General features: G+C 34.5%; 54 protein-coding genes and 3 tRNA genes (2 of these 57 running past the window's edge). 29 read left to right on the forward strand and 28 right to left on the reverse strand.

Annotated elements, in window-relative coordinates:
- The 4 genes from IWX80_RS02590 to alaS all read right to left on the reverse strand — a co-directional run.
- Positions 1 to 751 carry the 5' portion of a GSCFA domain-containing protein gene (locus IWX80_RS02590; RefSeq protein ID WP_196852045.1) on the reverse strand. 200 nt of this gene lie to the left of the window's left edge, so only the first 751 of its 951 coding nucleotides appear in the window; its start codon is at positions 749 to 751; its stop codon lies beyond the left edge, outside the window.
- 134 nt (positions 752 to 885) lie between these two features.
- The gene (locus IWX80_RS02595; protein ID WP_196852046.1) at positions 886 to 1,743 is read right to left on the reverse strand and encodes a hypothetical protein; all 858 of its coding nucleotides are present in this window, start codon (positions 1,741 to 1,743) and stop codon (positions 886 to 888) included.
- Between the two features lie 135 nt (positions 1,744 to 1,878).
- Positions 1,879 to 2,658: a hypothetical protein gene (locus tag IWX80_RS02600; RefSeq protein ID WP_196852047.1), complete on the reverse strand. Its 780-nt coding sequence runs from the start codon at positions 2,656 to 2,658 to the stop codon at positions 1,879 to 1,881.
- Positions 2,659 to 2,888: 230 nt separating this feature from the next.
- On the reverse strand, positions 2,889 to 5,525 hold the full coding sequence (alaS, locus tag IWX80_RS02605; RefSeq protein ID WP_196852048.1) for an alanine--tRNA ligase: 2,637 nt from the start codon (positions 5,523 to 5,525) through the stop codon (positions 2,889 to 2,891).
- A 319-nt stretch (positions 5,526 to 5,844) separates the two neighbouring features.
- On the opposite strand from alaS, the gene IWX80_RS02610 reads away from it, so the two are divergent.
- The 9 genes from IWX80_RS02610 (at position 5,845) to IWX80_RS02650 (ending at position 13,931) form a co-directional block, all read left to right on the forward strand.
- Positions 5,845 to 6,822, forward strand: coding sequence for a M23 family metallopeptidase (locus tag IWX80_RS02610; RefSeq protein ID WP_196852049.1), 978 nt, complete (start codon positions 5,845 to 5,847; stop codon positions 6,820 to 6,822).
- A gap of 89 nt (positions 6,823 to 6,911) precedes the next feature.
- Positions 6,912 to 7,244, forward strand: a complete 333-nt coding sequence (locus IWX80_RS02615) for a MerR family transcriptional regulator (RefSeq protein ID WP_091165014.1) — start codon at positions 6,912 to 6,914, stop codon at positions 7,242 to 7,244.
- A gap of 66 nt (positions 7,245 to 7,310) precedes the next feature.
- Positions 7,311 to 7,898 (forward strand): LemA family protein, encoded by a 588-nt coding sequence (locus IWX80_RS02620; protein WP_091165018.1) that lies wholly within the window; start codon positions 7,311 to 7,313, stop codon positions 7,896 to 7,898.
- A gap of 149 nt (positions 7,899 to 8,047) precedes the next feature.
- Positions 8,048 to 8,485: a TPM domain-containing protein gene (locus IWX80_RS02625; RefSeq protein ID WP_196852050.1), complete on the forward strand. Its 438-nt coding sequence runs from the start codon at positions 8,048 to 8,050 to the stop codon at positions 8,483 to 8,485.
- Complete coding sequence (locus IWX80_RS02630; protein WP_196852051.1) at positions 8,485 to 9,294, forward strand: TPM domain-containing protein; 810 nt, start codon at positions 8,485 to 8,487, stop codon at positions 9,292 to 9,294. The genes IWX80_RS02625 and IWX80_RS02630 overlap by 1 nt, the downstream gene beginning before the upstream one ends.
- A gap of 109 nt (positions 9,295 to 9,403) precedes the next feature.
- Positions 9,404 to 9,817 carry an RrF2 family transcriptional regulator gene (locus IWX80_RS02635; RefSeq protein WP_196852052.1) on the forward strand — a complete coding sequence of 138 codons (414 nt, stop codon included), beginning with the start codon at positions 9,404 to 9,406 and terminating at the stop codon, positions 9,815 to 9,817.
- Positions 9,818 to 10,062: 245 nt separating this feature from the next.
- Positions 10,063 to 12,660, forward strand: coding sequence for a TonB-dependent receptor (locus IWX80_RS02640; protein ID WP_196852053.1), 2,598 nt, complete (start codon positions 10,063 to 10,065; stop codon positions 12,658 to 12,660).
- 180 nt (positions 12,661 to 12,840) lie between these two features.
- On the forward strand, positions 12,841 to 13,584 hold the full coding sequence (locus tag IWX80_RS02645) for a DUF2490 domain-containing protein (protein ID WP_334682205.1): 744 nt from the start codon (positions 12,841 to 12,843) through the stop codon (positions 13,582 to 13,584).
- Positions 13,585 to 13,688: 104 nt separating this feature from the next.
- Complete coding sequence (locus IWX80_RS02650) at positions 13,689 to 13,931, forward strand: hypothetical protein (protein ID WP_196852054.1); 243 nt, start codon at positions 13,689 to 13,691, stop codon at positions 13,929 to 13,931.
- A 79-nt stretch (positions 13,932 to 14,010) separates the two neighbouring features.
- Here IWX80_RS02650 and IWX80_RS02655 read toward each other — a convergent pair whose 3' ends face one another.
- Both IWX80_RS02655 and der read right to left on the reverse strand, forming a co-directional pair.
- Positions 14,011 to 14,802: an SDR family oxidoreductase gene (locus IWX80_RS02655; protein ID WP_196852055.1), complete on the reverse strand. Its 792-nt coding sequence runs from the start codon at positions 14,800 to 14,802 to the stop codon at positions 14,011 to 14,013.
- Between the two features lie 81 nt (positions 14,803 to 14,883).
- A complete protein-coding gene (gene der / locus IWX80_RS02660; RefSeq protein WP_113635069.1) occupies positions 14,884 to 16,194 on the reverse strand; it encodes a ribosome biogenesis GTPase Der in 1,311 nt (436 codons plus the stop codon).
- Between the two features lie 41 nt (positions 16,195 to 16,235).
- Here der and IWX80_RS02665 point away from each other — a divergent pair, with 41 nt between their 5' ends.
- The gene (locus IWX80_RS02665) at positions 16,236 to 16,799 is read left to right on the forward strand and encodes a hypothetical protein (protein ID WP_196852056.1); all 564 of its coding nucleotides are present in this window, start codon (positions 16,236 to 16,238) and stop codon (positions 16,797 to 16,799) included.
- Between the two features lie 159 nt (positions 16,800 to 16,958).
- On the opposite strand, the gene era is transcribed toward IWX80_RS02665, so the two are convergent.
- Positions 16,959 to 17,840 (reverse strand): GTPase Era, encoded by an 882-nt coding sequence (era, locus tag IWX80_RS02670; RefSeq protein WP_113634912.1) that lies wholly within the window; start codon positions 17,838 to 17,840, stop codon positions 16,959 to 16,961.
- Between the two features lie 117 nt (positions 17,841 to 17,957).
- On the opposite strand from era, the gene IWX80_RS02675 reads away from it, so the two are divergent.
- The 3 genes from IWX80_RS02675 (at position 17,958) to IWX80_RS02685 (ending at position 18,713) form a co-directional block, all read left to right on the forward strand.
- Positions 17,958 to 18,030 (forward strand) — tRNA-Met (locus IWX80_RS02675).
- A 35-nt stretch (positions 18,031 to 18,065) separates the two neighbouring features.
- Positions 18,066 to 18,138 (forward strand) — tRNA-Met (locus IWX80_RS02680).
- Positions 18,139 to 18,236: 98 nt separating this feature from the next.
- Positions 18,237 to 18,713 (forward strand): hypothetical protein, encoded by a 477-nt coding sequence (locus IWX80_RS02685; RefSeq protein WP_196852057.1) that lies wholly within the window; start codon positions 18,237 to 18,239, stop codon positions 18,711 to 18,713.
- A gap of 141 nt (positions 18,714 to 18,854) precedes the next feature.
- On the opposite strand, the gene IWX80_RS02690 is transcribed toward IWX80_RS02685, so the two are convergent.
- Positions 18,855 to 19,709, reverse strand: coding sequence for a leucine-rich repeat domain-containing protein (locus IWX80_RS02690; RefSeq protein WP_196852058.1), 855 nt, complete (start codon positions 19,707 to 19,709; stop codon positions 18,855 to 18,857).
- A 177-nt stretch (positions 19,710 to 19,886) separates the two neighbouring features.
- On the opposite strand from IWX80_RS02690, the gene IWX80_RS02695 reads away from it, so the two are divergent.
- A complete protein-coding gene (locus IWX80_RS02695; RefSeq protein ID WP_196852059.1) occupies positions 19,887 to 20,375 on the forward strand; it encodes a DUF1761 domain-containing protein in 489 nt (162 codons plus the stop codon).
- A gap of 51 nt (positions 20,376 to 20,426) precedes the next feature.
- Here IWX80_RS02695 and IWX80_RS02700 read toward each other — a convergent pair whose 3' ends face one another.
- Entirely contained in the window at positions 20,427 to 20,702 is a 276-nt protein-coding gene (locus IWX80_RS02700; protein WP_113634884.1) for a 4a-hydroxytetrahydrobiopterin dehydratase, read from the reverse strand.
- Positions 20,703 to 20,800: 98 nt separating this feature from the next.
- Here IWX80_RS02700 and IWX80_RS02705 point away from each other — a divergent pair, with 98 nt between their 5' ends.
- Complete coding sequence (locus IWX80_RS02705) at positions 20,801 to 21,949, forward strand: GNAT family N-acetyltransferase (protein ID WP_196852930.1); 1,149 nt, start codon at positions 20,801 to 20,803, stop codon at positions 21,947 to 21,949.
- Here the strand turns inward: IWX80_RS02705 and IWX80_RS02710 are convergent.
- Complete coding sequence (locus tag IWX80_RS02710) at positions 21,942 to 22,832, reverse strand: diacylglycerol/lipid kinase family protein (RefSeq protein ID WP_196852060.1); 891 nt, start codon at positions 22,830 to 22,832, stop codon at positions 21,942 to 21,944. The two genes, IWX80_RS02705 and IWX80_RS02710, sit on opposite strands and share 8 nt — an antisense overlap.
- A gap of 64 nt (positions 22,833 to 22,896) precedes the next feature.
- Between IWX80_RS02710 and IWX80_RS02715 the strand changes: the two genes are divergently transcribed.
- On the forward strand, positions 22,897 to 23,865 hold the full coding sequence (locus tag IWX80_RS02715; RefSeq protein WP_196852061.1) for an App1 family protein: 969 nt from the start codon (positions 22,897 to 22,899) through the stop codon (positions 23,863 to 23,865).
- A gap of 32 nt (positions 23,866 to 23,897) precedes the next feature.
- Here IWX80_RS02715 and IWX80_RS02720 read toward each other — a convergent pair whose 3' ends face one another.
- Positions 23,898 to 25,805, reverse strand: a complete 1,908-nt coding sequence (locus IWX80_RS02720) for an ABC transporter ATP-binding protein (RefSeq protein WP_196852062.1) — start codon at positions 25,803 to 25,805, stop codon at positions 23,898 to 23,900.
- A gap of 73 nt (positions 25,806 to 25,878) precedes the next feature.
- Here IWX80_RS02720 and IWX80_RS02725 point away from each other — a divergent pair, with 73 nt between their 5' ends.
- Positions 25,879 to 26,262: a DUF983 domain-containing protein gene (locus IWX80_RS02725; RefSeq protein WP_196852063.1), complete on the forward strand. Its 384-nt coding sequence runs from the start codon at positions 25,879 to 25,881 to the stop codon at positions 26,260 to 26,262.
- A 2-nt stretch (positions 26,263 to 26,264) separates the two neighbouring features.
- Here the strand turns inward: IWX80_RS02725 and IWX80_RS02730 are convergent, their stop codons facing one another.
- From IWX80_RS02730 to topA, 7 genes are all read right to left on the reverse strand, one after another.
- Positions 26,265 to 27,317, reverse strand: a complete 1,053-nt coding sequence (locus IWX80_RS02730; protein WP_196852064.1) for an NAD(P)/FAD-dependent oxidoreductase — start codon at positions 27,315 to 27,317, stop codon at positions 26,265 to 26,267.
- A gap of 98 nt (positions 27,318 to 27,415) precedes the next feature.
- Positions 27,416 to 28,306: a type IX secretion system ring protein PorN/GldN gene (gene gldN, locus IWX80_RS02735; protein WP_196852931.1), complete on the reverse strand. Its 891-nt coding sequence runs from the start codon at positions 28,304 to 28,306 to the stop codon at positions 27,416 to 27,418.
- A 46-nt stretch (positions 28,307 to 28,352) separates the two neighbouring features.
- Positions 28,353 to 29,897, reverse strand: coding sequence for a type IX secretion system motor protein PorM/GldM (gldM, locus tag IWX80_RS02740; protein ID WP_196852065.1), 1,545 nt, complete (start codon positions 29,895 to 29,897; stop codon positions 28,353 to 28,355).
- Between the two features lie 45 nt (positions 29,898 to 29,942).
- Positions 29,943 to 30,590 (reverse strand): type IX secretion system motor protein PorL/GldL, encoded by a 648-nt coding sequence (gldL, locus tag IWX80_RS02745; RefSeq protein WP_113634871.1) that lies wholly within the window; start codon positions 30,588 to 30,590, stop codon positions 29,943 to 29,945.
- A 37-nt stretch (positions 30,591 to 30,627) separates the two neighbouring features.
- A complete protein-coding gene (gldK, locus tag IWX80_RS02750; RefSeq protein WP_196852066.1) occupies positions 30,628 to 32,031 on the reverse strand; it encodes a type IX secretion system lipoprotein PorK/GldK in 1,404 nt (467 codons plus the stop codon).
- A gap of 127 nt (positions 32,032 to 32,158) precedes the next feature.
- Positions 32,159 to 33,310 (reverse strand): formimidoylglutamase, encoded by a 1,152-nt coding sequence (locus IWX80_RS02755; protein WP_196852067.1) that lies wholly within the window; start codon positions 33,308 to 33,310, stop codon positions 32,159 to 32,161.
- Positions 33,311 to 33,313: 3 nt separating this feature from the next.
- Positions 33,314 to 35,842: a type I DNA topoisomerase gene (gene topA / locus IWX80_RS02760; protein WP_196852068.1), complete on the reverse strand. Its 2,529-nt coding sequence runs from the start codon at positions 35,840 to 35,842 to the stop codon at positions 33,314 to 33,316.
- A gap of 230 nt (positions 35,843 to 36,072) precedes the next feature.
- Here topA and miaB point away from each other — a divergent pair, with 230 nt between their 5' ends.
- The 7 genes from miaB to groL all read left to right on the forward strand — a co-directional run bounded on the left by miaB (position 36,073) and on the right by groL (position 42,857).
- Positions 36,073 to 37,518, forward strand: a complete 1,446-nt coding sequence (miaB, locus tag IWX80_RS02765; protein WP_196852069.1) for a tRNA (N6-isopentenyl adenosine(37)-C2)-methylthiotransferase MiaB — start codon at positions 36,073 to 36,075, stop codon at positions 37,516 to 37,518.
- A gap of 84 nt (positions 37,519 to 37,602) precedes the next feature.
- Entirely contained in the window at positions 37,603 to 38,859 is a 1,257-nt protein-coding gene (locus tag IWX80_RS02770) for a sigma-54 interaction domain-containing protein (RefSeq protein ID WP_196852070.1), read from the forward strand.
- 92 nt (positions 38,860 to 38,951) lie between these two features.
- Positions 38,952 to 39,455, forward strand: coding sequence for an LptE family protein (locus IWX80_RS02775; RefSeq protein ID WP_121364480.1), 504 nt, complete (start codon positions 38,952 to 38,954; stop codon positions 39,453 to 39,455).
- Between the two features lie 81 nt (positions 39,456 to 39,536).
- Positions 39,537 to 40,388, forward strand: a complete 852-nt coding sequence (locus IWX80_RS02780) for a tetratricopeptide repeat protein (protein ID WP_196852071.1) — start codon at positions 39,537 to 39,539, stop codon at positions 40,386 to 40,388.
- A 3-nt stretch (positions 40,389 to 40,391) separates the two neighbouring features.
- Entirely contained in the window at positions 40,392 to 40,736 is a 345-nt protein-coding gene (gene secG / locus IWX80_RS02785) for a preprotein translocase subunit SecG (RefSeq protein WP_113634855.1), read from the forward strand.
- Positions 40,737 to 40,872: 136 nt separating this feature from the next.
- Positions 40,873 to 41,148, forward strand: a complete 276-nt coding sequence (locus IWX80_RS02790; protein WP_007137725.1) for a co-chaperone GroES — start codon at positions 40,873 to 40,875, stop codon at positions 41,146 to 41,148.
- Positions 41,149 to 41,228: 80 nt separating this feature from the next.
- Positions 41,229 to 42,857, forward strand: a complete 1,629-nt coding sequence (gene groL, locus IWX80_RS02795; protein ID WP_196852072.1) for a chaperonin GroEL — start codon at positions 41,229 to 41,231, stop codon at positions 42,855 to 42,857.
- Positions 42,858 to 42,929: 72 nt separating this feature from the next.
- Here the strand turns inward: groL and IWX80_RS02800 are convergent, their stop codons facing one another.
- The 5 genes from IWX80_RS02800 to xrtF all read right to left on the reverse strand — a co-directional run bounded on the left by IWX80_RS02800 (position 42,930) and on the right by xrtF (position 47,092).
- On the reverse strand, positions 42,930 to 43,610 hold the full coding sequence (locus IWX80_RS02800) for a DedA family protein (RefSeq protein WP_113634852.1): 681 nt from the start codon (positions 43,608 to 43,610) through the stop codon (positions 42,930 to 42,932).
- A 223-nt stretch (positions 43,611 to 43,833) separates the two neighbouring features.
- The gene (locus IWX80_RS02805) at positions 43,834 to 45,189 is read right to left on the reverse strand and encodes an MBL fold metallo-hydrolase RNA specificity domain-containing protein (RefSeq protein WP_196852073.1); all 1,356 of its coding nucleotides are present in this window, start codon (positions 45,187 to 45,189) and stop codon (positions 43,834 to 43,836) included.
- A gap of 44 nt (positions 45,190 to 45,233) precedes the next feature.
- Positions 45,234 to 46,064, reverse strand: a complete 831-nt coding sequence (locus IWX80_RS02810; RefSeq protein WP_196852074.1) for an ATP cone domain-containing protein — start codon at positions 46,062 to 46,064, stop codon at positions 45,234 to 45,236.
- Positions 46,065 to 46,122: 58 nt separating this feature from the next.
- Positions 46,123 to 46,566, reverse strand: coding sequence for an exosortase F system-associated membrane protein (locus IWX80_RS02815; RefSeq protein WP_196852075.1), 444 nt, complete (start codon positions 46,564 to 46,566; stop codon positions 46,123 to 46,125).
- Positions 46,544 to 47,092, reverse strand: coding sequence for an exosortase family protein XrtF (gene xrtF / locus IWX80_RS02820; protein WP_196852076.1), 549 nt, complete (start codon positions 47,090 to 47,092; stop codon positions 46,544 to 46,546). Before xrtF ends, IWX80_RS02815 begins: the two co-directional genes overlap by 23 nt.
- A gap of 75 nt (positions 47,093 to 47,167) precedes the next feature.
- On the opposite strand from xrtF, the gene IWX80_RS02825 reads away from it, so the two are divergent.
- From IWX80_RS02825 to rpe, 5 genes are all read left to right on the forward strand, one after another.
- The gene (locus IWX80_RS02825; RefSeq protein WP_196852077.1) at positions 47,168 to 47,623 is read left to right on the forward strand and encodes a GAF domain-containing protein; all 456 of its coding nucleotides are present in this window, start codon (positions 47,168 to 47,170) and stop codon (positions 47,621 to 47,623) included.
- 155 nt (positions 47,624 to 47,778) lie between these two features.
- Positions 47,779 to 48,045 carry a 30S ribosomal protein S15 gene (gene rpsO, locus IWX80_RS02830; protein WP_113634840.1) on the forward strand — a complete coding sequence of 89 codons (267 nt, stop codon included), beginning with the start codon at positions 47,779 to 47,781 and terminating at the stop codon, positions 48,043 to 48,045.
- Between the two features lie 237 nt (positions 48,046 to 48,282).
- Entirely contained in the window at positions 48,283 to 50,424 is a 2,142-nt protein-coding gene (locus tag IWX80_RS02835) for a polyribonucleotide nucleotidyltransferase (protein WP_196852078.1), read from the forward strand.
- Positions 50,425 to 50,587: 163 nt separating this feature from the next.
- Positions 50,588 to 51,451 carry a sigma-70 family RNA polymerase sigma factor gene (locus tag IWX80_RS02840; protein ID WP_007137700.1) on the forward strand — a complete coding sequence of 288 codons (864 nt, stop codon included), beginning with the start codon at positions 50,588 to 50,590 and terminating at the stop codon, positions 51,449 to 51,451.
- Between the two features lie 519 nt (positions 51,452 to 51,970).
- Positions 51,971 to 52,633 carry a ribulose-phosphate 3-epimerase gene (gene rpe / locus IWX80_RS02845; RefSeq protein ID WP_196852079.1) on the forward strand — a complete coding sequence of 221 codons (663 nt, stop codon included), beginning with the start codon at positions 51,971 to 51,973 and terminating at the stop codon, positions 52,631 to 52,633.
- 36 nt (positions 52,634 to 52,669) lie between these two features.
- Here the strand turns inward: rpe and IWX80_RS02850 are convergent, their stop codons facing one another.
- From IWX80_RS02850 to ftsA, 5 genes are all read right to left on the reverse strand, one after another.
- Positions 52,670 to 53,470 carry a zinc-dependent peptidase gene (locus IWX80_RS02850; protein ID WP_196852080.1) on the reverse strand — a complete coding sequence of 267 codons (801 nt, stop codon included), beginning with the start codon at positions 53,468 to 53,470 and terminating at the stop codon, positions 52,670 to 52,672.
- 84 nt (positions 53,471 to 53,554) lie between these two features.
- Positions 53,555 to 53,628: transfer RNA gene (locus tag IWX80_RS02855), tRNA-Arg, on the reverse strand.
- Positions 53,629 to 53,699: 71 nt separating this feature from the next.
- Entirely contained in the window at positions 53,700 to 54,149 is a 450-nt protein-coding gene (locus IWX80_RS02860; RefSeq protein WP_196852081.1) for a GatB/YqeY domain-containing protein, read from the reverse strand.
- A gap of 290 nt (positions 54,150 to 54,439) precedes the next feature.
- Positions 54,440 to 56,377: a cell division protein FtsZ gene (ftsZ, locus tag IWX80_RS02865; RefSeq protein WP_196852082.1), complete on the reverse strand. Its 1,938-nt coding sequence runs from the start codon at positions 56,375 to 56,377 to the stop codon at positions 54,440 to 54,442.
- A 59-nt stretch (positions 56,378 to 56,436) separates the two neighbouring features.
- Positions 56,437 to 57,671: the 3' portion of a cell division protein FtsA gene (gene ftsA, locus IWX80_RS02870; protein WP_196852083.1), read on the reverse strand. 148 nt of this gene lie beyond the right edge of the window; the window shows 1,235 of its 1,383 coding nt (coding positions 149-1,383); its start codon lies beyond the right edge, outside the window — the gene reads right to left on this strand; the stop codon is at positions 56,437 to 56,439.

The following is a 57,671-nucleotide window of genomic DNA, read 5'->3' on the forward strand; positions in this document are numbered from 1 at the left end:
TTGCCACTTGATTAGGATGTAACATATCTTCAGTATAGAAGCGGTAATCACGAAGTTCATCCATCATGATTTCGTATGAAGGAAAGTAATTTATAGTCGAAAGTCGAAAGTCAAAAGTCCCATGAAGCGCACTAATTATATTGGCCTTGCTCCATTGGTTTTCGACAAAACCATCTTTGATGTGTCGTACCGGTGAAACCGTAAAAATAATAGCGCAATCAGGGTTTACAGCATCAATTAATTCCAGCGTATTTGCTATACTTTTTTCTATTTCTTCAACAGAAAGCAACTCTTTCTTAAACTGCTTTTGTGGCACTTTATGGCAGTTCGCCACAATAGAATCGCTTTCTATATTTCGATATACCCACGAAGTGCCATACGTGATAATGATATGCGTTGATTCAGTTATTTGTTGGTTAGTTGATTTGATTAGGGCATTCAAGGATGTTAATAAATCCTCTTTATTTGAACTACTCAAATCCGAATGCACATCAAAAAAATGCCAACGTTCATTATGAAAAAAAATATCTTTTTCTGTAAATTGCTTTTGGGATACAGCAAAATCTATAAGTTTTTCAATCGCCAACGGATGGAATAAAATACCAAATGGATTACAGGTATTTTGAAATTTAAAATAGTCCAGTTTCTCCGCCATATTTACTGCAAAACAAGAGCCTAAAGACATAATTTTCGAATTATAGTCTATGGGATAATTACTTTTAGAAATGGGGATTTGGGTTCTGAATTGCATTGTTTATAATTTACTACAAATTTCAATAATTTTAGCGAATAAAATGAGGTTTAGTTCTTTTTTCATTGGTATAAAAAAACCCTTTCAGAGTTTAAAACACTGAAAGGGTTTCTTAAACCTATAATCTTAAATCCTTATTCGTAAAAGTATTTAAAAGTTACATCATGGATATTGTTTCCATTATAAATATAAAACTCTTTCATCTCACTTGGATATCCATTAGCACTATAAGTATATTGATTGTATCTAGGAAAAGAGCCTGAAATATTAGATTTCAGAATGTTATTAAACCTATTCAAATGGTATCGTAATGTGGAAGCATTATAAAGAGGAGCAATCTCTTGAAACATAATTTTATTTAAACCTAAAACATCTTTCTTGGGGTTCGATTTCATATCATATTCAAAACTGCCAAAAAGAAAACTAGCATCCAAAGACTCTGACTTAACAAGATTTTTATTTGTATCAAAAGAAAATTTACCTTCCCATATTTGAGTTTCTATATTATCTCTAGAATCACTGGAATACATTTTACAACTAACCGTATTAGCATCTAATTTATTATAAACCAATCTCAAAACACCATTAAACGTATCAAAATATTGTTCTCTGGTCGAAGAAATTATTTCTTCGCTACTGTTGTACAAAAAATCTGTTTTAAGAACGAGCTTATCTTGATTACCAAAAATGTTTTTTACTTTTATACTAGTAATTAAATTACCACTGTAGGTGTATTCGGTTTTGTATTGATACAAAAAGCCTATATTTCCGACTACCGAAAAATCTTTTTTTGCAGTAACTTCACTAACAATTTTATTTCCATTGTAAACAAAATCAGTCGTGCTGATTTCTTTTCCATCCTTATCTAATTCAACAATTTTCTTAACGAGTACAGTTGATGGAGTTGCAGGTGTATCAGTTTCACCACTATCGCTTGAACAAGATGATAAAACTAACATCAAAACACCTAAAATTAAATTTATTTTTTTCATGTTATAATTTTTAATAAATAAAGCGATAAAAAAATAATTTAACACTATTAATTGCATAAAAAAACTCAAATATCTTGTTCCTAAGATATTTGAGTTTTGACATACATCTTGTTTTATATGTAAATATTTGTTACGTTAGTAGAAATACTCTGTTTTCAAATAACCAACATTTCCATTAGTAGCAACAGTATTTTCGGAAACCCGTTCAGTAGGGTAATTATCTAAATCGTATGTAAATGAGTTTTTGTATAAATAAGCAGATGATGTTATTTGGTCCTCTTTTGAAACACTTGTAATTACAGTACTGATTACGGTATTATTTTTCGAAATTTTATCGTTTATATTTAATAATTCTCTGAATCCCAAAACGTTAAATAATGGATTTTTCTTAGTGTCATAATCAAAACTAACGCTATATTTTGAGTCAACTCCAGCAGGCGTATTGTCGTAGGTTCTCTCTTCTTTTATCAAATTTTCATTATCCAAGTACAATATTCCGTGATATTCTTTAATTTCCTCATTCCCTGAATCTAATGTGAATCTTTCATAAGAAACTGTTTTGTCCAGATTATGAATGAAATTTATTTTATAATTACCTAAAGAAAGAACTCTCACTAATTTACCTTTGAGATAACTGTATTCAGTAGTTTCACGAAGCTGATTTGTTTTATTAAGTGTGACCATTTTAGAAATCAAACCATCCGCGTATGTAAAGTCTGTGCGGTCCTGACTTCCATCAATACTCACTATCTGGTTCCCATTATAGGCATATAAATAAGTTTGTGAAGTGCCTTTATTAGTTGTTTCCACAACTTTTGTAAGTAATTTGAAACTCTCTTCTGTATCATTTGTACACGAGGTAAGTGTATACACAAAAAACGAAAAGAATAAAAGTAGAACTATTTTATTTTTCATAATAAATCAATCGCTTCTACCATTTAATTTTGGCACAAAAGTCTGCAAACTTAGCTAAATAGAATTTTTACTGAAAAATTCATCGTTATAATCCTTATATTTCTGTTGAACTACTCCTTTTGAAGCGAATTCCAATGGAAGATAAAGATACAAAGACAAGGTTTTTGGCAAAAAAAACCCTTTTAGAACTTATGTCCTAAAAGGGTTTCTATCAAAAAAATAAACTTTTTCTACTTTACAAACTCAATTGCTTTTTCCAAAGCTTCCTGAATTCCTGCTACATTCTTCCCGCCTGCTGTCGCAAAAAACGGTTGTCCGCCGCCGCCACCTTGAATAAATTTACCCAATTCACGAACTACTTGTCCAGCATTTAGGTTTTTCTCCGCGACTAATTCTTTAGAAACATAACAAGTTAACATTGGTTTTTCTTCGTCGGCTGTAGCCAAAACTAAAAATAAATTATTACCTAAATTTCCTAATTCATAAGCAAGATCTTTTGCTCCTTCTGGATTCAAATCGACCTGTTTAGCTAAGAATTGAACACCGTTTATTTCCTGAATATCAGCAATTAAACTCGCTTTCATGTTTTTCACTTTATCTTTTACCAAAGTCTCAATTTGTTTCGCTAATTTGGCATTTTCTTCTTGCATCGAATGAACGGCTTTCAAAATATCCTGAGGATTTTTCAATGCTGATTTTACTTCATTTAATATATTTTCATACGAAGCAAAATGTGCTTTTACCGCATCACTTGTAATGGCTTCAATACGACGAATTCCAGCAGCAACCGCTCCTTCAGAAACGATTTTGAAATGCCAGATTTCAGCTGTGTTTTTTACGTGGATTCCACCGCATAACTCCATGCTTTCGCCAAATTTAATGGCACGGACCTCATCGCCATATTTCTCTCCAAAAAGCGCCATTGCTCCTTCTTGAACTGCTTGTGCAAAAGGAATGTTTCTTCCTTCTATTAATGGCAATTGTTCTTGAATCCTTGCGTTTACAAAATCTTCCACTTGTTGCAATTCAGTTTCCGTCATTTTAGCAAAATGAGAAAAGTCAAAACGCAAATAGTTTGGATTTACCAAGGATCCTTTTTGTTCCACATGTGTTCCTAAAATACTTCTCAAGGCTTGATGCATCAAGTGAGTCGCCGAGTGATTTCTGGAAGACAAGCTTCTCAAATCCTGATTTACTTTGGCCACAAAACCAGCGTTTACATTTTCCGGTAATTTTTTTGCAAAATGCAAAATCAAGTTATTTTCTTTTTTGGTGTCGATGATTTCGATAGTTTCATTTGCAGAAACCAATGTTCCTTTATCACCCACTTGACCTCCACCTTCTGGATAGAATGGCGTATTGTCTAAAACGATTTGGTATAAAACTCCGTCTTTTTTACTGTCAACCTTACGGATGCGAGTTATTTTTACGTCACTTTCTGATTGATCGTATCCTACAAATGTTTCTACATTTCCAGGAATCAATACCGACCAATCTTCGGTAGAAACTTCTGATGCAGCGCGGGAACGCGCTTTTTGTTCTTGCATCGCAGCGTTAAAACCAGCCTCGTCCAATTCGAATCCTTTTTCTCTAAGAATTAATGCCGTTAAGTCAATTGGAAATCCGAAAGTATCGTACAATTCAAATGCTTTTGTTCCAGAAACAATTGAACCTTTAGTTTCAGCAACTACATTTTCTAATAATTGTAATCCTTGGTCTAATGTTCTCAAGAAAGAAGCTTCTTCTTCACGAATCACATTTGTAACCAATTGTTGTTGCGATTTGATTTCTGGGAAAAATTCCCCCATTTGATTGGCCAAAACAGCAACCAATTGATTGATGAAAGGTTCTTTGGTGTTCAAGAACGTAAATCCGTAACGAATTGCGCGACGCAAAATTCTACGAATTACATAACCAGCACCAGTGTTTGATGGTAATTGTCCGTCGGCAATAGCAAAAGCCACCGCACGAACGTGATCGACCACTACACGAATAGCAATATTGGTTTTGTTTTGCTCTTCGCTAATATTTAAAACTTCGTTTGAAGTGTATTTTAATCCTGTAATTTGTTCTACTTTTTCAATAAGTGGAGTAAAAACATCGGTGTCATAATTCGAAGTTTTTCCTTGCAATGCCATACACAAACGCTCAAATCCCATTCCGGTATCAACGTGTTTCGCAGGCAGTTTTTCTAAAGAACCATCAGCTTTACGGTTAAATTCCATAAATACATTATTCCAAATTTCCACAACTTGCGGATGGTCATTGTTTACTAAACTTTTTCCTGAAACTAAAGCTTTTTCCTCTGCAGAACGTAAATCAACGTGAATTTCTGAACACGGTCCGCAAGGTCCCTGGTCGCCCATTTCCCAAAAGTTGTCTTTCTTGTTTCCAAGAATGATTCTGTCTTCGTCAATTAATTCTTTCCAAATATCCCAAGCTTCCTGATCGAAAGGTACGTTTTCATCCGCATTTCCTTCGAAAACGGAAACGTATAAGTTTTCCTTTGGTATTTTATACACTTCTATTAAAAGTTGCCAAGCCCAGTTGATAGCTTCTTTTTTGAAATAATCTCCAAAAGACCAATTTCCCAACATTTCAAACATGGTGTGGTGGTAGGTATCAAAACCTACATCTTCAAGATCATTATGTTTTCCTGAAACACGAAGACATTTTTGTGTATCGGCAATTCTGGTACTTTTTGGAGTTCCGTTCCCCAGAAAATATTCTTTGAACTGCGCCATTCCTGAGTTGTTGAACATCAGTGTTGGATCATCCTTAAGAACTATGGGTGCCGATGGAACGATTAAGTGCCCTTTTGATGCGAAAAAATCCAGAAATTGTTTACGTACGTCTTGTGATTTCATTATTAATTTTAGTTTAAAGTTTAAGGTTTAAAGTTAATTATCCCTGAAACTACATCTTTTACTATTCATTTTTTGCCCCAGATAAAAGTGAAAAGCTTCGAGATTTATACGTCTATTTTTTCTTGAGGAAGCAGAGCGAACGGAGGAAGCTCCTGCTGGCTCATTAGAAAAAAAGATTTATAAACGAGAACTTGCAACGAATAGCTGGAATAGGCACATTATTTTATTTATTCCTGAAAAAAGGGTGTAACAAATGAAACATTTCTTAAATTTGTTCGTCTAACCTTTTACAGTGTGCAAAAATAGGGTATTTTAAAATATGTCGAAAGTAAAATATTATTACGATTCCGAAAATCTAGCCTATAGAAAAATAAAAACACGAAAAAGAATAAAATTTGGTGTTATTATGCTGTTTTTATTGGCATCGGCGTTGTTTGGTTTTTTAAGTTTTATCGTTTTATTGAATACTCCTTATTTTGAAACGCCAAAAGATCGTTTGCAAGCGCGTGAAATTGAAAATTTGAGATTGAATTATGCGCTACTGAACAAAAAAATGGATCAGATAAACGGCGTTGTTGAAGCTATTGAAAATCGAGATAATAATTTGTATCGGGTGTATTTTAACAAATCGGCAATTCCAGATTCTATTCGGAAAGCAGGATTACCGGGAAAAAACAGATACCAATTATTAGAAGGATATGACAATTCACAATTGGTTATTAATACCACGAAAAGAATTAATGTCCTTAGCAAGGAATTAGCGGTTCAGTCCAAATCATTGGATGTGATTTTGAAATTGGCAGAAGCCAAAAGTGATTTTTTGTCAGCTATTCCTGCCATTCAGCCAGTACGAAATGAAAATTTAAAACAAATGGCCTCCGGTTTTGGTTATCGAACGGATCCTTTTACAAAAGCGAGGAAAATGCATGAAGGAATGGATTTTACAGCAAAAACAGGAACGCCCATTTATGCCACGGGTGACGGAGTGGTAGCAAAAGCAGACAATACTGCGTCCGGATATGGAAATCATATTGTTATTCGGCATGGATTTGGATACGAAACTTTATACGCACATTTGAGCAAATATAAAGCCCGAGCAGGACAACGTGTAAAACGAGGTGACATTATAGGATATGTGGGAAGCACGGGAAGATCCGAAGCTCCACATTTACATTATGAAGTGCTAAAAGATAAAAAAGTGGTGAATCCGCTTAATTTTTATTACGGAAATATTTCGGCAGTGGAATATGTTGTCATTGCACAACTGGCGAACCAGGAGAATCAGTCATTAGATTAATGATCCAGAAAAGTGATCAGTTTTAAGTGATGAGGTGTAGTAGAAAAAAAGTCTACAGGTTGCAGAATTAAAAGTCAAATAAAAGAAACATGCATATTGAGCTTTCTAAAGATAAAAGATATTACAGCATTGGCGAAGTGGCCAAAGCATTTGACGTGAATGCATCGCTGATTCGTTTTTGGGACAATGAATTTGATATTCTGAAACCAAAAAAGAATGCGAAAGGCAATCGAATGTTTACTCCTGAGGATATCACTAATTTACAACTGATCTATCATTTGGTCAAAGAAAGAGGTTTTACGCTGGAAGGTGCCAAAACCCATTTAAAAGAAGGACAAAAGAAGACTTTGGATAAGTTTGAAATTATTCGAAAATTAGAAACGATACGAACACAATTAACAAATATTAAAAACGAATTGTAGTCAGCACGACTACTTCCCAATTAAAAATTTTAAACAATTAAATAATAAACATTAAATTAAGTAAACATGAGAAGATTTTTGCCTTGGATTATCGGAGCGGTTGTAATTTTTGTAATTTACAGCTGGGTTAAAGGAATTAATAATACTGCAGTAACGTTAAACCAAAATGTAGAACAATCTTGGGGTGATGTGCAAACCGCGTATCAAAGAAGAAATGACCTTATTGGGAATTTAGTAAACACCGTGAAAGGTGCCGCTGATTTTGAAAAAAGCACGTTGACAGCAGTTATCGAAGCGCGTTCTAAAGCTACTTCTGTAAAAATTGATCCAGCAAATATTACTCCAGAACAATTAGCGGAATTCAACAAAGCGCAAAGTGGCGTGAGCAGTTCATTGTCTCGATTATTAGTAACTGTTGAAGCATATCCTGAATTAAAAGCAAACCAAAACTTTTTGAAATTACAAGACGAATTGGCAAGTACTGAAAATCAAATTCTAACGGCGAGAACACGTTTTAACGAAGCGGTAAAACCATATAACTCTCACATCAAAACGTTTCCAAACAGCTTATTTGCTGGATTATTCGGATTCAAAGAGAAAGCATACTTTACTGCAGTTGAAGGTGCCGATAAACCAGTTGAAGTAAAATTCTAAAGTTAGATTATTAGACTTCTTAGATTTTTTAGAAGTCAAAACAAATCAAATTTAAATTAAAGAAATAACCTTTAAAAATTAACAGTTTTTGATTACGGTTTAAGAATTCTGAAATCAAAAATCGTTAATATTAACTCAAAAATATTTCAATGTCAAAAGTAGAAGATTTTTTAACCAAAGAAGATGAACAAGAAATTGTTGAAGCTATTCGTATGGCTGAAAAAAATACTTCTGGCGAGATTAGAGTTCATATAGAAAAAACAACTTCCATGGATGCGTATGATCGCGCCATGGAAGTTTTTCATGAACTAAAAATGGATGAAACTGAACTTCAAAATGGTGTTTTGATTTACTTAGCGGTAGAAGACAGAAATTTTGTGATTTGTGGTGACAAAGGCATTAATGACGTCGTACAAGATGATTTTTGGAATTGTACCCGAGACATTATGGTGGCGGAATTCAAAAAAGGAGATTTCAAGCAAGGCCTTATCGATGGAATTACAAGAGCCGGAGAACAATTGCAGAAATATTTCCCTTGGCAGGAAGGCGATACAAATGAATTATCAAACGAAATATCAAGAGGATAATGCTAATACAAAAAAAGAGTACCCTAATTTTCCTAAAGTTGTTTGTTTGTTTGTTATTCACGCAAATTGGCTTTGCGCAATTTACCATTCCTGAAAAGCCAACTTTACAGACTTCTGTTTATGATTATGCGAATGTTTTAAGCGCAACAGAAAAAGCACAATTAGAAGAAAAACTGATTAAATATTCTGATTCTACAACCACTCAAATTGTGATTGTTACGATAGAAACCCTTAAAGGAGAAGACATTGGTATACTTACACCAAAATGGGGACAAACTTGGGGAATTGGAGGAACAGCAAAAAATGACAATGGAGTTCTTATTTTATTGGCTAAAGCCGAAAGAAAAATATGGATCTCACCAGGATATGGTCTTGAAGATCGATTAACAGCAGGTATTGGTGGAGAAATTACCCGAAATATTATTATTCCTGAATTTAAAGCAGGAAGTTATTACAAAGGACTTGACAAGGGAACAGATGCACTTATAGATGTTTTCAAAGGGAAATACAAAGGCGAACGAGTTAAAGCAACCAAAGATAAAGGGTTCCCGATTTTACCAATCATTATTATTGTCATCATTATACTGGTGCTGATATCGCGAAACAAAGGCGGTGGCAATTCTGGTAACAGAGGTGGCGGAATAGGACCTAGTTTATTAGACGTCATTATTCTTAGTAGCTTAGGCAGAAACAGTGGCGGAGGAGGTTTCGGCGGAGGTTCATCTGGTGGTGGATTTGGCGGTGGAGGTTTCGGCGGTGGATTTGGCGGTGGAGGTTTCTCTGGCGGTGGATCTGGTGGAGACTGGTAATATTCCGTTTCCATCTTTCTAAAAAAGGACCGAGATTCATAAAAGCAAAAACTCTTTTTAATATTTGTCATTCCTACTCTATTCAAAAAACATAAATCAATTACAGTAAATGCTTTCACATAAAGCCAAATACGCACTAAAAGCACTCCTATATTTAGCGCAACAAAAAGAAACCCATATTTCTCGAACTATCGAAATTGCGGAGGCGGCCTCTATTCCAAAAAAGTTTTTGGAACAGATTTTATTGGATCTAAAACGTGGCCATTTCGTAGGAAGCAAACAAGGAAAATTTGGCGGTTATTATCTTTTGAAATCTAAAAACGACATTACTTTAGCCGATATTCACCGTCTTTTTGATGGTGCAATTGCTTTACTTCCTTGTGCATCATTGAATTTTTACGAACGCTGTTCTGATTGCGTCGATGAATCGGAATGCTTACTACGACACGGATTGATTACCATTAGAGAGGAAACTTTAAAGGCCATGCAAGGCATTACTATTGCTTCATTAGTAAAAAAATAAAAAAATATATTTTAAACCCTACTAATTTTATAGAATTAATTATATATTTGCCTCGAATTTAATATATCATTAACAATCCAAATTTAAACGTATGAAAACGTACCGAAGTAAGTTTGCTATTTTAATCAGGCAATCCCGAAAAAATCGACTAACTATAATTAAAAAAAAGAGTTCTCAAATGATGTGTATGTGTTAGAAATAAAAAAATTTATTCAAAACTCTACTAATTACATATACATAATATAATGAAAAATATTTATCTAAAAACAAGCAGCACTTTATTACTTCTTCTAGTTTTCTCAACATCTTTTGCTCAAGTTGTTCTTGAGGGAAAAGTAAAAGACGAACAAGATACCCCAATTGCAGGTGTCAATATCGTACTAAAAGGCACCACAAACACTACTACAACGCTAACTGATGGATCCTTTAGCATCGAAGCAAAGTCACTTCCCTTCACGCTTATTGTGCAATATGCGGGCTACAATACCAAAGAAATTAAAATTACCGAATTACCTACCAACATAAAACCGCTGGAGATTATCATCTCATACGGAGAAGAAAAAGTACTCTCTGAAGTGGTTGTTACCTCTCGCAGAAGAATAGAAAAAGCGCAGGACATCCCAATTGCCGTATCTGTAGTAACTGGAAAACAAGCAGAACAAGCAGGCGCTTTCAACGTGAATCGAGTGAAAGAATTGATTCCTTCTGTACAATTGTATTCCTCAAACCCTAGAAATACAGGTATCAACATTAGAGGACTTGGTTCGCCTTACGGACTAACTAATGATGGTATTGATCCTGGAGTTGGTTTTTATGTTGATGGTGTGTATTATTCGCGTCCAGCAGCCACCACTTTAGACTTTGTAGATATTGATAGAATCGAAGTATTGCGTGGACCACAAGGATCTCTTTTTGGTAAAAATACAACCTCAGGCGCTTTTAACATTACCACCAGAAAACCGAGTTTTACATCTGGTGCTGATTTTGAAGTTAGCTACGGTAATTACGGTTTCCTTCAAGCTAAAACATCCATTACAGGTGGATTGAGCAAAAAACTGGCTGGGCGAATCTCTTTTTCGGGAACACAAAGAGACGGATTGATTGATAATGTGGTGACTGGAAGACCTACAAATACCTTAAACAATCAAGGAATTAGAGGACAATTATTGTACAATGCTACTGAAAATACGAATATTTTATTCGCAGCTGATATCACCACACAGCGTCCTGATGGATATGCACAAGTTATTGCTGGTGTAGCACCAACAAAAAGGGCTGCTTACCGCCAATTTGACGCCATCATTGCCGATTTAAATTATCAGCTCCCTAGTAGAAATGCTTTTGACCGTAAAATTGATCACGATACACCATGGCGATCTGGACAAGATTTAGGTGGCGCCTCGCTTAACGTAGATACTAAAATCGGTGAAGGAACCTTAACCTCAACAACAGCATGGCGTTTTTGGAACTGGGATCCTTCAAACGATAGAGATTTTACAGGACTTCAAGTTTTGGCTAAATCACAAAACCCAGCCAGACATACGCAGTTGACACAAGAAATTCGTTATGCAGGACAAGTGACATCCAAATTAAGCGGTGTAGCTGGTGCCTTTTTTATCGATCAAACGGTTAAGATTAGAGGAACTGAAGAATCAGGAAATGCACAATGGCGTTTTTCTCAATCACCAGTAAACTACAACAATAATGGGGTTTCAACTCCTGTACCTCTTACTAGATGGGCTGAACCAGGATTGCTTGAGGGCTACGGAATACGAACCATTGCTGATATTCATGCTGTGAGCGCGGCTTTATTTGGACAACTAGATTGGCAAATTACTGATAGATTGCATATTCTTCCGGGCTTACGCTACAATTATGACAAAAAAGAATCGAATTACGACCGTCAAACGTATGGTGGTTTACAAACCAATGATCCACAATTATTGGCAATTAAAAGAGCGGTGTACAACAACCAAACGTTCTCGGCAAATAAAGATAAGTTTGACTTTTCAGGAAATATAACGGTAAATTATAAAGCGACTGATAAAATTAATGGCTATGCTACTTATGCTAAGAGTTACAAACCAGTGGGTGTAAATGTAGCCGGTTTGCCTACTCCAGCTGCAGGACAAACATTGGCCGATCTTGCTGTCATTAGACCCGAAGATGTGAATCATTATGAGATTGGGGTAAAAACATCTCCATTTAAAAGAGCTATTTTAAACCTGACCTTGTACAATACGGATATCAAAGATTTCCAAACCAATGTACAAGCAGCTGAATTAGGAGTTAATCGTGGTTACCTAGCCAATGCGGACAAAGTACGGGTACGAGGTGCCGAAGTAGATGCTAGTTTTGTAATAAATGAGCATTTTGCTTTCAACGGGGCATTGAGTTACACCGATGGAAAATATGTTAAATTCACCAATGCACCACTACCTCTTGAAGAAACGGGAGCTACTGTATCTTTCAAAGATGTGTCTGGAAGTACTTTACCAGGTGTATCAAAATGGGCTGGAAGTTTAGGCGGAGAATATACCAAATCAGCAAAGTTTTTTAGTAACCTAGGTAAATTCTTTGTAGCAATTGATTCTTATGCGCGTTCTGAATTTTCATCTAGCCCATCAGCTTCAAAATACTTGGTGGTACAAGGCTACGCTATCTTTAATGGTCGTTTTGGATTTAGAGCAACCGAAGGATTATCTGTAAACTTTTGGGGTCGTAACCTATTGAACAAAGATTACTTCGAGCAATTGCTACCAGCTGGAGGAAATGCAGGACATTATGCAGGCGTATTAGGCGACCAAAGAACATACGGAATTACGTTGAAATATTCACTTTAAAAAACTTTCAAAAAATTAAAATTTAAAACAGCACTCATAAAACTTAGGTTTTAAGGTGCTGTTTTCTTTTTCCTAAAACCCTATAAAGCTGTTATAGTAAAATACTTTTTAAAAACACAAAACAAAACCTATAGGATTTATAGACTTTATGTAAATTTGCCAAAATTGAAATAAAGCTCCGTGAAAAAATTTAGAATCATTTTATTCTTAATGCTGTCTGTTCTTTGTCAAGCGCAAACGGATGAAAAAAATATAGATCATCAAAGTATTCTTTGGACCCGTTATTACAATCAATTGCTGCTAAACGAAAAATGGTCTTTGCATTCTGAATTTGACAACCGACTTTTTCTAAAACCAGTGCAAGAAAACTTATATGTCGTCCGAATTCAAGGTCGCTATAAAATCAATGATCATTTAGAGACCGGTTCTGGTTTTGCTTATTTCTCTGTCGACACACAAGTTTCTGAAATTAATCCTGATTACAATACACCTGAATACAGAGGACAGCAGGATCTTACTTGGAAATTAAATGCTAATAAGATAATGCTGATGCAACGTTTTCAGTTAGAAGAACGATTTATTCGCAATGCCGATAAAGAATCATTAGCGAGTGGTGCTACATTTTCGTGGAGATTCAGATACCGACTCCAAGCTGATTATATTTTTTGGAAAAAAGAAAAACAGTTATTAAAAGCCGTAGTATCCGATGAAATAATGTTCAATTTTGGAAAAAAAATAATTAAAAATACGTTTGATCAAAATAGAATTTATGCTGCGATACACTATGGACTCAATAGCCATTTAGCATTTGAACTCGGTTACCTAAACAGTTTTCAAAGAAGAAGCAATGGAATCGATTATTTCAACAGAGACATAATCCGATTTAGCATTTTTCATAAAATTAAAATCTCAAAAAAGGTATAAAGAACATTTATAATCACAACAGATAAATATTTTAAACATTGATTATCAATACATTAACTAAATTTTTACAATTCATAGCGTAACTTTATTTAAAAGATATAGCCATGAAAAATTTTGCAATTAAACTCGTGTGGTTCACTACCATTTATGTTTTTGTTTTTGCCGGTTTATGTCAAACTAATGTTGCTTTGCCGGTAATAATGACCCTATATTGCGTTGGTATACCGTTAATCTTATTTATGGTTTACACCGTGCTAACCGATGATTATAAAACCACAAAAACATTCAAAGATTGGTACGGCGACCATCCAATGGAAACTTTGGAAAAAGAAGAAGAAGAAAGCTAATCATTAGAACCCATTTTAACACAAAAAATCCCGACTCCTCGGGATTTCTTTATATTTTATAATACTATTGAAATTAAGATTATCTCACTTTACTTTTTAAAACAAAATGATGCAACAGTTTAGGAAAAAAACGTTTCAAATAAACGCCTAAAACTTCTTTACCGCCAATATAAACTTCAAATTTTTCACCCTCAACTGCTTTCACAAATTTTTTGGCAAAAACACTTGTTGGCATACCATTTAAAGTGGCTTCATCGTCAGTATTTTGTTTTGATCCATCAGCAGTAAGTGCATTAAAAGCCACATTTGTTTGGATAAAACCGGGACAAATTAAGGTGACATTTATATTATCACGTTGATGTTCCATTCTCAAAACATCAAAAAAACCATGTAAAGCATGTTTTGCACCACAATAGCCGGAACGATAAGGCGAACCAAATTTCCCCATTAGACTGGTTATAGTAACAAAATGTCCTTTCTTATTTTTGATAAAATGAGGCAATAAAGCTTTTGTCAGCGCAACTGTACCTAGATAATCAACCTCAATGAGTTTTTTATCTACTTCAAAATCGGTGTCTGCTATCAGTGAGCGTTGGCTTACTCCACCGTTGTTTACTAGAATATCAATTTTTCCAAACGCAGCAATGGCATTTTCTACATGATTTTTAGCATTATCAAAATCCGATAGATCAAAAGGCAAAATCACAACTTCTGATGTTGAACATTTTGATTTCACAACTTCTAAAGCATCACTATTTCGCGCCGAAAGAATGAGTTTACAATTTCTAGCTGCCAATTCATAAGCCAAAGCTTCTCCTATCCCGCTTGAAGCCCCGGTAATCCAAACAATTTTGCCACTTATTGAGTTCATATTTTTTCCTTAAAAATAAAAAAAGTTTATCGAGCTTTTACAAACTCAATAAACTTTCTAGTATAATTATCGAAATAAAGATTATTTCTCTCTAATGTAGATGTCGATTGGTACTCCTGAAAAGTCCCATTTTTCTCTAATTTTATTTTCCAGATAACGTTTGTACGGTTCTTTTACATATTGTGGCATATTGGCAAAAAACACAAATTGTGGTGTCTGTGTTGGCAATTGCATGCAATATTTAATTTTCACATACTTCCCTTTTGTTGCTGGCGGCGGATACGCTTCAATTACTTTCAACATAAATTCGTTGAATTTTGAAGTCGCAATACGTTGTTGTCTATTCTCATATACTTTTACGGTTGCTTCCAATGCTTTCAACAAACGTTGTTTTGTTAATGCTGAAACAAAAAGAATAGGCACATCCGTAAACGGCATTAATTCTTTTTTAATTTTCTCCTCATAATCTCTGGTAGACATGGTTTCCTTTTCAACCAAATCCCATTTATTTACAAGAATTACAACTCCTTTTCTATTTTTTTCCGCTAACCAAAATATACTTTGATCCTGACCTTCAAAACCACGAGTAGCATCAATAATCAAAATACAAATATCAGCATGTTCAATCGCACGAACGGAACGCATTACAGAATAAAATTCTAAATCCTCTTTTACCTTAGCTTTACGACGGATTCCCGCAGTATCAACTAAATTAAATTCGAAACCAAAACGGTCAAACTTCGTATCAATCGCATCACGGGTTGTACCAGCGATATCCGTTACCATAAAACGTTCTTTACCAATTAATGCATTGATAAAACTTGATTTACCTGCATTAGGACGTCCTACCACTGCAAAACGAGGCAAAACTACTTCTTCTTGAACTGGTTCTGGTTTCACAGGAAAAGCATCAATCAATGCATCCAATAAATCTCCCGTTCCACTCCCTGAAATACTCGCAAATGTATAATATTCACCTAAACCTAAGTTATAAAACTCAAGAGCATCTTTCTCACGCATGGCATTATCTACCTTGTTTACCGCTAAAAGAACTGGCTTAGTCACTTTACGCAATAAACGTGCAACAACATCATCCATAGGTGTAATTCCCTCTTCCACATCAACCACAAAAATGATGACATCAGCCTCATCAATAGCAAGTTCTACTTGTTTACGGATTTCTCCTTCAAAAACATCATCAGAACCACGCACATATCCGCCGGTATCAATTACAGAAAACTCTTTTCCGTTCCACTCGCTTTTACCATAGTTTCTATCTCGGGTCACCCCGGATACTGAATCTACAATAGCTTCTCTTCTTTGTATCAGCCTATTAAAAAGGGTTGATTTCCCTACATTAGGTCTTCCTACTATCGCAACAATGTTATTCATAATATAAATTCAAATATTTTGCAAAGGTAGTGTTTAAAACCATGAATATCTATTTTTTTGATATATTAGCAAACCCTTATCCTTTTAATACTTACAAGTTTACTGCTATGGACGCTAATAAAGAACTCAGACTTCGATTACGATTTTACAAAGATGTTCCGCAAAACATAGATGCTTTGCGTGTTAAATTCGCTAATTACGCTCAAATTAAGTCCAAAGATTACTTTGTAAAAATACGTGGCTATCACATTTGGTTAAACATAAAAGGACCTAAAAAAGCCTATTGGTCTCCTCATTTACATATAGAAATGGAATCAAAAGACCAAAACGAAACTCATATCAGAGCATTATTTGGCCCTGACCCAACCTTATGGACACTTTTCATGTTCTTCCATTTTATTATTGCGGGAATATTTCTGATTTTTTCCGGAATTGCTTACACTGATTACATCCTGAAAAACCCCGTTACCTTCGATTTAGTCGTGATGGGATTAATGATTTTCGCCTGGTTTCTACTCTATATTGTAGCTAAACAAATCCGAAGTAACGGTCACGACCAAATGAATGATTTGGAAAATTTATTTTTGGAAATTATAGAATCTTAGTTTCTTAGGAGCAATTCCAGCTCTCCGCTATATCTTTTGTGGTGTCCCGAAGTTTCGGTACACCACAAAAGGATGCCGCTGCTATCTAGGCTAAAAAAAAAATCAATATCAGAAATTAAATTCCAATATTGATTTTTCGAAAATATGGACCAGAAAAAATTACTGGTTATAACCAAATCGTTTTAGCATATTCGCGTTGCTTCTCCAGTTTTTATTCACTTTTACATACAACTCAATATGTATTTGCTTACCAAAGAATTTCTCTAAATCAGCACGAGCATCCATTCCTACTTTTTTCAAAGCGGCACCTTTATGCCCGATGATGATTCCTTTTTGGGTATCGCGTTCCACCATAATCAAAGAACGGATTCTAATGATGTTTTCATCTTCAAAAAACTCTTCGGTTACAATTTCTACTGCGTATGGAATTTCTTTACTGTAATTCAACAATATTTTCTCGCGGATCGTTTCATTTACAAAGAAACGCTCCGGTTTATCTGTCAATTGATCTTTTGGATAATACGCAGGAGATTCCGGTAACAATTCTATTATTCTTCCAAAAACTTCGGGAACATTAAAATTTTGCAAAGCTGATATTGGAAAAATTTCCGCATTAGGAACTTTCGCAGTCCAGAAAGCCACTTGCTCTTCAAGTTGTTCTTGGTTAGAATTATCTATTTTATTCAATAATAACAGAACAGGGATTGTAGCGTGAATGATTTTATTAAAAAAAGCTTCGTCTTTCAATTCTTGTTCTCCAATTTCTACCATATAAATCAATATATCAGCATCTTCAAAAGCGGATTTAACGAAATTCATCATAGACGCCTGCATTTCATAAGCTGGCTTGATGATTCCCGGCGTATCCGATAAGATTAATTGAAAATCTTCTCCGTTTACAATTCCTAGAATTCTATGACGTGTTGTTTGTGCTTTTGAAGTAATAATTGATAACCGTTCTCCAACAAAGGCATTCATTAGTGTTGATTTCCCAACATTTGGATTCCCGATGATGTTTACAAAACCTGCTTTATGTGACATTTCTATTATAATTTATTGTGCAAAGGTAGACATATCAAGTCAATAGACGAAATAAAACATTTTTAAAAATTTTTGTTGGAAATACGGAAATTCGTTGTACATTTGCACCCGAAACAACGCGGGATAGAGCAGTAGGCAGCTCGTCGGGCTCATAACCCGAAGGTCACAGGTTCGAGTCCTGTTCCCGCTACTAAGGTAGCCTTATTGAGATTACAAAACGCACATCGCGGGATAGAGCAGTAGGCAGCTCGTCGGGCTCATAACCCGAAGGTCACAGGTTCGAGTCCTGTTCCCGCTACTAGAAAAGCTTCAGAGAAATCTGGGGTTTTTTTCATTTACAACCTTTGATAAATTTGTTTTTTTTTTAGAATTTGTAAAATCTTTTAAACTCAAATAATGGAAGAGAACGTATTACATTTAAAAGCCAAAACGTTATCAATACTACCTTTCGGAATTATGTATATGATCTCTTTACCCCTATTAGGAATCCTTTTAGCACAAACTGGAATACAAAATAGCGTTCTGATCTATATTCTTGCTTTTACAATTACTATGCTTTCTGCAATTATTTTATTTAGATTGTTTTCCAGCACACTACTTCTAGAACTTCGAAATGAGACAATCAAAATGGATTGGATAAAGAAACCTATTTATAGTTCGATTAAGTCTCAAACGATTAATTTGAATGACATTAACCATTGGAAACATCAAGAAGGAAAAGGGGTTGACAGATTCAAAATTTATCTAAAGAACAATAAAAAAATATGCATTGAATTGGACAATATTTCAAATTCAACTAAGAATCATGAAATGATAAACACATTAAAAAACTTCTTGATAGTTAAAGAAATAAAAAATGCTATTCCTTATTAGTATTCTTTTAGAAATAAAAAAACCTGTGGAGCATGTCACACAGGTTTTTAACCAACTACGTTTATTAAACTTAACATATCCAAAAATCAACTAAATTTTAATCGTTAAAAAAGTACGTATCTGTTATTTTTACTTAATAAATTAATCTTCTGAAACAATTGCTGAATTTCTATCCATAGATACGTTCAGCAAAACCGTAATTCCTTGCTCATTAAGCATAGTCATATTCAACGTATCCAAAACAGCTAAGTCTTTAGACACTAAACCATTAAACTTATTATAAGAAATATTCATTTCTTTTAGGTTGTTCAAGTTTTCTAATTCAAATGGAACCTGACCAATCATTTTATTGTCAAACAAACTAAGATTTTCAAGAGCCGTCATATTCTCTACATCTCTGCTTAATTCACCTACAATTTTGTTACTGTTTAATAATAACGTTTTTATTGTTTTAATGTCATAAAGAGAATTTGGAATTTCACCCACAATTTCGTTATTGAATAATGATAATATTTCCAATTGGCTTAAAGCTCCAATTTGTAATGGTAATTCGCCTGAAAGTGCATTCATATACAATTCTAAATCTTTCAAATTTGACATTTCGCAAACAGAAGAAGGAATTGAACCTGTTAATTTATTGAACGAAAGATTCAATACTTTCATATCTTTTAATTTTCCAATAGCAGATGGAATTGTTCCTGATATTTGATTTTTGTGTAAATCCAATTCTTGAAGACTAACCAAGTTGACAATATCAGATGGAATCTCTCCCACTAGATTATTATCCGCTAAATGAACTGCAATTACTTTTTCATCTTGCACTTTAACACCATACCAAGTTGAAACAGGAGATGATAAATCCCACTGCACTTTCCATTGTTTACCGTTTGTTGACTGATATAATTTCACCAACGCATCTTTCTCTGATTGAGATACATTTGCAAGCATTGAAAATGAAAACAAAAGCGTTAAAAATAGAGTAGATATTTTTTTCATAACCAGGTATTTTTCTTTTACACATCTAAAACTACATACATTATGGCTAATCAGCAAATAAAATCGATGAACTACACAATATTGTTTTTTATATACCGTAATACCTTACAATTAATATCTTTTTGGTGCTAAGTAATATTTCATTAAATTTGGTGTACTAACCTTAATCTCAAATTTATGGAAATCAATTTCTTAGCACTATTTGTTGCAGCTTTATCTACTCTTGTAATTGGATTTGTTTGGTATCATCCAAAAGTTTTTGGAACAATTTGGATGAAAGAATCTGGTCTGACAGAAGAAAAGCTAAAAGGAGGAAATATGCTTTTAATATTTGGTACGTCATTACTGTATGCTCTTTTCATCAGCTTCGTACTTCAAATGGTCACCATACATCAATATGGAGCAATAGGTATGATTGGGGGAAATCCCAGTATTGCTAAACCTTCCTATGAAGCTTTTATGAATGACTATGGAAATGCTTTCAGAACATTTAAGCATGGAGCTTTACACGGCTTTATGACTGGACTGTTTTTTGCTTTACCAATTATAGGAACGAATGCTCTGTACGAAAGAAGAAGTTTCAAATACACGTTTGTAACTGGTGGATTTTGGATTGTGTGCCTTACAATTATGGGAGGAATTATTTGTGGATGGAAATTATCTTAACTTTTAAATTAAATTTCGCCTTCTGATTCAAAAGGCGAAATTTATTTTGCTTTACATCTTTTCTATGGCTTTTGCCAAATCTAAATCTTTATCCGTAACCCCATTTGCATCATGAGTGGTTAAGCGTATTGTGACTTTATTGTAAACATTGAATAATTCCGGATGATGACTACTCTTTTCAGCCATTACTCCTACCTGTACGATAAAACCCAAAGCTTGAGTGAAATCTTTGAATTTAAAATTTTTCTCGATTCCATTATTGACAAATTTCCAGTCTTTCAACTCTTTCAACGCGATTTGAATAGATTCCTCTGAGTAGGTTTTCATAATTAGTTTATTTAGTGATATAAAGTTAGTTTATTTCATGACAATCAATAATACTTTAACTTTATTAACTAATTTTGAAAAAAATATTTCCACACAATTTGAATCCAGCTTACTCTTTCAAAATTTATAATTCAACTACTGAACTTCCTGAAAACTGGGATGAATTAGCTATTTCAACTATTTTTTTATCTAAGAAATACCTGCATGTTTTAGAAAAATCCTCTCCTGACAACATGATTTGTCACTTCATTGGAATCTTTGACAATACGACTTTAGTTGGCATTGCAATTTCTCAATTTTTAGATTTGAATACATTGGAATCTTTTGGAGAACGGGATAAATGTATCAAAACTGCTGTACGAAATATTGTTTTCAGAAACTTTGGTTCTCATGTGCTTGTTATTGGCAATAATATGCTGACGGGTCAAAACTGCTTTGCTCTATCCGACACGATTGATAAAAAGAAAGCAATACAAACGTTACATGCTGCCGCAACCGAATTAAAAAAGACATTTAAATCTAAGGGTATCAAGATTCACATTACGACTTATAAAGATTTTAGCGAAGAGGAAATTAGATACTTTGCTGTTCCGGAATTCAAAAATGATTATCAGTTTTCGACACAACCCAACATGGTTTTTTCGATTAATGAAAATTGGAAAACGGAGCAGGATTACATTGATTCTCTATCAAAAAAATACAGAGATCAATACAAAAGAGCTCGAAAAAAAGCGGCTGGTATTGAGAAGAGAAAGCTACATCTGGAAGATATAATCGCTTTAGAGGATACGATTTATGATTTGTATTTTCATGTTGCCAAAAACGCACCTTTCAATACTTTTTTTCTGCCAAAAAATCATTTTAGAGTTTTCAAAGAAATCTTTAAAGACAAATTCCTTTTTTACGGCTATTTTATCGATGAAAAACTGATAGGTTTCAACACTTTAATTAAAAATGGTGAAGTAATGGACACCTATTTCCTGGGGTATGACGAGAGTATTCAGCGTGAAAAAATGCTGTACTTGAACATGTTATACGATATGATTGCCTACTCCATCAATAAAGGTTTCAAAGAAATTATCTTCGCGAGAACAGCATTAGAGATCAAAAGTTCTGTTGGTGCAAAACCAATAAAAATGTATGGAATCATCGCGCATAGTAATGAAATGGTAAATCCATATATGCCAAAAATATTCAAATATTTAGAACCCGAAACTACTTGGCAAGAACGAAATCCTTTTAAATAATTTCATTAATTGGATTAGGTACTGCAACTTTCAATTGTTTTGGCAGAATTTCAATATTCAATTTTGTTTCTTTACCGCAATATTCTCCATCAATTTGAAAACTAACCGGAATATTGGTAGTCACAAAGGCTTGATCTGTAGAAATAATTTCAACATCATTGACATCAATCGGCATATTTCCAGTGATGATTTTTCCCAAAACCACTAAATCCATATTTTTTAGGATTACCAATTCAAACTTTCCGTCATCCATCACCCCGTTTGGATTTATAGAAACTCCAGTTCCGTATTTTTGGGAATTAGCAATAACAATCATTCTTGCTTCGCATTCAATCGTCGGAAAATCACCTGTAATGGTAGCGATAAACGGATCTTCTAAGTCAATCAAAGTCGAAACGGTTTGCAACGCATATCCCCATTTACCACGAATACTGCTATTTTCGTAGTTCTTGATCATTTCAGCATTTACACCCAAATCACTCAAGTGAATACTTTTCTTTCCATTAATAGAAATCATATCTATTTCCATGAAATCATTGTGAAAAGCAATCTCTAAGTTTTCTTCAATTGTTGAAGGCAAATTCAAATCTACAGCTAAACCATTAGCAGAACCGGCTGGTAAAATCCCAATAATAACATCATGTTCTTCCATCGCTTCTGCAACCATTTTTATAGTTCCATCGCCACCGGCAACAATAATTCTCTCCGGAGCATAAGTACTATAAAGCACTTTTATATTATCACTATCTGAAATTCCAGAAGTGTTGTAAATCACGAGATTCAAATTTTCTTTCTCGGCAAAAGCTGTCGCAGCATCAATAAGCTCTGATTTATCGACGTCTCCGGAAATAGGATTAACGATAAGGATAATATTATTTTTCAAACTTTTTCTTCTTTTATTGATTAAAAACCTCTAAATTGAACTTTTATCAAAAGTAATACAATATATGAAACCAATTTTAAAATTATACCGAGGATACGCAAATGAACAGGAATTAATCGTCATGGGTCACGTCTTCAAGCCAACATCAATGGAAGAGTATAATTTTCAAAAAAAGAATCTAAAAAATGCAACTTCTGTTATTAAAATGTTCCAAATAAAAACGCAGGCAAATGCCGATGTCTATTTGAAACACAACAATTCCAAAATCCATACCAAAACATTAGTTGATGGCTATTTTAAATTTTGCGTTCCATTAGACCAAGACACAAATTACGGTTGGATCGATTATGAAGTAAGCATCGTTTACAAAAACGGAACTATCACCACAAAAGACAGTTATATTAGACCGCACAAAGGAAATTTAGGGATTATATCCGATATTGATGATACATTTTTAGTATCGCATACGCTAAATCCTTTGAAAAAATTATATGTCTTATTATTCAAAAATGTAAATAAGAGAAAAATATATGAAGATGTTGTAACCCATTATCAAGCTTTAAGCACAGCTGGAAGAGAGAAAAAGGAAGAGTTTAATGCTTTTTTCTATGTTTCGAGCAGCGAGTGGAATTTGTACCGTTTCATCACAAAATTCACTGAAATTCATCAGCTACCAAAAGCAGTTTTGCTATTGAAGGACATTAAAACAAGTCTAGCGGATTTTTTCTTGACAGGAAGAGGAGATCACAACCATAAGTTTGATAAAATAAAACACATTTTAGAATTTTATCCCAATTTAGAATACGTGCTTCTTGGCGATGATTCGCAACATGATCCGTATTTATATGAAGCCATCTGTAAAATATTTCCAGTTACTGTAAAAGCAGTTTACATCCGACAGACCGGCGCCACTAAAAAGCAAAAAACAATCAACGTAATGAAAAATTTAGAAACCTTGAACGTTTCAATTTGTTACTTCAAACATAGTAGCGAAGCCATTGCGCACTCCAAATCCATTGGGATTATTGCATAAAAAAAGAGTTCCGTTGTGGAACTCTTTTTTTTTTATAAATTATCTATTTCTTCCTGAACTACTTCCCAGTCCAGCAGCAGTTTGTCTAACTCTGCTTTTTTCTTGTTGTAGGCCATGAAAAACTTAGCATCTTCAATATGCTTGTCATAATTAGAAGCTAACATTTTATCATCTTGTTGAATGTCTCTTTCCAATTGCTTGATTTGACTTTCCACTTTACTTAATTTGTTTTGAAGCGCTTTCCCTTTTTTCTGATCTTCATATGAAGCTTTATTACTTTCTTTTGGTGCTGCAGCTTTTTCGGCATCCTTTTTCTCCACTTCACGCATATTTTCCATATTACGCTGTTCAAGAAAATAGTTGATATCTCCTAAATATTCCTTTATTTTTTGGTCTTTAAACTCGTAAACCAAATTTGACATTCCTTGCAGGAAATCTCTATCGTGAGAAACTAAAAGCAAAGTACCGCCAAATTTTTGCAGTGCGGCTTTCAAAACATTCTTAGATTTAATGTCTAAGTGATTCGTAGGTTCATCCATCAACAAAACATTAATGGGTTGCAATAATAATTTACACAGCGCTAAACGGTTTCTTTCGCCTCCAGAAAGGACTTTAACCTTTTTCTCTACATCATCACCACGAAACAAGAAAGAACCCAGCATATCGCGCACTTTCATTCGGTTTGTATCTGCAGCTGCGTCTTCCATAGTTTGCAACAACGTAATTTCGCCATCCAGATATTCTGCCTGATTTTGTGCAAAATATCCTAGCTGCACATTATGTCCTAACTTGATGTTTCCTTTATATTCAAATTCGTCAACAATAGCTTTAATGAAAGTCGATTTTCCTTGCCCGTTTTGTCCAACGAATGCAATTTTACTTCCACGTTCTACCAAAAGGTTGATATCTTTCAAAATAGTTTTATCACCGTAACTTTTAGTCACATTTTCAGCTTCAATTACGACTCTTCCCGGTTCTTTTGAAACTGGAAAAGTAATATTCATCACTGAATTGTCATCCTCATCTACTTCTATGCGTTCGACTTTATCTAATTTTTTTATTAACGATTGCGCCATCGAAGCTTTGGAAGCTTTGGCACGGAATTTTTCGATTAATTTCTCTGTTTCTTCAATTTTTTTGGCTTGGTTTTTTTGTGTAGCCAATTGCTTTTCGCGAATTTCATGACGTAATTCTAAATATTGAGAATATGGTTTGTTGAAATCATAAGCCTTACCAAGAGAAATTTCAATAGTTCTGTTGGTCACATTATCTAAAAACATTTTATCGTGCGAAACAATCACAACAACTCCCGGATAATTACGAAGGAAACTTTCTAACCAAATGATACTTTCGATATCCAAGTGATTCGTAGGTTCATCCAGCAATAATACATCATTGGCTTGCAATAATAATTTGGCTAATTCAATACGCATTCTCCATCCGCCGGAAAAGGTCTCCGTTTGATTGTCAAAAACATCTCTTTTAAAACCTAAACCAAGAAGAATTTTCTCAGTGTCGCCCACATAATTATAACCTCCTAAAAGTTCAAAACGATGTGTATAATCGGATAAATCTTCAATAATTTGGCTGTATTCGTCACTTTCATAATCGGTACGAGTGACTAAAAGATGATTGATCTCTTCGAGCTTTTTTTCAACAATTTTTATCTCCGTGAAAGCTTCGTAGGCTTCTTCAAGAACGGTTCTTCCTTGCTCAAAATCGATATCTTGGCGCAAGAATCCCATTCGAAGATCCTTCTCTTGAGAAATAACACCTGAGTCAGGAGCAAAATCTTTTGCCAACATTTTAAGCATCGTAGATTTCCCCGCTCCATTCTTCCCAACAAGACCAACACGGTCTCCAGCACCCAATCGAAAGGTAACTTCTTCAAATAAATAAGAACCACCAAATGAAACGGATAAATTGTGTATATTAAGCATGTATTGTGATTTTATTCCTTTTCGAATGCGTAAATTTGTAACTCCAAAAAAGGAAAAATTAAATTTTTTGCAAATGTTAAAAAAAGGATCCAAATTATATAGCATTTTAACAGGAACTTGTCCTAAATGTCAGAATGAGAGTATGTATTTGGACAAAAATCCACTGCATTTCAATAAAATATTAAAAATGCATGAAAATTGCAGTCATTGCGGACTAAGATATCAAATTGAACCTTCTTTTTTTTACGGTGCAATGTATGTGAGCTATGGATTAAATGTTGCTATTGGAATTGCAGCTTTTATAATCTCATTTGTATTTTTTGATTCGAATCTAAAAGTCGCCTTTATAGTTATTATCGCGTCCTTGATTGTATCCTTTCCTTTTGTTCTTCGTTGGTCCAGAAATATATACATCAATATGTTTGTTTCGTATGATCCAGCAACAAAACTAAAATAAGATCAATTCTTTCCTTTTAGCAAAAATCTATCAATATTAATTTCCTTGTCCAAAGGAATTTTAAGTTCTATATTTTCAAATAAAGCTTTTGCCACTGCCGGCCCTAACATCACTCCTCTCGTTCCTAAACCATTCAAGATATGAATTGATTTATGATTTTGATGTGTCCCCACTAACGGTCTTCTATCTTTTACCGTTGGACGAACGCCTGCAAAATGGTCAATAATTTCAAAATCACACGTAATTATTTCCTTGATTCTCTCCATTAATTCTGTTTTTCCTTCTTCCGTAGGTAAATCCGTTTTATCTTTCCAATTATAGGTTGCTCCTACTTTGAACAAATCATCCCCAAGCGGCAAAATAAACACAGTGGTATTCACAATTACATCAAGGTCTAATTGTGGAGCTTTAATTATTAAAAGCTCTCCTTTGGTACCATCTAAAGGCAAATGTTTAAAATAAGGATTTGCATGCATTCCAAAACCTTCAGCAAAAATAATATGTTTAGCTTTAATATTTTTATATTGAATACCATCCGAAACAATCTTTAAAGCATCATAATCAAATGACTGCTCTTGAAACAGATTATTATCATTTAGATATAGTTTGTATTTATTCAACAATAAAGCCGTGTCCACATAACCCGTTTGTAAAACTTCTCCATATCCGTGAGGCGAATCAATTCCCACATATTTTTTAGAGATTAATTCAGTAGATAAAAAAGGGGTCAACGCTATTTTATCCGAAGCTGCAAACCAATTATTCTGTTCTTCAACAGAGAAAAATTTTCTTAAAATGGGTCTTTTGAAATCAACTTTACATTGCAGTTTATTTTCTAAAATCCTATAAAATTCGTTCATTAAATTCAATTGCTCCTGCGCTTTCCATACTTCGCTAAAGCGTTTCAGTATTACCGGATTGTACAATCCACCCGCAATTTTTGAAGAATTTTGAGAATTATTATCCAAAACCATTATAGATTTATCATTGCGCAAAGCAACCTCCGCAAATGAAATACCTGCCAAACCAGAACCAATAATTAAATAATCAATCATCCAGAAATTCATTTAAAACTAAATACAAAGAAAGCACATTAAAACAAAAAACTCTTACCATTACAGTAAGAGTTAATTAATATTTTATAAAACTGAAATTAATAATTCCACATATCAGATTCGAAATTACGAATTTTATCTTTCACTCTTTCTGATTCTAACAATTGATTCTGAGCATTATCTTTCATGTATTCGTCAATAGTTCTATCGCCATATACATTTTCTTCTTTGTAAATAACACTGTTAAAACGTCTTGAATTTAATATCTGATCAAATGAAACAGGCATCGCTGAATTCTTATCGTTAAATGCTTTAGCATCATGTAACACTTCTCTGGCCGCAGGAAAAAACACCCAAAATAACTCAATATAATCCTTTTCATCACTGTTCATTGTGTATACATCCGGAGTTACAGGACAAATACCCAGCAAACGATATTTTAATTCGCTTTGACGCTTATCAAAATACCAATATCCTTTAATTTTATATTGAGAAACATCTTGAGCAGATAAATCTTGTCTTAAAATGTACTCATCAGATATTTGATTTCCAGCATTAATTTGTTCTCTTCCGGCATCAGTTGTATCGATACGAGTTAATGAACCTTGGATATCTTGTAATGATTTTTTGGTGTTAAAATAACTATCAGTATATACTTCAGTGATTTCACCTTTTTTCATTGCTTTCGTCAAAACATCATATAAAGACCTTCTATCAGAACCAACATTTGCAGTGTCAATTGGAAAATACAAAGCAAAATTAATTTTCTCGCTTAAATCGATAATCTCCCAAGTAGTCTTTCCCATCAAGACATCTCTATCGTGGACATAACCATAAGCTAATGGTTTATCATTATCCGAGTCCAGTTGTGCGGCAGTTTTAAGTCCTATTTGGTCCGGAGTTTTTGCATTAAGCAAATTAGATTGCGCAAATGAGGCAAAACTTCCCGTAATAGAGATAATAGCGATTAAAAAATTTCTTACATTCATCATGTTATCCTAATAAGAATTGAAGTAGATTACTAAAAACTACTTATTATTGTATTTCAAAAATTACTGGAGCAGTTCTAGGCAATAAATAGCTTCCTGCACCTTCAAGTTTTGTTTTAATTTCAGAGATTGTTACCTGATCTCCTCTTCCTGCTTTTGAAAGTACCGCTTTACATTGTGCATTTAATCTATTTCCTGAAACAACTACAGTAGGCTGACCAGTAACTTTTAAATTAAAACCAACAACATTCAAACCTACTTCAAAATCAAAATCTACTAATTTAGCTCCAATTGTAGCAATTTCTAAATTCGATTTAGGACCTTTAACAACTCCCATTTCTCCTCTGACTGTACCGGTTGGACCAGGAATACCTTTGATTCTAAATACTTTTTTATCATTAGCAACTTTTCCGTCAGACATCTTACCTGAAACGCTAACAACTACTTCATTACCTCCACCAGGATTCATAACGTATTTACCATTACCTACCTTTGATAAACCTGGAGCTGAAGCATTAACAGCATTATCAGGAATACCAGCAAATGATATTGTCATAGGATTAGATACACCTCTATAAACTACATTCATCTTATCTGCAGAAATTGTAGCAGAGTTAGGTCTTGGTACAACAACATATTTTCCAGAGAATTTCAAAGGAATAGTTTTTCCGTCTTCAACAAAAGTAAATTGACCTGCAATATTTTGTTCTCCTACACCTCCGGCTGTTAAAGCAATCTTCGCTTGTCCTGTTGCTGGATCCAATCTTGCACCAGTAACATTAGTTGGCTTTGTATTCTCGTCATAACGACCCAAAACAACTTTTCCTGTAACTTGCTCTCCTTGAAAATAAGCATTTTTATCTAATACTACAATAGCCTGATAGTTACTGTATGAAGCAGCTGCAACAGCCGCCTTACCTAATGCAGTACTATAAACATCTGATTCTGCTTTTTTAACATCATTCTGCCAAGCAGATAATTTTGCTAAAGAAGCAACAGCAGGAAAACCTTTAAAATGATAATCTAAATAAGGTATAGCTATACCGTCTTTATTCTTAACGTCTGCTAGACTAAACTTAGTTTGAACTTCAGATAAAATCGGTGCTAACTTTTTATTATCACCTAAAGCTAATTTCATATCTGCTTTATACTTTTCAATCGTAGCTACAACTTCTTTCCCTTTAGCCGAATAACCCGCAGGGCTAAACCATAAATTATCGATATTATCTCCTTTGTCCATTGCCTCGTAAGGCAATTTTCCAGTTTCAGGATCTACTTCTGTACCTACTAAAACTTGAGATTTTATTGTTGCAATATAATCGTAAAAGTTTTTTGTAATAACTTCTACTTTGTGAGCTGTTGCCGCCGCTATCGCAAATTCACCACCTGCTTCTGCAGCTTTAGCATCTAAACCCGCTAACATTTGAGCGTTTGACTGCTCAGCAGAAGTGTTTGAACCTTCAAATTTTTCATTCATTAATCCAAAAGCTGACAATACTTCTTTGGACATATTTAGTGCTAACATTGCGATAAAAACCAAGTACATTAGGTTTATCATCTTCTGTCTAGGGGTTAGTTTTCCTCCTGCCATATTTTCTAATAATTAGTTTATTATTTTTTTATAGTTCGAAACTAATTATCCTTTATTGTTCATTGCAGAAAGCATTCCACCATATACGTTGTTTAAAGACGATAGATTAGAAGTCAATGATTGCATTTGGTCTTTTAATTTTAAGTTATTTTCAGCAACTTCCTCATTTATTTGAGCATTTCTGGAAGCACTTTGTAATTGTATTTTATACAAACTGTTCAACGATTCCATTTGTGCTGCAGCTAAACTTAGTTCTTCACTGTATTTTTTTGTTGATGCAATAGAATCAACAGTAGGAGCAATTCCTTTAGCCGCAGATTCGAAATTTTTGATGCTGTTTCCTAAACTTGCCATTAATTCACCATCAATTTTAGCATCTTTTAACATTACATCTAATTTTTGAGACAACAATCCTTGTGCATCAGACGGAGTTTCCACTTTTTTAGTCGCTGGCTTAGCTTGTCCGTTAGCTAATTCCGGATAAACCAAAGTCCAATCCAAGTCATTATCAACCGGTTCGAATGCTGAAAGCGCAAAAATGGCTGCTTCAACAACAAGACCAATTGTTAGCATTAAATTCCCTGTTAAGAATCCAAATTCAATATGGGTGATTTTGAATAATGCTCCAATGATTACAACCGCCGCTCCCATACCGTACGCGAAATTCATTGCTTTTTTGCTTAATAATGCCATAATAGTGATTTTTAAAATTTAAATAGATTTGGTTTTTTTATTTCTTTTTACCGTTCCCGGTGGTTTGAACTCCCATATAATCCTGAACAGTTCTAAAACCTATGTAGCTTCTGGCTGAATCAGCATATTCATAGTCTCTTGTACTTACTTGTAGGAAATAAGCAACATCTTTCCATGAACCACCACGAAGTACTTTACGTTTATTTGAGGCATCTAGAACATTTGGATTCATTGAGGAAACATATTCATAAGCATTTGGATCATACGAAGAATCCGTCCACTCAGAAACATTCCCAGCCATATTGTAAAGGTTATAACCATTAGGCTCATATGATTTTGCCTCAACAGTATATAACGCTTCATCAGCTGCATAATCTCCCCTATTTGGCTTAAAATTAGCTAAGAAACAACCTCTGTCATTTTTAGTATATGGTCCACCCCAAGGATATGTTGCAGACTCAAGACCACCTCTTGCAGAATATTCCCATTCGGCCTCTGTTGGTAATCGGAAAGAGTTTATCAAATCTTGTCCTTTCTTTTTTGATTTTACGTAGGTATTTTTATTTAAGGTTCTCCATGCACAAAAAGCTTTAGCTTGTGTCCATTTCACTCCCACCACAGGATAATCTCCATAAGCTTTGTGCCAAAAATAGTCATTATGCATTGGCTCATTATAAGAATAAGCAAAATCCTTAATCCAAACTGTAGTATCCGGATAAACATTAACTTCTTCTGTTTTTATGAAATCTTTTCTTCTTCCAACTTTTGCTTTAGCAGCAGCTTGAATATCCATCCATGAGTAACGGAATTTCAACTTATTGACATCGATAGTTCTTAAGCCGTTGTACGATTCTTCAATAGGTAAATACATTGAATCCATCACTTCAGCGTAATATTCATCAGGATACAACTTAGTATCTTTGATTAATTTAACCTTTTTATTCAATTTTCTTCCTGCATAAGGATCATCAGCAGTACCTACACTATAATAGTTGTCGTACATGTACTTATCATATGCTGTCATTTTCTCTGGATCTGCATCATTAAATGCATAATCAGCAATACTTCCTGCATTTTTACCTTTACCTCCGGTTGTGCTGGCTGTTTGACCACTTTCATCTGCAAGAATAGCTAAACGAACTCTCATTGTAGAGTCTTTTACCCATTCAACAAACTGACGGTACTCACTATTGGTAATTTCCGTTTCATCCATATAGAATGAACGAACAGTAACTGTTTTTGTAGGAGCATCTTCAACATTAGCTAAATCAGCATCTGATTTACCCATAATAAAGGCGCCTCCTGGAATTAATGCCATTCCATAAGGCTTCTCAGGATGCCATTTTCCTCCATTAACACCAACCAGTTCTCCTTTATCGCTTGATTTTCCACAGCCAATTAAAAGGGTCAAAATTGCCGTAAAAGCTATGAACTTCTTCATATAAATTTAGTTATCTAATCATTATTTTTAAGTGTGTAAACCTATTTATTATTTTTTAGAAAAACAATTTTTTTACAGTAAACAAACTGTTTTTTATAAAAAAATCATAAATAAGTAAAAAATGGTTCTAAACGATGTTTTTTCTTTGAGCTTTCCACCATCTTTCAGGTAATTCCTGATTGCAAGCCATCAAATATTCATCATAAGAACATGGTAATAACGTGTTTCTTTTTAATTTATTATTAACATTTGAAATAAATGGAATTTCTATCCACCAGCGATCCGTTTTATCGCTTTTATAAAAAATTAATTCCTCTTCTTCCAATGGAACAATGTATTTTAAATAATTCTCTTTGCTCCCAAAAGGGTACTCATTCGAACGATAATGAAACCCTTCGATAAAATACCAAATTATCTGTGCAATCAATACTGATTCTTGTGCCGAATTAGTATGGTTGAATATCCCAAACGAAGATACTTTATCACTTATTCCTGCATATCGAGACAAAGAACAAATCTCTTTTCCATTAAAACCATTGGGCTGAAATGAAATAAAATTACCTGAATCAGATGATTTTATCGAATTCATATCAATACTTACCAAATCAGCATCTCTAAAAACTGGTTCTGAAATAGCAATGTTATTAGAAACTTCTCCTAATCTATAGGCATCAAAAAATAGTTTTTCTATCAAATCTATTTCCTCCTGTGAATTAAAATAAGTCTGATATCCAATATTGCAATAGTTAAAAAGATTATTGGGTTCATCGATAATTATTTTTGTCAAATAAGAAGATGCCGAAACGGATTCATTTTCTTTTCCGAAATCAAATTTATCATCAATGGAAACCAAGTTGACCATTTGCTCTAAATCATCATATGCTCTATAAAGTGCGTACGTTACATCTTGAGAACCTCCTATTACTATTGGCGTGATTTTTTTCTTAATCAAACTTGCCACCACTTTTTTTACTGCAAAATAGGTGTCCGCAACCGAATTTCCTGCTACAATATCGCCTAAATCAGCAATTGAAGCATCCCAGTTTCCAGGAAACAAACCATATAATTCTTTCCTAAGAGGCACCAAATCTACATCTGAAACCGCTTTGTTATCTCCGCGATGTTCTAAAACGCCTATTACAGCAATTTTAATCTTATTCAAATCTGGAAATTGCTCCTCAGTATGTAAAACTATTTTGCTGCCAAGTTGCTGTGAAGTCAATCCGTTTATATATTCCAGGATTTCAGCATCTATTGGTTTAAGAAAATCAAATTCCATTTTTTACTTTTTTGCTACGGGTTTCTTAACTGCTGTTTTCTTTGCAACTGCTTTCTTTGCCGGAGCTTTTTTAGCAGCTACTTTTTTAGCTGGCGTTTTCTTGGCTATCATTTCCTGAACTTCTTCCAATGTCAATTTTGTAGCATCAACATCTTTACCCAATTCAATTTTGATTTTCCCTTTGGTAATAACCGAGCGTCCCCAACGGGCTTTTTCGACTAGAATCCCTTCGTCCTCCCAATTATGTAAAACCTTATCAATATTCTTTTGTAATTTATCTTCGATCAACGCTTCAATATCTGCTTGAGACAAATTATCAAAATTATATTTCTTACTTACATTGATAAATAACCCGTCCCATTTGATAAAAGGACCAAAACGACCTGTTCCTTTTTGCACGCCTTCGCCTTTGTAGACTGCAATTGGAGCATCGGCTAGTGCTTTTTCATCAATTAATTCCTGTGCTCTTTCAAAATCTACATCTAATGGATTTTCACCTTTTGGCAAGGAAACAAAAGCAGCGCCATGACGAATATAAGGACCATAACGGCCATTACTCACTTCAACTTCTTCTCCTTTATATTCACCCAAGTTTTTTGGCAACAAAAATAAATTCAACGTCTCTTCCAGAGTGATGTTTCCAATGTTTTGATCGTTCATCAAACTGGCGAATTTTTTATCCTCATCATCTGCAGCTCCTATTTGAGCCATTGGTCCAAATTTCCCTAAACGAACCGAAACCGGTTTTCCTGTTTTAGGATCTGTTCCCAAAATTCTTTCTCCGCTTTCTCTTTCTGCATTGGCTTCTACATCTTTCACCGTTGGGTGAAATTTATCGTAGAACTCCTGCATCATTTTTGTCCAAACGATATTTCCTTCAGCAATTTCATCAAAATCCTGTTCCACTTTTGCAGTGAAATTATAATCTAAAATGTTTCCGAAATTCTTAACTAAGAAATCCGTAACAATCGTTCCAATATCTGTAGGAACTAATTTTCCTTTATCAGAACCGGTATTTTCTTTCAGTAACTTCTCTCCTACTTTTCCGGATTGTAATGTCAATTGCGTATAATTACGTTCTTGCCCATCAAGATTTCCTTTCTCGACATAATTTCTGTTGATAATTGTAGAAATCGTTGGAGCATAAGTAGAAGGACGACCAATTCCCAATTCCTCTAATTTTTTTACCAAAGAAGCTTCAGTATATCGTGCAGGCGGCCTAGAATACCTTTCGGTTGCTGAAATATAATTATTTTGCAATTTTTCGTTGACTTTCATCGCAGGCAACATTCCTTCTTGCTCTTCTTCATCGTCATCATGACCTTCCAAGTACACTTTCAGAAAACCTTCAAAAAGCAACACTTCTCCAGATGCCGTGAATATTTCACCGTGATTGTTTGCTTCAATTTTTACGTTAGTACGTTCTAATTGTGCATCACTCATTTGCGAAGCCAATGTTCTTTTCCAAATCAAATCATACAAACGCGCTTGATCTCTGTCGATATCAACCGTATGACGTGACATATCCGTAGGACGAATCGCCTCGTGCGCTTCCTGTGCTCCTTTACTTTTATTGACAAATGTTCGCGGTTTAGAGAACTCTTTTCCGTAGGATTTGATAATTTCAGCCTGAGCAGCTTCCATCGCATCTTTGGATAAATTCACACTATCCGTTCTCATATATGTAATAAGTCCTGCTTCGTACAAACGCTGCGCAAGTTGCATCGTAATTCCAACAGGCAAATACAGTTTTCTCGCCGCTTCTTGTTGCAAAGTCGAAGTGGTAAATGGACCCGTTGGTGATTTTTTGGTAGGTTTCGTTTCTAAATCGGCTACCTTATATGTAGAACCTATATTTTTATTTAAAAAATCTTCGGCTTCTTTTTTAGTATTGAAATTTTTAGGCAGTTTGGCTTTGAATGTTTTCCCTGATTCATTAGTAAATTCAGCGACAACAGAATATGTCGCAACAGCTTTGAAATTTTGAATTTCTCTTTCACGTTCCACAATCAAACGAACAGATACCGATTGTACACGACCGGCAGAAAGTCCTCCTTTTATTTTTCTCCAAAGTACAGGTGACAATTCATAACCAACTAATCTGTCCAAAACACGTCGCGCTTGTTGTGCATTGACTAAATTATAATCGATTTCACGTGGATTATCAATCGCTTTTAGAATCGCAGTTTTAGTAATTTCGTGAAAAACAATCCGTTTTGTTTTGGTTTTGTCTAATTTTAATTCTTCGGCTAAATGCCAAGAAATAGCCTCACCCTCGCGATCCTCATCACTTGCTAACCAAACCATTTCAGCTTTTTTAGCTAGTCCTTTTAATTTAGTAACCAACGCTTTTTTATCAGCAGAAACTTCATATTTAGGTTTGAAACCATTTTCCACATCTACTCCAATTTCTTTGGATGGTAAGTCGGCAATATGTCCATAACTGGACTCTACCTGAAAATCACTCCCTAAAAATTTTTCGATTGTTTTTGCCTTTGCAGGTGATTCCACTATAACTAAATTCTTTGCCATATTCCGATTGTTTATGTCGGCAAAAGTATATGATTTTTTTAAATTTTAAGTTTTTTAAATTTTAAAAGTCAATTTAATCGTTGAATGGCGGGTTTTAACATATTTAAATTCAGTAAATTTTGAATCAATTTATCCGTTCCTTCAAACGCCTTAAAATAGTGTTAATTCTTAATCTGACATCTTGTCATATTTATTTGAATTGCGTTATCTTTGCACTTTGAAAACATAGGATGGAAAAGATTATTGAAGAAAGCAAACAAGGTGAGAGTCTTGTTATAGAAAATAAGCCCGAGAACACAAAAAAACTATTTATAGAAAGTTACGGTTGCGCGATGAATTTTTCGGATAGCGAAATTGTAGCTTCCATATTATCTGGAAACGGATATAATACAACGCAGGTGTTAGAGGAAGCCGATTTGGTTTTGGTCAATACCTGTTCTATTCGAGACAAAGCGGAGCAGACTATTCGCAAACGTTTGGAAAAATACAATGCTGTAAAACGCATTAATCCAAAAATGAAAGTAGGCGTTTTGGGCTGTATGGCCGAACGTTTGAAAAGTCAATTCCTCGAAGAAGAAAAAATTGTAGACCTTGTAGTAGGACCTGATGCTTATAAAGATTTACCAAACCTTTTGCAAGAAGTTGAAGAAGGCCGTGATGCAATTAACGTGATTTTGTCGAAAGACGAAACCTATGGTGATATTTCACCGGTTCGATTGATGAGCAACGGAATTACAGCTTTGGTTTCTATCACGCGTGGTTGTGATAATATGTGTACGTTTTGCGTGGTGCCTTTTACCCGCGGACGCGAACGCAGCCGTGAACCACAAAGTATCATGAAAGAAATCCAAGATTTATGGGACAAAGGATTTAAAGAAATTACGCTTTTGGGACAAAACGTGGATAGTTTCCTTTGGTACGGCGGCGGATTGAAAAAAGATTTTGAGAATGCTACCGAAATGCAAAAAGCTACTGCGGTAGATTTTGATCAGTTATTAGAAATGGTAGCGGTTGGTTTTCCAAAAATGCGCATTCGATTTTCGACTTCAAATCCACAAGATATGCACGAAAGCATCTTGCACGTAATTGCGAAACATCCTAATATTTGCAAGCACATTCACCTACCGGTTCAGTCCGGAAGCAATAGAATTTTGAAGGAAATGAATCGTTTACATACTCGTGAAGAATACATGACTTTGATTGATAAAATCAGAACTATTATTCCAAATGGTTCGATTTCACAGGATATGATTAGTGGTTTTCCAACAGAAACCGAAGAAGACCACCAAGATACCTTGAGTTTGATGGAATATGTGAAATATAATTTTGGTTATATGTATTCGTATTCGGAACGTCCTGGAACACTGGCGGGAAGAAAAATGGAAGACGACGTTCCAGAAGAAACAAAAGCAAGAAGATTGCAGGAAATTGTCGATTTACAACAAAAACACGCTTGGTTCCGCTCTGAAGAATTCATCGGTCAAACCGTAGAAGTCTTAGTAGAAAAAGTTTCGAAAAAATCGACAGAAGAATTTTCAGGAAGAAATTCACAAAGTATTACAGTTGTTTTTCCGAAAGAAAATTACAAGATTGGGAATTTTGTAAATGTGAGAATTACTTCTTGTACCAGCGGAACTTTGAAAGGTGAAGCAGTTGGGTTGAGTGAGATGAATTAAGAAAAAGTTTGTTTCAAGTTTCAGGTTTAAAGTTGTCTCGATAACTTGAAACTTGAAGCAAAGAAAACTTTAAACAAAAATAATATGGAATCAGTTCAAGCTATAAAACAACGATTTGAGATTATCGGGAATGACCCGAAGCTTAATCGTGCGATAGAAAAAGCCATACAGGTCGCTCCTACCGATATTACTGTATTAGTAGCTGGAGAAAGCGGAGTTGGAAAAGAGAATATTCCTAGAATTATTCATTCACTTTCGCATAGAAAACACGGAAAATACATTGCCGTAAACTGCGGAGCCATTCCGGAAGGAACTATTGACAGTGAACTTTTTGGACATGAAAAAGGTGCTTTCACTGGAGCCACAGGCACTCGTGAAGGTTATTTTGAAGTGGCTGACGGCGGAACTATATTTCTGGATGAAGTAGGTGAATTACCTCTTACCACTCAAGTTCGCTTATTACGTGTTCTCGAAAATGGCGAATTTATAAAAGTCGGTTCTTCACAAGTACAGAAAACGGACGTCCGAATTGTTGCGGCTACGAATGTCAATTTATTTGATGCGATTGAAAAAGGGAAATTCCGTGAGGATTTGTATTATCGTTTGAGCACGGTGGATATTACTTTGCCACCTTTACGCGATCGAAAAGACGACATTCATTTGTTATTCAGGAAATTCGTTGCTGATTTTGCACATAAATACAAAATGCCTCCTTTGAAACTAGACGAAAATGCTATTCAATTATTGCAGAAATTTCGTTGGAGCGGAAACATTAGACAATTACGAAATGTTGCGGAACAAATCTCCGTTTTAGAAACTAATCGGGATATATCAGCAGTCACGTTACAATCTTATTTGCCAGCGCAAGGAAGCAATTTACCTTCTGTAATTAAAGATAAAAAAAGCGAAAGTGATTTTAGTACTGAAAGGGAAATTTTGTACAAAGTCCTTTTTGACATGAAAAGTGATTTGAATGATTTGAAAAAATTAACACTGGAACTGATTCAAAGCGGAAGTTCAAAAGTGCAAGAGACGAATCAGCATTTGATAAAAAAAATATACGGTTCAAAAGAAAATGACAGTGAAATAGATTTTGAAGAAGAACCTAGAGCTTCCTTAATAGCGGCTCAAAACAATGAGGATTTATACCAGGAACATGATGATAATTATCTTTTTGCAGAAACCGTTGAGGAAGAGGAAACCTTGCGTTTAGAACAAAAAGAAATTGAAATGATTAAAAAATCATTAGAAAAAAATAAAGGAAAACGAAAAGCAGCCGCGGATGAATTGGGAATTTCAGAACGGACTTTATATAGAAAAATCAAGCAATTTGATTTGTAGTTTTTCTTTCGAGACCTAAATGTCTTTGATTGAAAATGAATATATTTGAACCAAACTTTAGCAAATTAGCGAGGCAATTTTTAAAATAAAAAATGAAACATATAAAACTTATTCTTTTTTCAATACTTATATTGAGCATCAATAGTTGCTCGGTTTATAACTTTACAGGAACCGGTAAAATTGACGCCGAAACATTTCAAGTGGGCTTTTTTCAGAATAATGCGGAGTTAATCGAACCCGGAATTGATCGTACATTTACATTAGAACTACAAGATTTGATTCAGAACCAAACCAATTTGAACTTAGTTAAAAACGGTGCTGATTTGTCATACGAAGGAGAAATTGTCGATTATAGAATAAGTCCAATGACAGCAACAGCGGATCAGAGAGCTGCTCAAAACCGTCTGACGATTCGTGTGAATGTTCGTTTTACCAATAAGAAAAAAGAAGCAGATGATTTTGAAAAACCATTCACCTTTTTCTATGATTATCCTGCAGAACAACAATTAACAGGCGCGACTTTGAATAGTGCTTTGAAAGATATTTTTGAAAGAATAACGCAAGATATTTTCAACGAATCATTAGCTAAATGGTAAATGAAGTGTTGATTCGGTAATTTGTTGATTCGGTTAATCTGAGAACAAATAAACGAATAACCAAATAAACGAGTAACCTTTATGAATGTAACCGATTATACTTATTTGATCAACAAACCCGATGCTATCCATGAAAAGCAAACCGAGGCTTTGGAAAAAGTACTCGTTGAGTTTCCTTATTTCCAAAGTGCCAGAGCAATTCAGTTAAAAGGACTTTACAATCAAAACAGTTTTAAATACAATGCGGCTTTAAAAATAACAGCTGCCTATTCAACGGACAGATCGGTTTTATTTGATTTCATTACATCAGACACGTTTACTTCTATTCATAAAAGTCTATATGATAGAAAAGCACTTGAAATTTTAGACATACAAGTAATCGATAGTGAGATTATTATTGCTGAACAAAAGTCTGAACTTAAAATAAACACATTAGAACAATCGATTCTGACCTTAATAAAAGAAGCCTCTCCAATTGAAAAAGAAGGTACTTCAATTACCGTTGAAGAAAAACTAGCTATTGGAACACCGTTAGATTTCTCTAAAAAAGAACAACATTCCTTCCAAGAATGGCTTCAGCTTTCGCGTACCGAACCTATCAAAAGAGAAAATGAGCAACCAAGAAATGAGCCTACTCCTATTGTAGATGCCGACAAAAGAAAAAAAATAGAACTTATTGATAAATTTATTGAAACGAGTCCGAAGATTTCTCCAGTAAAACATGGCGTACCTTCTACCGTTAGTTTCGACCTAAATGCAGCGGACAATTCTTCGTTGATGACAGAGACTTTAGCTCGCGTTTATTTGGAACAAAAAAAATATCAAAAAGCGATTCAAGCTTATGAAATATTAATTTTGAAATATCCAGAAAAAAGTAGTTTCTTTGCAGACCGCATAACGGATATTAAGATTTTACAACATAATAATAATTAAACAATGAGCACATTTTCAATTTTTTTAGTTTTAATAACTATAGTTTGTTTTCTATTAATCGTAGTAATCATGGTTCAAAACCCTAAAGGTGGCGGATTATCATCTACAATAGGTGGTTCTCAAATGCTGGGTGGCGTACAAAAAACAACTGATTTTTTAGACAAAAGTACTTGGACATTAGCAACTATACTAATTGCACTTATTTTACTTTCTAGCTTAAGCTTTACAGGAACATTAAGTGATACAGATTCTAAAATCATTGAAAACACAGGAAGTACAGCGCCAGCCGCAAACACTCCAGTTGCTCCTGCTCAAAACACACCTGCTGCAACAAATCCAGCACAATAAATTATTACAACATATTCTAAATGCCAGCCTGTCAAAGCTGGCATTTTTTATAAGAAATTATGTCAGTTTGATTAGGATGGCATAATTTCTGAAATCTTTATAGACGTTAAAATAAATAATCTAAAAATATAAAATCATGGCTTTAAACATTAAACCACTTTCAGACAGAGTTCTTATCGAACCCGTTGCAGCTGAAACAAAAACTGCTTCAGGGATTTTTATTCCAGATACAGCAAAAGAAAAACCACAAAAAGGAACTGTTGTTGCTGTTGGTAACGGAACGAAAGAACATACAATGACTGTAAAAATTGGTGATTCTGTTCTTTACGGAAAATACGCTGGAACTGAATTAAAACTAGAAGGAAAAGATTATTTGATCATGCGTGAAGACGATATTTTAGCAATTATCTAAATAGTATTAAGTCCTAAGAATTAAGTATCAAGACAACTTGAAACTTTAAACAAATTAAACTTTAAACAAAAAGCAAAGAAATGGCAAAAGATATAAAATTTGATATAGAAGCACGTGACGGATTAAAACGCGGTGTTGATGCATTGGCAAATGCAGTAAAAGTAACTCTTGGACCAAAAGGTCGTAATGTAATTATTGGAAAAGCTTTTGGCGGACCAAATGTTACTAAAGATGGTGTTACCGTTGCAAAAGAAATTGAATTGAAAGATCCATTGGAAAACATGGGTGCTCAAATGGTAAAAGAAGTTGCCTCTAAAACGAATGATTTAGCTGGAGACGGAACTACAACTGCAACAGTTTTGGCACAAGCTATTGTAAAAGAAGGTTTGAAAAACGTTGCTGCAGGAGCTAATCCTATGGATTTGAAACGCGGTATTGACAAAGCGGTTGAAGCGATTGTAGCTGACTTGGCAAAACAAGCAAAAGTAGTAGGAAGCGATTCTGAGAAAATCAAACAAATTGCTTCGATTTCAGCTAACAATGACGAAGTAATTGGTGAGTTAATCGCTACTGCTTTCGCAAAAGTTGGAAAAGAAGGCGTTATTACTGTTGAAGAAGCTAAAGGAACTGATACGTATGTTGATGTTGTAGAAGGAATGCAATTTGATAGAGGATATCTTTCTCCATATTTTGTGACTAATTCAGAAAAAATGGAAGTAGAATTGGAAAATCCTTACATCCTTTTGTACGATAAAAAAGTTTCTTCTTTAAAAGAATTATTACCAGTTCTTGAGCCAGTTGCGCAATCTGGAAAACCATTATTGATTATTGCTGAAGATGTTGATGGTGAAGCATTATCTACATTGGTTGTAAATAAATTACGTGGAGCTTTGAAAATCGCTGCTGTAAAAGCACCTGGTTTTGGTGACAGAAGAAAAGCAATGCTTGAAGATATTGCTATCTTAACAGGTGGAACTGTAATCTCAGAAGAAAGAGGATACACTTTAGAAAACACAACTATCGAAATGTTAGGAACTGCTAAAAAAGTGACTATCGATAAAGACAATACAACGATTGTAAGTGGTGCTGGTGAAGCTGACATTATCAAGAATCGTGTTAACCAAATCAAAGGTCAAATGGAAGCTACAACTTCTGATTATGACAAAGAAAAGTTGCAGGAACGTTTGGCTAAATTAGCTGGTGGAGTTGCTGTACTTTATGTTGGTGCTGCTTCTGAAGTAGAAATGAAAGAGAAAAAAGATAGAGTTGACGATGCACTTCATGCAACTCGCGCTGCTGTTGAAGAAGGAATTGTTGCTGGTGGTGGTGTTGCTTTATTGAGAGCTAAAAATGCACTTAGCACAATTAAAGCTGATAATGCTGACGAAGCAACAGGAATCCAAATTGTATCTCGTGCCGTAGAATCTCCATTAAGAACTATTGTTGAAAACGCAGGTCTTGAAGGTTCAGTTGTTGTAGCAAAAGTTGCTGAAGGTACAGGTGACTTTGGGTACAATGCAAAAACTGACGAATATGTTGACATGCTTAAAGCAGGTATTATTGATCCTAAAAAAGTAACACGTGTAGCATTAGAAAACGCAGCTTCGGTTGCCGGAATGATATTAACTACTGAATGTGCTTTGATCGATATCAAAGAAGATAATGGTGGCGGAAACCCAATGGGTGGAGGTATGCCAGGAATGATGTAATAGCATCTTCCTTAAAATAAAAAACCGTCTCGATTATATCGAGACGGTTTTTTTATGAGTTGTAATTTTTTCTTATTCTTGAACTTTTGATTTTTTACTGAACTTGTAAATTACGGGTAAGACCGTTATTCCAACTAAAATCAAAACAATTAATTCGATGTGTTCTTTTAAATCAATTTGATAATTTTCAAGTAAGAAACCATATAAATAATGTCCGGCAAAAATTAATGTAAACGACCAGATAAATGAACTCAGGACATTATAAAACATGAATTTTTGTTTATCCATGGACACAATTCCTGCTACTATAGGCGCAAAGGTTCTAAATATTGGAAGAAAACGAGCAAAGATGATTGCTTTTCCACCGTATTTTTCAAAAAAGTCTTTGGATTGAACTAAATATTTTTTCTTAAACCAAAAACTATCTTCCTTGTTGTACAAATAGTATCCACTTTTTGAACCAAACCAGTATCCTACTACATTTCCTAAAATTCCTGATAATGCTACAAGAGTTGATAAAAGAACAACATTTATAAAATCGTTATCAATAAATAAAATATTCTCTATTAATTCTCGGCTGTAAATTCCCGCCAAAAATAACAAACTATCACCTGGCAAAAAGAAACCAGCAAAGAGGCCTGTTTCGGCAAATACAATAAATAAAACTATGTAAATACCCAATTTAATTCCATTAACATCAAAATGAATATAAAAAAGTGGGTCAATTAAATTCTTCCAATCAAAATCGTTCATTCTTAGGTTTTTTATGCTAAAATTATTCGTGCGTGAAAGTACGGATAATATATCTTAACAACAATTTATTGCTTTATTTTAAAGTTTTATTAACGGTTCAGTATATCACTTCATTTTGAATATAAATTAGACAACAAAGTTTCTAAAAAACGTCACAAGAATTACCTCATTTTCTCACCGACTTAATCGCAATATTAATGTGGAATTTCAGTAAATAAAAGATTTATAACTCAAATTCTTGCTCCATTAAAGGAATTTTACAGTCAAAACCATATTTTTCCTGAATTTTTATTCGTAGTTCATCCATCGGCTCATTTTCACCATGAACTAAAAACACTTTTTTGGGTTTATTTTCCAATTTTGACAACCAATTCAACAAATCGTTTTGATCTCCATGCGCTGATAAACCTTGTATTTCTAGCACATTTGCTTTTACCGGATAATATTGCCCATGAATTTTAATTTCTGTTGCTCCTTCTAATAACTTTCTTCCACGCGTTCCTTCCGCCTGATATCCTACAATAATCAAAGTAGTTTCCGGAAGACCAATATAATGTTCGAGATAACTCAAAACCCTTCCTCCAGTTACCATTCCGCTGGCTGCTATCACCACTTTAGGTTGTTCATCAAAAATCACCTCCATGGTTTCCTGATAATCTGAAACTAATGAAAACATTTCACTCATTTCGGCACATTCTTCCAAGGACAATTTGTGCCACTTTTGGTTATTCGAAAAAATATTTAGCGCATTGATTCCCATTGGAGTATCGATAATGTATGGAATATGAGGGATTCTATCTTCTTCCCTGAGTTGCCACAATAGATACATGATGGTTTGGGCACGCTCTACGGCAAAACTCGGAATAATAATCGTTCCACCTTTATTGACGGTATTATTTATATACATTTCCAATTCTAATTTGGTGTCCGTTTTAGGATGAATACGATTTCCGTACGTACTTTCCAGAAAAACATAATCGGCTTTTTTAGGTTTAGTTGGCGGAAACATCAACACATCATCATCGCGGCCAATGTCCCCTGAGAAAACTAAGGTTTTATTTTCAAGGGTTAAAGCAATACTGCATGCGCCCAGAATATGTCCTGCATTGGTATAAACAGCTTCGATTTGAGCATCTAAAGCAACAGCCTCATTAGTTTCAATTACTCTAAATAGTGGAAAAACATTCTCGGCTTGTTCAACGGTATAAAGAGGTTCAGCAATTTCATGTTTCGAATATTTCCCTTCATTGGCATTATTAGCCTCTTCTTCCTGAATCTTTGCACTATCTAAAAGAATTATTTTGGTAATATCTTTTGTGGGCCTTGTACAGTATATTTTCCCTGAAAAACCTTGATTAACTAATCTTGGCAACCAGCCGCAATGATCTAAATGTCCATGAGTGAGCAAAACAAAGTCTATTGTTGATGCCAAAACAGGCAAAGGTTCCCAGTTAAGTTCGCGCAACGGCTTTAATCCTTGAAACAATCCACAATCAATCAAAATCCGAATTCCGTTACTTTCAATTAATGTTTTAGAACCGGTTACAGTTCCCGCACCACCTATAAATCTTACTTTCATGGGATTTGATTTTTAAAATTAAACTGACAGTACAAACTTACTACTTAAAAATACCTACATAATTCTGATGCCTCTTTCAGCACATTTTTCATCCGATTTTCACTTAATCCAATCCTATTGAGACAATCCGAATTGTTAATTATTTCCTTTACTAAAATGACATCTAGAATTAGCAACTTATCTTTTTCAGCGAGAGACAAAGTTGTCAAACAGGTGACTGGATAAAGCGAATTAGTATCATTTTTGGTTTTCAAATTATTGTCCGCTGGATAGTTCCAGCTCAGCAAACTCAATTCGGAACATTTAGAAAATGTAATTGCATCTGCAGTGAAACGGTTATTAGTAACAATCCAGCATTTAGAAACGATATCTTTTTGGTCAAAAATAGGATGCTTCCTTTCTTTTATATCATTAAAACGAGACAAAATATACATTGGAACTTTCACATCAGAAGCAACATCTCTGCCCGCATGATATTTACATTCGACCATAGCTATAGTTTCATTTTTGTTGACCAAAACATCTATTTCATGCGAAACACATTTTCCTTGCAAAGTCAAATTGGTAATCGTTTTGTAGTTTTCCGCAACAAAAAGACGGGCTATATATTTCTCGAAAAAGAAACCTGCTGGACCTAAAAGCCGAATTGCTTCTCTTAAATTATAACGTGCTGCATGGGAATTAGCACTTTTTTTCAACAGCGAAAAAGCCATTTTATAGATTTCTTTCGTAGAAATACCTTCATACATCTGCTTTTTTATGGCACTAAGTATGGCATCAACCACAACAGTACTTGCACCTGATTTTAATAGAGATTTTTTGAGTTTATCTGAGTTAAATTCTACAATATCTCCAGAATGTTTGATGATTTTCATATTCGTAATGTTTTAATAAACAAACTCTTAAATCACCACTAAAGATACGGAAAAAAGACTACTTATTTTGTTTTTGATAATAAAATCCCGGAACAAATAACAACACAAAAATAGGTTGGATTAAAAACCTACGGACATAAAATAGAATCCAATTACTATTTTCATTTGCGTAATAGACAATGTAGAAAAAAGCAGCCATTAAAATCATGAAGAAAAAGTAATACAGTGCAAAAGCAAACTTCACCATTGTCACATCTTTGAAGAGGACGTAGATAATACCCAATGAAATAGCGGTATTTAATGTATATCGGAAAAATAATCCTAAAAATAATTTTGTCGAATTAAAACTTGGCAATCGTAGCTTGGCAAAATCTTTTTTGAAAAAATCCAAAAAAGGATCATAGAATAACTCATTTTCAAAAGCACGAACCAGCACTAACAATGCCACCAAAAAAAGGAATTGCAGAACTCGAATTTTGTTATTTAGTATCTTTTGAAGCATATTTAGAAAAATTACGAACCCAAATTAACCACAACATAAAAACTACACCATAAATATACAAAGGAAAAAGGACTCCGTGTAAAAACGGCTCTTGTTTTGGAAAATAAAAAATCAGGGCACTTAAAGCCGCAATTCTCAAAACATTCAACACATAAATAAGTAGGCTTCCGCCAAAGATAAAAAGTAAGGTTGTTTGTAGCCTTCCTGAAAAAGCGACCACAAATGAAATGAACAAAATAATTACGCTGATTGCATTGCAGCCTTCGACAATTCGGGCAACATATTTATCATTGAAAAACAACTTCATAAAAGAATGTGTTGCACTTTCTTCAATGTAGGATTGGTCATTAAATAATTGCATAACCCATTGTGTATTATCACTCACTATTCTGGTAATAGAATCCATTTCGTTTTCTTCAAAACCATTAAGATATTGCTGATACAAAAAAGTCAGTACTATATATGTCAAAAAAAAAGTGCCAAGAAAAAGCAAAAACGGTTTGTAGAGAATAAAATATTTTTTCAAAATCAAATTTTTAACAAATTTATGTAATTTTTGAAACTGGCTTTAAATACTTTTGCATAAATAAAAATTAAAAACATGACATTTCAAGAATTACAACCAAAAATAACCGAAATCACTTTAAACACTGCACAATCCAGAGACGAAAAACTTTTATCTATTTGTCAATTGCTTAGCGACTCCATTTCCTATTACAATTGGGTTGGATTTTATTTTGCAAATCATGAATCTAAAACATTGCACTTAGGACCTTATGTAGGAGCAGAAACAGATCATACGGTAATCCCTTTCGGAAAAGGAATTTGCGGACAAGTAGCCGTTTCTAACGAAAATTTTGTAGTTCCAGACGTTTCGGCGCAAGACAATTACATCGCTTGTAGTTTTACTGTAAAATCAGAAATCGTGGTACCGCTTTTTGTAAACGGAGAAAACATAGGTCAAATTGATATTGACAGCCATGTAATAGATCCTTTCACTGAAGAGGATGAAAAATTCCTAGAGTTTGTGAATCAAGAAATTGCGAAGTTATATTAAGATTTAAAACAATGCATCACTGGCAATTCATAAATGCTTCGCCAATTCACAAATAAAGAAAGGTTTATTTTGTTCTTGTCATAATTATTTTTACTTTTGCAGCCGTCATATAATAGATGTATGACATACATAAAAATCATTAAACAAATATTGGAATGTATTTAACTAAAGAGATTAAAGAAGAAATCTTCGCTCAACACGGAGAAAAAACAAACACAGGAAAAGCTGAAGCGCAGATTGCTTTATTCACTTTCAGAATTAGCCACTTGACTGAGCACTTGAAAAAAAATCGTCATGATTATAATACAGAGCGTTCATTAGTATTGCTTGTAGGTAAAAGAAGATCTTTGTTGGATTACTTGAAGAAAACAGAAATCAACAGATACCGTGAAATTATCAAAGTATTGAATATCAGAAAATAATCAATATAAAAGAGGTGCGAAAGTGCCTCTTTTTTTATTTTACAATTTAAAGTCTAAAGGTTCTATTTTGGTCCTGACACAAAAGGGATTAGAATCAAGACTACACCATAAAGTCTGTACTAAATTAGTACGGATGAATAAAAAAAGTTTGGTTTTTCATTGGGTTTTAGGCATTAACTACGCAAAACAACAACTACAACACAACTAGAACCCATGTTTAACTAATAAATTAAATTTATGATTCCACAATTATTTGTAGAAAGTATCGATTTAGGTGATGGCAGAAACATCACAATCGAGACAGGTCGTTTAGCCAAACAAGCTGATGGATCTGTAGTAGTAAGAATAGGAAAAACTGTTATTTTAGGAACAGTAGTATCTTCAAGAAAAGCAAGTCCAGGTATCGACTTTTTACCACTTACGGTAGATTACCGTGAAAAATTTGCTGCAGCAGGTCGTTTTCCTGGTGGTTTCTTTAAAAGAGAAGCGCGTCCAAGTGATAACGAAGTGTTAACAATGCGTTTAGTAGACCGTGTATTGCGTCCACTTTTCCCAGATGATTATCACGCCGAAGTGCAGGTTATGATTCAATTAATGTCTTACGACGAAGATGTTATGCCAGATGCATTAGCTGGTTTAGCCGCTTCAGCAGCATTAGCTTTGTCTGACATTCCTTTCGAAACTTTAATTTCTGAAGCTAGAGTTGGAAGAATTGATGGTAAATTCATCATTAATCCAAGTCGCGCACAATTAGCATTATCTGATATCGATATGATGATTGGAGCTTCAATGGATTCTATCGCGATGGTAGAAGGTGAAATGAAAGAAATTTCAGAAGCAGAAATGTTAGAAGCAATTAAATTTGCACACGAACACATCAAAAATCAAATTGCTGCTCAACTACGTTTGCAAGCTGCTTTTGGGAAAAAAGAAGTTCGTACCTATGAAGGAGAAAGAGAAGATGAGGCTATTTATGCAAAAGTAAAAGACGCATCCTACGATAAAATTTATGCTATTGCAAGCAAAGGTTCTTCAAAACAAGAACGTACAGCTTCATTTGCAGAAGTAAAAGAAGAAGTAAAAGCATTATTTACAGAAGAAGAATTAGCCGCAAATGGCGATTTAGTTTCTAAATATTTTTACAAAACTAACAAAGAAGCGGTTCGTAACGTAACCCTAGATTTAGGAACACGTTTAGACGGAAGAAAAACTACCGAAATCAGATCAATCTGGAGTGAAGTAGATTACTTACCATCTGTTCACGGATCAGCATTGTTTACTCGTGGAGAAACACAAGCATTGGCAACAGCAACTTTAGGAACCTCTAGAGAAGCAAACCAAATTGACTCTCCATCAGAACAAGGTGAAGAAAAATTCTACCTACATTATAACTTCCCTCCTTTCTCAACTGGTGAAGCACGTCCTTTAAGAGGAACTTCAAGAAGAGAAGTAGGTCACGGAAACTTGGCTCAAAGAGCATTAAAAAACATGATTCCTACTGATTGTCCGTATACAATTCGTGTAGTATCTGAAGTTTTAGAATCTAACGGTTCATCTTCTATGGCAACAGTTTGTGCTGGAACATTAGCACTTATGGATGCTGGTATTCAAATGATTCGTCCAGTTTCTGGAATTGCGATGGGATTAATTACTGACGGAGAACGTTTTGCTGTATTATCTGATATTCTTGGTGATGAAGATCACTTAGGAGACATGGACTTTAAAGTAACTGGAACTTCTGTAGGAATTACAGCTTGTCAAATGGACATCAAGATTGATGGTTTGAAATACGAGATTATGGAAGCAGCATTAGCGCAAGCTCGTGACGGTCGTTTGCATATTCTTGGAAAATTAATCGAAACTTTAGCTGAGCCTAAAGCAGATGTTAAAGCGTATGCTCCAAAAATTATTACAAGAAGAATTCCTAATGCATTTATTGGTGCGTTGATTGGACCTGGTGGAAAAGTGATTCAAGAATTACAAAAAACAACAGGAACAACAATTGTTATCAATGAAGACCCAACTACTGAAGAAGGTGTTATTGAAATCTTAGGAACAGATCCTGCTGGAATTGAAGCAGTATTGGCTAAAATTAAGTCAATCACTTTCAAACCACAAATGAATGAAGCCTATGATGTGAAAGTAATCAAAATGCTTGATTTTGGTGCAGTAGTAGAATACCTAGAAGCTCCTGGAAATGAAGTATTACTTCACGTATCTGAGTTAGCTTGGGAACGTACTGAAAACGTTTCTGACGTTGTTAAAATGGGCGATGTTTTTCAAGTGAAATACTTAGGTATGGATCCAAAAACAAGAAAAGAAAAAGTGTCAAGAAAAGCACTTTTGCCAAGACCTCCACGTGAGGAAAGAAAAGAGTAATCAGATCTTAAGTTTACTAAAGGTTTATTTATAGGAAATCCCGTTTCATGAATTTGAAACGGGATTTTTGTTTTTATTTACTTTATTTTAAAAACAATTGTAACTTTTCTGAAACTCCATACGTATAATCATTTGTACACTTAAAAATTGAGGAGACAAAAACATGAGACAACTTAAAATCACCAAGCAGGTAACAAATCGTGAAACTGCATCATTAGACAAGTATTTACAAGAAATTGGAAAAGTTGACCTTATTACCGCTGACGAAGAAGTAGAATTAGCACAAAAGATTAAAGCTGGTGACCAGAAAGCATTAGAGAAATTGACAAAAGCCAATTTACGTTTCGTGGTTTCGGTGGCAAAACAATATCAAAATCAAGGGTTAACGCTTCCCGATTTGATTAACGAAGGAAATTTAGGATTGATAAAAGCAGCACAACGTTTTGATGAAACTCGTGGTTTCAAATTCATTTCGTATGCCGTTTGGTGGATTCGTCAATCTATATTACAAGCATTGGCTGAACAATCTCGTATCGTTCGTTTGCCTTTGAACAAAATTGGTTCTATCAATAAAATCAACAAGATGTACGCTTTATTAGAGCAATCTAACGAGCGTCCACCATCTGCTGAGGAAATTGCAAAAGAACTTGACATGACCGTAAATGACGTAAAAGAGAGCATGAAAAACTCTGGTCGTCACTTATCAATGGATGCACCTCTTGTAGAAGGAGAAGATTCTAACCTTTACGACGTTTTACGTTCAGGCGAATCTCCAAATCCAGACAGAGAATTAATCCACGAATCATTGCGTACCGAAATCGAGCGTTCATTGGAAACATTAACTCCAAGAGAAGCTGATGTAGTTCGTTTGTACTTTGGTCTTGGCGATCAACACCCAATGACATTAGAGGAAATCGGGGAAACTTTCGACCTAACTCGTGAGCGTGTGCGTCAAATCAAGGAAAAAGCAATCCGCAGATTAAAACACACTTCTAGAAGTAAAATACTAAAAACCTATTTAGGATAGTACAGTCAAATGCTACAAAGTCAAAAATCATATCGTCCAACAACAGTATGATTTTTGACTTTCGGCTTTCGACTAATAAGTAACGACGGTCTGATTAACTGTTCGTTTTTTGATTGATGATTGAAACTCCGGCTGATTACCGGAGTTTTGCTTTTTTCAGCAAAACTCCAGTCAGTTCGAGCTTCGCTCTCGGGTTTCCGGAGTTTTATTTTTTAAATCTGAATTCTTTTCACTTTTCACTTTTCACTTTTCACTTTTCACTTTTCACTTTTCACTTTTCACTTTTCACTTTTCACTAATATGGCGTAACCCTCCGTAAAAACTACGGGTCAGGCTTTCGGCTTTATCTCTCCGTTACACTTCGAGGATACTGCCTCTATCCTTTACGCAAATCACAGGATAATTCACTAATTGAATCTATAAAAAACTTTCTCCAATTGCTGCAAAAAAACTACTTTTGCACAAACAATACAATCTGTAAAGAAACACCGCAGTGCATCTCTACACAACAACTACACAATGAAGAATACACTTATTGCACCATCAGTGCTTGCTGCCGATTTTGGTAATCTACAACGCGACATCGAAATGATTAACAACAGTGAAGCCGATTGGTTTCATATCGACATCATGGATGGCGTTTTTGTTCCAAACATTTCTTATGGAATGCCCGTTTTAGAAGCCATTAATCGCCATGCAAAAAAAACAATTGACGTTCACTTGATGATTGTCGATCCAGACCGTTACATTAAAACTTTTGCTGAATTAGGTGCCAATATTCTAAGCGTACACTATGAAGCTTGTACACACCTTCACAGAACGCTACAAGCAATAAAAGCCGAAGGAATGAAAGCTGGAGTTGCCATTAATCCACATACTAATATTGACTTACTAGAAGACGTGATCAATGACATTGATTTAGTTTGCATCATGAGTGTGAATCCTGGTTTTGGAGGACAATCTTTTATAGAAAACACCTATACTAAGATTGAGAAGTTAAAAGCTTTAATCATTAAAAAAGGAGCATCTACAATCATTGAAGTTGATGGTGGTGTAACCAATAAAAACGCAAAACAATTAGTGGAAGCTGGAGCTGATGTTCTGGTGGCTGGAAGCTTTGTTTTCAAAGCCGAAAATCCAACGCAAACGATACACGATTTAAAGAAGCTAACAAACTTCTAAAAAAAATGGCGCTCAATGCGCCATTTTTTATTTCAACTATTCTTCTTTGAAATTAATCATGGAAGCAACATGCGCATACAATTCTGGATGGGAACTTTTAAAAACACGTGGAGTTTCAAAGAAATGTTCCAAGATAACCGATAAAAATTCGAATTGATTTTCATAGGCGTACAGTCTAAAATAATCTTTTTGAGTAAGTTCGTTATTTAAAACTGGATCGCTGTAATATTTTAGGACCGCATTGAATTCATCAAAAAAAACAATCGCACTTGGATCATTACTTTTCAAACAATGGAAATGCAATACATGTGAAAACTCATGTAAACCCAAATTTATATTATCATTTGAAGCTGAATGTCCGATGAAAAAATCTTCCCATGAAAAAACCACAGCTTTCATTCTGGGATTAAATTCTCCTTTGTGATGCGCTTGATTTACGGTAGAAAAATAATTGGAAGGATAAATAATTATTTTGTCGAACAAATTCACTAGATAATTTCTCATCCCAAAGGTTAACATCACATACGTTCCCGCAATCAATATTTGCATTTGCTCCGTAACATTAATTTCTTTGCCAATGAACTGATATTTAGCGATAAACTCAATGATCCGATGTTCAAAATACATTTTCTTCTTAGCAGAAAGCCTATTATAAAACGCAAAATCATTTACTAAAATTTGGCGTTGACTTAATTTTAATTTCTTGGAAAAAGGATACCAATGAATATATAGTGGCTTATTAAATAACAATACATAGGTTGGCTCAACAACTCTAAAAATTAAAAGCAGGAGAAATAATGTTCCAAAAAGTATTGAAATAAAAAGCTGTAGTGACATGTTTTTTTTACCTATTTAAAGACGAAAATGCTTCAAAAGAATTCAAGCCAACTTGATTTTTTGAAGCATTTTTATATGTGTTTGTGGCCGCGACAGGGTTCGAACCTGCAACCCTCAGAGTCGAAATCTGATATTCTATCCAGTTGAACTACGCAGCCATTTGATTTAAGATTGCTGATTAACGATTTTAGATTTATGATCTAAAAACATTAATCTTGAATCCAAAATTTTATGTCAATAGTTTTTTCACTATTGTAGAAATTGTTTTTCCTTCGGCTGTTCCACCTAATTGAGCTGCAGCCAATCCCATTACTTTTCCCATTGACGCAATTCCTGACGCTCCAGTTTCTGCGATGATTTTTGCTATCACTGCTTCAACTTCTGCTTCGCTTAATTGTGCCGGTAAGAATTTTTCGATTACAGCAATTTGAGCTAATTCTGGTTCAGCTAAATCCAAACGATTTTGCTCCGTAAAAATCCTAGCACTTTCTTTACGAGTTTTCACTAATCTTTGTAGCAATTTAACCTCGTCATCATGTGTTATTTCTTCTTTTGATCCTGATGCTGTTTGAGCTAAAAGAATTTCGGATTTAATAGCTCTTAAAGCTTCTAATGCAACGGTATCTTTGGCTCTCATGGCGGTTTTCATTTCGTCCATGATTAGTACTGATAAACTCATAATCTATATTGTTAATTGCGTTAATCCATTATTTGATTAACCGATTTATTGAAATGCTACTTTAAAAAAAAACGATTTTTGTCCTGATGACAGTAAAAATCAGTCCATATTTAAGGCAAGACTTGAAACGACTGCTCTTTTAAGGCTTGACAAACTTAAAGAATTTTACTCGGATTTACAACAACAGATTGTCTCCTGTAAGAGATAAGTCTTGTAACTTCTTATGGTGGAAAAAAGTAGCCCGAAAATTAAATATAATTTTCGGGCTACTCATTTTTATATTGCTTTTATTAATCTACGTTATCGTGCAAATAAGAATTATTTGAACGTAACTGTAAATCATTATTACTGTCTGTTCCTACAGATATTCTTGAATTTGTATTATTCGCTTGATTGTTTGATATGTCTATTCCCAATCTTTTGTAAGCTGGTTCTTTTTCATACTCATCAATTTTAGAAACATTGTTGTGGAACTTATAATTGAATTCCTTCAATTTTTTTCTTCTTTCATCTGCTCTCATTCGCAATGATTCTTCAATAGTCATTTCGGTAGCAGCAATATCTTCAAAATCAACTGGATTAATCACAGTTCTTTCCACTTGTTTCATGGTGATATTTAACTCCTCCGGAATAACAACTTCTGGCGTTTTTGCAATTGGCTTAGGCATGAAATCAGGCTCCGCTTCCATATATTCTTCTAGAGAATATTTGATAATTCCATTATCCGTTAATTCCGTAACTGGTACAAACTGAACTGCTTCATTTACTTTAATGTCACGTGTTTCATTCGTTAGCTCATACATCACTTTACTTTCTTCAACTTGAGCTACTGGCTCCGCTTTAAAAAGTGGTAGATCAAAAGAGAAAGTAGTTTGTTCTTGTCTTTCGATTGCTTTTGGCTGCACCGCTTTTACTTCAGCAACAGGAGAGGAAATTGTGAAATCAATATCTGTAATTGGAGAAACAATTTCGAAAGTCACATCTAAATTTTTAATAAATTCAGACATCACCATCAACTCTTCTTTATTGATTGTTGGCGAGGTAACCACTGGCTCAGGCGCAACAACTGTATCTTCCACTAAATCAAAAACAATTCTTTCGTTAGAGTTTGTAACCGGTGATGACTCCGTGTTCAAATCAAATCCAGCAACAGTTTTATTACTTAAATTGTGTACACTTCTTTGTTCGTCCTCTAGTGTGTGAATTATTTTTTTAGGTTCCGTGTTTACGATTCCATTTTGTTGTTCAATATCAAAACCAGTAGCGATTATGGTTACAGCGATTGAATCTCCAAGTGATTCGTCTTCACCAACTCCCATGATAATATTAGCATTATGACCCGCTTCGATTTGAATATGATCATTAATTTCTCCTATTTCATCAATTGTAATTTCATTAGTTCCAGAAACGATAAGCAACAATACGTTTTTGGCACCAGTAATTTTGTTATCATTCAACAAAGGAGAATCTAAAGCAGCGATAATTGCTTCCTTAGCTCTGTTTTCACCAGAAGAAATAGAAGATCCCATAATAGCAGTTCCGCTGTTATACAAAACTGTCTTAGCATCTCTTAAGTCGATATTTTGAGTATAGTGATGCGTGATTACTTCAGCAATTCCCCTTGAGGCAGTTGCCAAAACTTCATCCGCTTTTGAAAACCCAGCTTTGAAACCAAGATTACCGTAAACTTCTCTTAATTTATTATTGTTGATAACAATTAATGAGTCGACCTGTTTGCGTAATTTTTCAATACCGATTAAGGCTTGTTCCTGACGCACTTTCCCTTCAAACAAGAAAGGTAAAGTCACAATTCCTACCGTAAGAATATCTCTTTCTTTAGCCAATTGTGCGATAACTGGTGCAGCACCTGTTCCTGTACCACCACCCATTCCGGCAGTGATGAAGACCATTTTAGTATTGCGATCCAACATTTTTTCAATCTCGGAAATACTCTCGATAGCGGATTGTTGTCCCACATCAGGATTTGCTCCAGCTCCAAGTCCTTCTGTCAAATGCACTCCCAACTGGATTTTATTAGGCACAGAACTACTCTGCAAAGCTTGAGAATCCGTATTACATACGATAAAATCTACGCCTTTGATCCCTTGCTTGAACATGTGATTTATGGCGTTACTTCCGCCTCCACCTACACCTATAACTTTTATCACATTTGATTGATTCTTTGGTAAATCAAATGAAATACTTCCAAATTCTGAGTCGCTCATCATTTTATTTGGTTTTTGAAATTGTTATATTATTAATTCTTATATTTTTTGGGGCTCTACCCTTATTCTGCGTTGTCCAAAAAGTCTTTAATCTTATCTACATAACGATCAAAGAAATTTCTTTGTATTCTGTTTACGGTAGAATTCTGTTTCTCATTCGCATTTTGATCTTCCACCTCTTCTACCTTTTCAGGAGCCTCATAAACTGGTGTTTGAACCACCGTCGGTCTGTAAACAGGTGCCTTAGGTTGTTCTACAGCATCAATTCGCACAGCGCTTTGTGTTTTATTCTCAATGCTTTTCATCACTAATCCAACTGCAGTTGCGTACAAGGGACTTGAAATCTCCTCATCTGAATTTCCAGCTAAATGTTCGTTTGGATATCCAATTCTAGTATCCATTCCGGTAATATATTCCACTAACTGTTTGATGTGTTTCAATTGAGCACCACCACCAGTAAGTACAATCCCTGCAATTAGTTTTTTTCTAGGATCTTCATGACCGTATGCTTTTACTTCTGTAAAAACCTGATCTACAATTTCCACAACACGAGCATGAATTATTTTAGACAGATTTTTTAACGAAATCTCTTTTGGCTCTCTACCTCTCAATCCCGGAATAGAAACAATTTCATTGTCTTTATTTTCTCCTGGCCAAGCAGATCCAAATTTAACTTTCAATAACTCGGCTTGCTTTTCAATTATAGAGCATCCTTCTTTTATATCATCTGTAATCACGTTTCCTCCGAAAGGAATAACCGCAGTGTGACGAATAATTCCATCTTTGAAAATTGCCAAATCAGTTGTACCACCACCGATATCGATAAGCGCAACTCCAGCTTCCTTTTCTTCCTGACTTAAAACAGCATCAGCTGAAGCCAACGGTTCTAATGTCAAACCTGATAATTCAATTCCAGAACTTTGAATACATCTTCCAACGTTACGGATTGAAGAAGCCTGTCCTACTACAACGTGAAAACTAGATTCCAATCTTCCGCCGTACATTCCTATAGGTTCTTTGATCTCAGATTGGCCGTCAATTTTGAATTCTTGAGGCAAAACATGAATTATTTCTTCGCCTGGTAACATTGCCAATTTATTGACTTGATCAATCAATAGCTGAATATCATTCCCGCCGATAACCTCTTCGGGATTATGTCTGCTGATGTAATCTGTATGTTGGATACTACGGATATGCTGTCCTGCAATTCCAACTACTACGTCTTTTATTTTATAGCCTGAATTAATTTCGGCTTCTTGTATCGCTTGTTGTATTGATTGTATGGTTTGAGTAATGT

Source organism: Flavobacterium sp. CAN_S2 (assembly GCF_015752255.1).
Taxonomy (GTDB): Bacteria; Bacteroidota; Bacteroidia; order Flavobacteriales; family Flavobacteriaceae; genus Flavobacterium.

What these genes read in the sequence shown, in the direction of transcription:
- gldM (WP_196852065.1), bottom strand. Translation starts at nt 29,897, where the DNA reads ATGGCAGGAGGAAAACTAACCCCTAGACAGAAGATGATAAACCTAATG.
- era (WP_113634912.1), bottom strand. Translation starts at nt 17,840, where the DNA reads ATGTCACATAAAGCAGGTTTTGTAAACATCATCGGGAATCCAAATGTT.
- IWX80_RS02730 (WP_196852064.1), bottom strand. Translation starts at nt 27,317, where the DNA reads ATGATTGATTATTTAATTATTGGTTCTGGTTTGGCAGGTATTTCATTT.
- IWX80_RS02595 (WP_196852046.1), bottom strand. Translation starts at nt 1,743, where the DNA reads ATGAAAAAAATAAATTTAATTTTAGGTGTTTTGATGTTAGTTTTATCA.
- IWX80_RS02825 (WP_196852077.1), top strand. Translation starts at nt 47,168, where the DNA reads ATGACATTTCAAGAATTACAACCAAAAATAACCGAAATCACTTTAAAC.
- IWX80_RS02725 (WP_196852063.1), top strand. Translation starts at nt 25,879, where the DNA reads ATGTTAAAAAAAGGATCCAAATTATATAGCATTTTAACAGGAACTTGT.
- groL (WP_196852072.1), top strand. Translation starts at nt 41,229, where the DNA reads ATGGCAAAAGATATAAAATTTGATATAGAAGCACGTGACGGATTAAAA.
- gldL (WP_113634871.1), bottom strand. Translation starts at nt 30,590, where the DNA reads ATGGCATTATTAAGCAAAAAAGCAATGAATTTCGCGTACGGTATGGGA.
- IWX80_RS02600 (WP_196852047.1), bottom strand. Translation starts at nt 2,658, where the DNA reads ATGAAAAATAAAATAGTTCTACTTTTATTCTTTTCGTTTTTTGTGTAT.
- IWX80_RS02685 (WP_196852057.1), top strand. Translation starts at nt 18,237, where the DNA reads ATGGAAGAGAACGTATTACATTTAAAAGCCAAAACGTTATCAATACTA.
- IWX80_RS02690 (WP_196852058.1), bottom strand. Translation starts at nt 19,709, where the DNA reads ATGAAAAAAATATCTACTCTATTTTTAACGCTTTTGTTTTCATTTTCA.
- IWX80_RS02620 (WP_091165018.1), top strand. Translation starts at nt 7,311, where the DNA reads ATGAGAAGATTTTTGCCTTGGATTATCGGAGCGGTTGTAATTTTTGTA.
- IWX80_RS02635 (WP_196852052.1), top strand. Translation starts at nt 9,404, where the DNA reads ATGCTTTCACATAAAGCCAAATACGCACTAAAAGCACTCCTATATTTA.
- gldK (WP_196852066.1), bottom strand. Translation starts at nt 32,031, where the DNA reads ATGAAGAAGTTCATAGCTTTTACGGCAATTTTGACCCTTTTAATTGGC.
- IWX80_RS02790 (WP_007137725.1), top strand. Translation starts at nt 40,873, where the DNA reads ATGGCTTTAAACATTAAACCACTTTCAGACAGAGTTCTTATCGAACCC.
- IWX80_RS02840 (WP_007137700.1), top strand. Translation starts at nt 50,588, where the DNA reads ATGAGACAACTTAAAATCACCAAGCAGGTAACAAATCGTGAAACTGCA.
- IWX80_RS02755 (WP_196852067.1), bottom strand. Translation starts at nt 33,310, where the DNA reads ATGGAATTTGATTTTCTTAAACCAATAGATGCTGAAATCCTGGAATAT.
- IWX80_RS02835 (WP_196852078.1), top strand. Translation starts at nt 48,283, where the DNA reads ATGATTCCACAATTATTTGTAGAAAGTATCGATTTAGGTGATGGCAGA.
- IWX80_RS02700 (WP_113634884.1), bottom strand. Translation starts at nt 20,702, where the DNA reads ATGAAAACCTACTCAGAGGAATCTATTCAAATCGCGTTGAAAGAGTTG.
- IWX80_RS02770 (WP_196852070.1), top strand. Translation starts at nt 37,603, where the DNA reads ATGGAATCAGTTCAAGCTATAAAACAACGATTTGAGATTATCGGGAAT.
- IWX80_RS02815 (WP_196852075.1), bottom strand. Translation starts at nt 46,566, where the DNA reads ATGCTTCAAAAGATACTAAATAACAAAATTCGAGTTCTGCAATTCCTT.
- IWX80_RS02775 (WP_121364480.1), top strand. Translation starts at nt 38,952, where the DNA reads ATGAAACATATAAAACTTATTCTTTTTTCAATACTTATATTGAGCATC.
- rpsO (WP_113634840.1), top strand. Translation starts at nt 47,779, where the DNA reads ATGTATTTAACTAAAGAGATTAAAGAAGAAATCTTCGCTCAACACGGA.
- secG (WP_113634855.1), top strand. Translation starts at nt 40,392, where the DNA reads ATGAGCACATTTTCAATTTTTTTAGTTTTAATAACTATAGTTTGTTTT.
- IWX80_RS02625 (WP_196852050.1), top strand. Translation starts at nt 8,048, where the DNA reads ATGTCAAAAGTAGAAGATTTTTTAACCAAAGAAGATGAACAAGAAATT.
- rpe (WP_196852079.1), top strand. Translation starts at nt 51,971, where the DNA reads ATGAAGAATACACTTATTGCACCATCAGTGCTTGCTGCCGATTTTGGT.
- ftsZ (WP_196852082.1), bottom strand. Translation starts at nt 56,377, where the DNA reads ATGATGAGCGACTCAGAATTTGGAAGTATTTCATTTGATTTACCAAAG.
- IWX80_RS02650 (WP_196852054.1), top strand. Translation starts at nt 13,689, where the DNA reads ATGAAAAATTTTGCAATTAAACTCGTGTGGTTCACTACCATTTATGTT.
- IWX80_RS02805 (WP_196852073.1), bottom strand. Translation starts at nt 45,189, where the DNA reads ATGAAAGTAAGATTTATAGGTGGTGCGGGAACTGTAACCGGTTCTAAA.
- IWX80_RS02860 (WP_196852081.1), bottom strand. Translation starts at nt 54,149, where the DNA reads ATGAGTTTATCAGTACTAATCATGGACGAAATGAAAACCGCCATGAGA.
- IWX80_RS02810 (WP_196852074.1), bottom strand. Translation starts at nt 46,064, where the DNA reads ATGAAAATCATCAAACATTCTGGAGATATTGTAGAATTTAACTCAGAT.
- IWX80_RS02695 (WP_196852059.1), top strand. Translation starts at nt 19,887, where the DNA reads ATGGAAATCAATTTCTTAGCACTATTTGTTGCAGCTTTATCTACTCTT.
- IWX80_RS02630 (WP_196852051.1), top strand. Translation starts at nt 8,485, where the DNA reads ATGCTAATACAAAAAAAGAGTACCCTAATTTTCCTAAAGTTGTTTGTT.
- IWX80_RS02720 (WP_196852062.1), bottom strand. Translation starts at nt 25,805, where the DNA reads ATGCTTAATATACACAATTTATCCGTTTCATTTGGTGGTTCTTATTTA.
- IWX80_RS02640 (WP_196852053.1), top strand. Translation starts at nt 10,063, where the DNA reads ATGAAAAATATTTATCTAAAAACAAGCAGCACTTTATTACTTCTTCTA.
- IWX80_RS02850 (WP_196852080.1), bottom strand. Translation starts at nt 53,470, where the DNA reads ATGTCACTACAGCTTTTTATTTCAATACTTTTTGGAACATTATTTCTC.
- alaS (WP_196852048.1), bottom strand. Translation starts at nt 5,525, where the DNA reads ATGAAATCACAAGACGTACGTAAACAATTTCTGGATTTTTTCGCATCA.
- IWX80_RS02780 (WP_196852071.1), top strand. Translation starts at nt 39,537, where the DNA reads ATGAATGTAACCGATTATACTTATTTGATCAACAAACCCGATGCTATC.
- der (WP_113635069.1), bottom strand. Translation starts at nt 16,194, where the DNA reads ATGAATAACATTGTTGCGATAGTAGGAAGACCTAATGTAGGGAAATCA.
- gldN (WP_196852931.1), bottom strand. Translation starts at nt 28,306, where the DNA reads ATGAATGTAAGAAATTTTTTAATCGCTATTATCTCTATTACGGGAAGT.
- IWX80_RS02665 (WP_196852056.1), top strand. Translation starts at nt 16,236, where the DNA reads ATGAATATCTATTTTTTTGATATATTAGCAAACCCTTATCCTTTTAAT.
- IWX80_RS02610 (WP_196852049.1), top strand. Translation starts at nt 5,845, where the DNA reads ATGTCGAAAGTAAAATATTATTACGATTCCGAAAATCTAGCCTATAGA.
- IWX80_RS02800 (WP_113634852.1), bottom strand. Translation starts at nt 43,610, where the DNA reads ATGAACGATTTTGATTGGAAGAATTTAATTGACCCACTTTTTTATATT.
- IWX80_RS02615 (WP_091165014.1), top strand. Translation starts at nt 6,912, where the DNA reads ATGCATATTGAGCTTTCTAAAGATAAAAGATATTACAGCATTGGCGAA.
- IWX80_RS02655 (WP_196852055.1), bottom strand. Translation starts at nt 14,802, where the DNA reads ATGAACTCAATAAGTGGCAAAATTGTTTGGATTACCGGGGCTTCAAGC.
- topA (WP_196852068.1), bottom strand. Translation starts at nt 35,842, where the DNA reads ATGGCAAAGAATTTAGTTATAGTGGAATCACCTGCAAAGGCAAAAACA.
- IWX80_RS02715 (WP_196852061.1), top strand. Translation starts at nt 22,897, where the DNA reads ATGAAACCAATTTTAAAATTATACCGAGGATACGCAAATGAACAGGAA.
- miaB (WP_196852069.1), top strand. Translation starts at nt 36,073, where the DNA reads ATGGAAAAGATTATTGAAGAAAGCAAACAAGGTGAGAGTCTTGTTATA.